We start from the raw sequence: 46,492 nt of genomic DNA on the forward strand, positions 1-46,492 counted from the left end.
TGGCTCAACCGGAACCGGCGTCTGGCAAAGGATTTCGAGGGTACAATCCATTCCGCTACCGCCTTCCTCTACGCCGCATCCGTCATGCTCCTCACCCGCCGACTCGCTCGTTACACATGAGTTCCGAGTCAGACTCTAAACGAACTCACGAACGTCGCGCGGCGCAAGATGCGGATGTCCTGGACTGATACGAACGCCTTTCTGGCTATGCTGCGTGGGCTGCTGACGGTCCATTCGGTTACGCTGGAGATCCACGAAACCGGACTGGCGTTCGCGGAGCGCTACAGCCTCTCCATTTACGATGCGATGATCGCTGCCTCGGCACTCCACGCCGGTTGCGAAACGCTGTGGTCGGAAGACATGCAACACGGAATGACCCTCGATGGAGGGCTGCAAATCATTAACCCCTTTCGGGCCGGTGGCTGAGCTGGGACTTATTGATCGCAGTTAGGCGTACGTGAGCGCAAGTGGTTGCGTGTCCCCGCAACCACTTTCATTATAACTCACTCGAAATCCAAATCTGAGGATGGGCGGGGTGCTCGAATGTCTATCGACTGTGATCCTCTGGCACCCCGATGGCGGGGTTGACCTGAGCCCCTGAAACTCCTCCGATTTTAGGTAGAGTCCGCCTGAGCAGGAGGCGGAGATGAAGGGATCGCGTTTTACCGAGGAGCAGATCATTGGGATCCTGCGCGAGCAGGAGGCGGGGGCGAAGACGGCAGACGTGTGCCGCAAGCACGGCGTGAGCGAGGCGACGTTCTACAAGTGGAAGGCGCTGGGATCGAAGTTATGGAATGGCCCGCCCCTTTCCCCGCGGCGTAGTCTGCGGGGGCCACCGGAAGGAAAGGAATGTGCCATGGCGAAAGAGCTTGCGGTATTGGGGATCGATCTGGGCAAGAACAGCTGCAGCCTCGCGGGGTTGGATGCGAGCGGCGCCGTGGTGAAGCGGCGCCGGATGCGGCCGGACAGCGTGACGGTATTCACGGCGAAGATCCCGGCGTGTGTGATCGCCATGGAGGCGTGCTGTGGCGCCCATTATCTCGGGCGGCTGTTGGCGGCTCAGGGTCACACGGTCCGGCTGATGTCGCCGGAATATGTGCGCCCGTATGTGAAGGCGCAGAAGAACGATGATCGGGATGCCGAGGCGATCGCGGAAGCGGCGACCCGACCGACGATGCGCTTTGTGGAACTCAAAAGCGAGGAGCAGCTCGACCTACAGACGTTGCATCGGGCGCGGGACCGATTGGTCGGTGAACGGACGGCGCTGATCAACCAGCTGCGTGCGATCCTTCTCGAACGGGGGATTACCGTGCCGAAGGGACGGCGCAAGCTCGAGCATTACCTGGTGGCACGGTTCGATCAGAACGACGAGGATAGCATCGCGTTGACCCCACGAATGCAGGCTCTCATCGGGGACATGCGGGACGAATGGCGCGAACTGGATCACCGGATCGGTGCTTTCGACGACGAATTTGTTGCCCGTGCCCGCGACGACGAGGCGGCCTGCAGGCTGCTTTCGATCCCCGGTATCGGCCCCGATCAACGCCACCGCACTGATCGCTGCGATCGGCAAGGGCGAGACGTTTTCGCGGGGTCGGGATCTCGCGGCCTGGCTGGGGTTGGTACCGCGTCAGATCACGACGGGCGGGCGGCCCCGGCTTGCCGGGATCAGCAAGCGCGGCAACAGATATCTGCGCAAGCAGTTGATCCATGGCGCGCGCTCCGCCCTGCCAGGTCTGCTGACCAGTGCTACACCACTGGGCGGCTGGCTGCGGGGGTTGATGGCCAGGGTGCACAAGAACGCCGCGGTCGTCGCATTGGCCAACAAGCTGGCGCGGATTGCGTGGGCCGTCCTACGCCACGGCGACAAATTTGACGCGAAAGCCGTTGGTGTGACGGCGTGACCGAAATCGACCGGTGCTGATATGATGATCGGCTAACCGGTCCATGATGTTTGCGGGTGGTGGAAGAAAGATGGCCTGACAGTCGATCGGTATTCTGGAAATCTGCTAGACCCAATGGCGGACTTGACGCCGTCGAAGTTATGAGAACCAGAGCGCGCGGATCTCCATCGTGGCCGGGAGCTTACTCCGAGGCCGGATACGTTGACGCAGACTACACGGTTCATCTGACAAAAAACTACTTGCAGACGGGGCGGGCCATACGTTGGGATTCAGACGGGATTTCCATAATCGAACGCTCAGCCGATTTCGGCCGACGTTCAGCGACGCATCGCCGACCCAGGATTTCGGTCGAGTGCGCGATAGATTGTGTTGCGGGACACGCCGAGACGCCGCGCGGCGGCACTGACATTCCCGCCCGCCACGCGCACCGCGTCCGTGATCTGTCGCGTCTGAAGGTCACGCAGCGCCGAATGCTCCATGACCGGCTCGCTCGAGGTCTGCACCAGCAGGGCCGCGACCGCGTCTTCGTCGATGTGGTCCGGCCCGGTAAGGGCGAGGCGCGACAACATGTTGCGCAACTCGCGGATATTGCCGGGCCAGCTGTGCCGGGCGAGGCAGGTGATCGCCGCATCGGACAGATGCAACGCCGGGTCCAGGGCAGCGAGCAGCGTGCGCGCCAGGGCGGCGAAATCTGTTCGCTCGCGCAGCGGCGGGAGCAGAATTTCGACGATCGCAAGCCGGTAATAGAGATCGGCGCGGAACCGTCCTTCGGCGACTGCCCCAGCGAGATTGGCATTGGTCGCGGCAAGCAGCAGTGCATCGACCACGCGCGGCGCACCGCCACCCAGCGGCCGCACCGAGAAATCGTCGAGAAACCGCAGGAGCGCGACTTGCACGCCGGGCGGCAGATCGGCGATCTCGTCGAGAAACAGCGTGCCGCCATCGGCCTCCGCAGCTAGACCTTGCGCGCCGCCCCGTCGGGCGCCGGTAAACGCACCCTCGGCGTGGCCGAATAATTCTGCGGCGAGCAGATCGGGCGGGATCGCGCCGCAGTTCATGGCGACGAACTTTCCGCTCCGGCCCGAGGCGTGATGGGCGTAACGCGCCGCGACCTCCTTACCTGTGCCGGTCTCGCCACGGATCAGCACTGGCATGCCGCGAAGTGCTGCGCGCCCGGCCATATCGAGCGCGGCACGGGTGGTTGGATCGTCCGCGACGGGCTCACCTGGGGCGCGTTGGTGCGGGGCCGGCCGCGTTGATGCCACGCCCCGCGCCCGCGTGCCACCGAGCCGCGTCCCATCCGACTTTGCACGGAACACCCGGCCGGTCCGGTCGGTCAGCATGATGATCAGTCCGCGGGACGCCGTGGCGCTCCCCGGTTCGAACAGAGCAGACAGCGGGGCACCCGTCGGTTCAGGCAGGCCAGCCAGCATGAACCGCGCCTGGTCGTTGGCGGCGATCACCCGATCTCCCTCATCGATCGCCAGCAGGGCGGCATAGGCGGTATCGAGAAATTCCGTACGGCCATGCAGCGTCAGTACCCGTTGCCCGGCATGAGTGATGCGGAACAGGTGGGCCTCGATCTGGGCAGCGGCGAGTGCGACCATCGCGCGCGCGTGCGGCGCATAGGCCGCGGCAGTGCAGGACGCATCGAGCACGCCCGCGAGCGTGTGATCGGGGCCGAAAATGGGCGCGGCAATACAGCTCAGCCGATTATGATCGGCAAAGAAATGTTCGGCACCACGCACTGCGATACGCTGACTATTTGTCATCGCAGTACCCAGCGCGTTGGTGCCCTGCTTGTCCTCGTGCCACAGCGTGCCGGGGATGATCCCGAACGCCTCGATGTCGGCCCGGCATGAGGGGACCATTAGCGTATCGAGTAGCACACCATCAGGCGCGGCGAAGGCGAGGACGAAGCTGTGGGCACCGAGTTGCCGGTGCAGCGCCTGCATCTCGGCGCGGGCAAGGTGGTACACTGTTTCATGTGCAGCGCGAGAACGATTGAGAGCTGTCGCCGAAAGCCGAGCGATTTTCGGAGGGTGGCGTGGATCGAGCCCGACCGCGATGCAGCGTCGCCAGCTTTCGGCGATAGCTGCGGGCACCAGGCCCGGCGGGATAGCGCGGTCTCGTTCCATCAAGGCACGCGCTTGGCTCAGGCGCGCAACGGTCTCGCGTTGGGGCAGCATGTTTCCTCCGACTGCGTGTGCGAGCAATCTTCTTACGTGCTTTGGCGCGGCGCCCCGATCTATGCCGGGTGTGTCTGCTACGCACAATATTTGTGGATACACGCCATTGGCGCGCGACGGAACAAGTCTTTTTCATAGTTGTTGCGAAACGGAACAGCTTGCCGCTCGTCGCCCACGGATTCCAGTCTGCTGCGGCTTTGGCATGGCCGATGCATGGATAGGACTCAGACCAAGAAACAAGGAAACCGCGCCATGAAGGCAGCCGTGCTGCACGAATACGACGAGAGATTGGAGAAGCCGGTCTTCGTGACCTATGAGGATGTGGCGGACCCTGCGATCAAGGGCACCAATGATGTGATCGTGCGCATCGGTGGCGCCGGGGTGTGCCGGACCGATCTGCACATCATCGAGGGGATCTGGCGTTCCAAGGTCGAGGTGGCGCTGCCGCATATCATGGGCCACGAAAACGCTGGCTGGATCGAGGAGATCGGGTCCGGCGTGACGCATCTGAAGGTTGGCGACCCGGTGATCTGCCATCCGCTGATCACCTCGGGTCATTGCCTCGCGTGCCGGCGCGGCGAGGATATGCACGCCGAGGAGAGTGAATTTCCGGGCATCAATGCTAATGGCGGCTACGCGCAGTATCTGCGTACCGGCGCGCGCTCGATCATCAAGCTGCCGACAACTCTGGCCCCCAAGGATGTCGCCCCGCATACCGACGCAGGATTGACCGCCTATCGCGCGGCCAAGAAGGCATCACGGCACCTGCTGCCTGGCGAATATGCCGTGGTCATCGGGGCGGGCGGCCTCGGCCATATCGGCATCCAGGTGCTGCGCGCCTTGTGCGCCGCACAAATCATTATTGTCGACCGCGCCGATATGGCGCTGAAACTCGCGCAGGAATGCGGCGCCGATTTCGCGGTGAAGGCCGATGGGTCGGAGGTCGACGAGGTCTTACGGATCACCAAAGGTAAGGGCGCGGAGGCGGTGATCGATTTTGTCGGCGAGGGCGATGCGATCGCCAAGGGATTGGCGATGACGCGCAACGCTGGTTTCTATTACATCGTTGGTTATGGCGGAAAGATCGATATTCCTACGATCGATATGATCACTACGGAGAAAACCATCGTCGGCAATCTGGTCGGCACCTATGCCGAGTTGATTGAGCTGATGGCATTGGCGGACCAGGGAAAAGTCACGCTGGCGACCCGCGAATACAAGCTCGAAGATGCAAATACCGCACTACACGATCTCCACAACGGCCGCGTTCGTGGCCGTGCCGTGCTGATCCCGTAACATTGTGATCAACCACAACTGAGGAAGCGGAACAAAAATGTATAAGGCGAAAGACGGATCGGAAATCTTCATCATCGACGGGCATGTGCATCTGTGGGATGCGAGCCCGGAGAACATCAGGAACATCCACGGTAAACAGTTCATCGACTGTTTCTATGGCTATCACGCCTCGCTTTCGCCGGCCGAACAGCTATGGGCGCCAGAGAAATTCGCCAAATACGGCGCCGAGCAGATGGTGCGGGATTTATTCATCGACGGGCCGGATGATATGGCGATCTTCCAGCCGACCTATCTCAAGGATTTCTACAAGAACGGCTTCAACACGCTGGAGCAGAACGCCATTCTGAAGACGCGCTACCCCGACCGGTTCATTCTCAACGGCGCATTCGACCCGCGCGATGGCGAAGGCGGGCTCGATGCGCTGGATGCGATGGCCGAGGTTCACAAGATCAAAGGCGTGAAACTGTATACCGCCGAATGGAAAGGCGACAGCCGGGGCTATAAGCTTTCCGAGCCAGCAGCGTATAAATATCTGGAACGCTGCGAGAAGCTCGGGATCAAGAACATCCACGTCCACAAAGGGCCGACGATCATCCCGCTCGACCGCGACGCTTTCGATGTCGCCGACATCGACCATTGTGCAACGGATTTCCCGAATCTGAACTTCATCGTCGAGCATTGTGGCCTGCCGCGCCTCGATGATTTCTGCTGGATCGCGGTCCAGGAAGCGAACGTCTATGGTGGTCTCGCGGTTGTGTTGCCGTTCATCCACTCGCGGCCAGGATACTTCGCGAAGGTAATTTCCGAGCTGCTGTTCTGGTTGGGTGAGGACCGTATCCTGTTCGGCTCGGATTACGGTATCTGGACGCCGCAATGGCTGGTGGAAAAGTTCATGGCGTTCGAACTGCCGGACGAGGTGATGAAGGAGACCGGTAAGGAACTGACGCTCACCGCCAAGAAAAAAATCCTCGGTGAAAACGCGGCGCGCCTCTACGGGGTGGATATCGCGGCCCAGAAAACGAAGCTTAGCCGTATGGAGGCGAAGGTCGCGTGACCGATCGAGGACAGGTGCGCATCGATGCGGTGCGCGCCGCTCTCGATCAGGTGACCGATCCGGAACTCGACGAGAGCGTGGTCGAACTCGGCTTCGTCATCGCGATCGATATTACGGACGACGATGGCGTGAACGTGGATTTCCGTCTGCCGACCTATTGGTGTGCGGCGAATTTCTCCTATCTCATGGCGGCCGATATGCGCGATGCCGTCTTGTCGCTGCCCTGGGTAACACGTGCGAGTATCCGGCTCGACGAGCATATGTTCATCGCTGAAATCAACGATGGGATCGCACAAGGCAAGGATTTCGCCGAGGCGTTTCCCACCGAGGCAAGCGACGATCTGGCCAGCATCCGCCTTCACTTTGGCCTGAAATCCTTCGAACGGCGACAGGAAGCCTTGCTACGCCACATGTTGTCGCTTGGACATGATCCCGTTGCAATTCTTGACCTCGATGTGTCCGGGCTCGAACGCCTCGCTTTTGATGACGAGGGTATCGTCTTGCGTATGCGCTATCTCGTACGTCGTCCTCTAACGCACGGCTTGCCAAGCGCCTTTGTCACCCGCGCCGGCGAGCCGATCATGCCGGAGACGCTGCATGTCTATCTCCGCCACATCCGCCGAGTCGGGCTGAACGCGGAGTTCAACGGAGCGCTTTGCCGTGGGCTGCTTGCTGCCCGCTACGGCACCACATCCGCCGCCTTGCCGCCGGAACCGGGACTTGCGGATTTCATGCGGCAGGGCCAAGCGCCGCGGCCGCACGGCACCGACATACGGAGGCGATAACTGTGAGCCCCCGGAATGCCGTAGAGCATGCCTTAAAGCGTACCAGGGTTCAGCCGCCGTCTTTGCTCGATCTTCTAGGTGCGAGCTTCGTGTTCACTTCCCCGATCAATACCCTGGCCTGGGATGGTTCGGTCGCGTGCCTGGGGCTGGCCGATGGTGCGATTGTCATGCTGCACGCGCGATGGCCCGGCGCACCAACCCTGGCGCATCGGCCAGGCGGTGGAGTCGAAATCAGGGCCGGCGAGGCGCCACCGCCACCGCCCACCATCATCGCCGCCCATCGGGATGCGGTATTGTCGTTGGCCAGCCTGCCTTCGGGCGGGATCGTCTCCGGCGGTGCGGACGGACGATTTCTGCACATCGCCAATGGCGAGATCAAGACCATCGCCGACCATCCTCGCAAAACAATTACCCATGTCGGGGCCGGTCGCGGCGGCCGTTGCGCCATGGTGGCAGGCCGTCAAGTGGATATGTTCGGGCCGGACGCCCGCCGCATCGCGATGCCAACTTCAGTCAGAGCGCTGGCCTATGATCCCCCTGGCCTGAACCTCGCTATCGGCCATGGCGAGGGCGTCATGCTCGCCATAGCTGGTGTTCGCCGGGTCCGATCAATTGGTTCAGCCGAAGCGGCAGGGCGGTTTGCCTGGAGTCCCGATGGTACCATGCTCGCTCATCGGGCCACCGGGAATGCAATCGAGATATCGTGCATCGACACCGCCGCGTTGCCGCGCCGGATGGCGCAGCCATGCACACCGGCCGCGATCGGCTTCAGTGCCGAAGGCACACTGATCGCGGCGATCGACGGCACCATTTTATGCTGGCCCCAAGGCAATGGCGACAAGCCTATAGTCTGTGTTGCACAATCGGCCGGCGTCACGGCCTTGGCGTGCAATCCGCGCCGCCCGATCATCGCTTATGGCGATGCACTGGGCACGATTTTTCTGTGCCAACCGCAAATTCCTGGTCGCATGAAGGTTCGTGCGGAGGGCGCCGCGATCCGCCATCTCGCTTATGCGCCCGATGGTGAGTCCCTGGTCTTTGCCACCGACGATAACGAAGCCGGTGTTGTCGCTCTGCCAGATATTCTGTTTCGAACAGGAATACGCTCATGAAAGACGAACAGACGTCCAAGGACGCATTCTTTGTGCGCGTGGGCGCTATAGCCGATGAAATGATCGCGGCCCACGGCAAGGATTTTGCGATGGGTGTTCTTGTTCTGGCCGCGCGCTGGATCGCCGAAGGCAAGAGCTTCACCGAGCCGCCCGACGATGGTGCGATGTCGTGATATGGCAAGACCATTTCTTGCTGGTCGAGATCGCATCTGTCGCATCCTGCGACATGCGCGATGCACGATCGGCGCATTCTGCGATAGTGCAATCGTTGATCGCGACGCGGAGTATCGCAAATCTCCTGCCATTCAGCGTGATTAATTCAATGGCACGATTTATGCTTAAAATTCTCTGCGCCAATGGCAATTGCCGTGACTTCGCGTTTCGCATTGCCGACACGGCGACAGTTTTGCAATGATATCGGGAGAATCCAAGATGCCTGACAGTTTAACGCTCAACAAGATTACCGCCCAGCGCGGTATGAGTATCAACGAGGCCACGCGTCGCGTCGCCGATCTCGGCTGGACGCCGAGTTACGTGCAGGAAGCGATGACCTTTCCCACCGACTATAAGATCAAGAAAACTCCGCGCGACCCGATGAAGCAGGTTTTACGGTCGTATTTCCCGATGCAGGAGGAAAAGGACAATCGCGTCTATGGCGCGCTCGACGCGGCGTTGCGCGGCGACATGTTCCGCAATGTCGAACCGCGCTGGGTCGAGTGGATGAAGCTGTTCTTGGCGATCATTCCGTTCCCAGAAATTTCCGCCGCGCGGTCGATGGCGATGGTGGGACGCCTGGCGCCGGGAGAAGAACTGCGTACCGGCTTTGCGATGCAGATGGTCGACGAATTCCGTCATTCCACGATTCAGATGAACCTGAAGAAGTGGTATATGGAGAACTACATCGATCCGGCAGGGTTCGACATCACCGAAGCCGCGTTCGGCAAATGCTATGCCTCGACCATCGGCCGGCAATTCGCGGAAGGCTTTGTGACCGGTGACGCGATCACCTCGGCGAATATCTATCTTACCGTGGTAGCGGAAACCGCGTTCACGAACACTTTGTTTGTCGCGATGCCGTCAGAGGCGGCACGCAATGGTGACTATGCGCTGCCGACGGTGTTCCTGTCGGTTCAGTCCGACGAAAGCCGGCATATCGGCAACGGCCATTCATTGCTGATGTCCTTGATCAACGACCCGGATAATCATCTGCTGCTCGAACGTGATCTGAAATATGCGTTCTGGCAGAACCACGCGATCGTCGATGCCGCGATCGGCACTTTCGTCGAATACGGTACGACCAATCGTGACAGGAACAAGGAAAGCTATGCCGAGCTGTGGCATCGCTGGATCTACGAGGACTATTACCGGACCTACATGTTGCCGCTCGAAAAATACGGCATCAAGATCCATCACGACGATGTCGCGGCGGCGTGGGACCGAATCGTCAAGAACCACTACGTCCACTACACTGCCCAATTCTTCTCGGTCGGTTGGCCGGTGAATTTCTGGCGCATCGAAGCGCAGACCGACCGCGATTTTGAGTGGTTCGAGCACAAATATCCCGGCTGGTATGCCAAGTTCGGTGAATATTGGAAATGGTATGCCAAACTGAGCCACAAGGGCGAGACCAACATCCTGTTCAATACCGATACGGGATATGTCTATCCGCACCGTTGCTGGAGCTGCATGGTGCCGTGCCTGATTCGTGAAGACTTCTGCTACGATGAGGTTGACGGCAAGACTTACACCTATTGTTCGGAAACTTGCCGCTGGACCCACAAGGTTGCGTTCGCCGCCGAATATGAAGGGCGGCCGACGCCGGCGATGGGTCGCTTCAGCGGCCGGCGCGAGTGGGAGTCGTGCTACGATGGTTGGGATCTTGCCGATGCGATCACCGATCTCGGCTTCGTGCGCAACGACGGCAAAACCCTCGTCCCGCAACCGCATCTGCATTTTGACGACAGCAAGATGTGGACGCTCGATGATGTGCGTGGTCACACGCTGGGCAGCCCGCTCATGAATTTCCGCAAGCTTTCCGTGGAGGAGAAGGAAAAAGCCGCTGCGGAATACCGCAAGGGCTTCGTGATCAATGCCCTGAACTGATTTTCAGCTCCGCTCCTCCGGACGTCGCTCACACGGCGTCCGGATTTTTCTCTGGCTTCGCCTGAATAACACCAACGGGAAACGTAATGTCGGATATCGCGACGCACAAGGTCCGGTTCGAGCCGGTCGGCATCGAAATGGAGGTCGAGGAAGGCGAGACCGTGCTCGACGCGGCGTTCCGCCAGGGCATTTCGGTGATGCATGGCTGCAAGGAAGGCCAGTGCAGCAGTTGCAAATCTCTTTTGGTCAATGGCGATATCGAACTGCTGAAATATTCGACCTTTGCCTTGCCGGATTACGAGCGCGATTCCGGGCACATCCTTCTGTGCAAGACCCACGCCTACAGTGACCTTGAGATCGAGCTGCTGAATTACGACGAGGACTTGATGCGCCGGTCAATTCCGGTGAAATCCTATGAGGCGAGGCTGACGCGGATCGAGAAGCTCACTCACGACATTCGGCTGCTGGAAATCGAGCTCGGCCAGCCGTTGCGGTTCTGGGCGGGGCAATATGTCGATATTACGCTCCCGGACGGGGTGGTTACGCGGTCGTTTTCAATGGCCAATCCGCCGAGCGAGCCAAACAAACTCTCGTTCATCATCAAAAAATATCCGCTGGGTGCCTTTTCAGCAGCTCTTGATGACGCACTGAAGCCGGGCGACAAACTCACCGCCAAAGGACCCTACGGAACCTGTTTTCGGCGCGAGGAGCGGCCTGGCCCGATGCTGCTGATCGGCGGCGGGTCTGGTATGTCGCCGTTGAAGTCGATCTTGCAGGATCACGTGGAAAGCGGCGAGCGCCGCCCCGTGCGGTTTTTCTATGGCGCGCGCACTCAAGCTGATCTGTTCCTGCTCGATGATTTTGCAAAGCTGGAAGCGGCGTTGCCGGATTTCAAATTCATCCCGGCTTTGTCGAACGCCGAAGACGGCGATGGTTGGACCGGCGCAACCGGGTTCATCCACGAGGTTCTGGCCCAGCACCTGCGCAGCGAAGGTTTCGAAGGCGAAATAGACGCCTATTCCTGCGGCCCACCGCCGATGATCGATGCGGTGTTGCCGGTGCTGCAGATGGCCGGGGTCGAACCCGAGCACATCTACTTCGACAAGTTCACCACCGCGGTACGGTAATCGCCGCGCGGAACCGAGCCGCCCAACCCACTGAACCATAAATCGGGAGAGATAAGATGAGCGTGACGGAAACACAGACTATTCAGAAGTCAGGCGCCGCCGGGTCCGCGAAATTCGCCGGGTCCGACAGCCGCAAGTATAACTATTTCGAACCCAAAGGCCGCAAGGCGAGCCACTACGAGGACATGACGGTCGATGTCCAGCCCGATCCGGAGCGGTATCTGCTGCAGGATTGGATCATCAATTTTGCCGACGGCACGCCGACCTACGACAAAACCTGGACCGCGCTGAAATCGTCCAACTGGCATCAGTTCCGCGCGATTGACCAGGAGTGGGAACGCACCCATTACCAGCGCCAGTCAACCATTGTCGGCATGATCAGCAACGTGATCGAGAATGGCCGCCGGTCCGGCGCGCCGGGCCGGTTCGATCGGGCATGGGTGAAGGTTCTGACTGATCATCTTGGCGCCTACAAACATGCCGAATTCGGCCTGGGCACCGCGACCATGCAGGCGCAGCGCTATGGCTATACCCAGATGATCAACAATGCGATCCTGACCAATTCCTCCTATAAGCTGCGGTTTTCCCAGGATCTGACACTCTACCTCGGGGAATTGGCACTCGATATCGAAGGGTTCGACCAGGAGGCCGGCAAACAGCATTGGCTGGAAGATCCGGTCTGGCAGGGCACGCGCCAGGCGATCGAGACGGTCATGGGGACGAGCGATTTCCTCGAACAATATTTCGTCACCAACATCGTGTTCGAGCCGTTGGTGGGTGAGTTGTTCCGCAGCGGCTTCATCATGCAGATGGCCGCGGCCCAGAACGATTTCGTGACGCCGGCGGTGGTTTCCGCGGCCGAGGGTGATTATGAACGCAACCTCGCCAATGCGGTCGAACTGTTCCACCTGCTGGTGCTTGACGAAACTCATGGCGAGCACAACCGGAAACTGCTGATCTCCTGGATGAACAAGCATGGCGCGCTTGCTCTGTTGGCGGCGCATCAGTTGCAGCCGATCTGGTCGCAACCACGGGTGAAAGCGGCGCAGTTCACCGATGTCCTCGACCTCGCGAAGAACCGCGCTCGCGCGATCGCCGCCGAAATCGGCTTCGACGTGCGCGCCACGCTGGACCAGTGACCGCAAAACCGCCGGATCCCGATCAAGGCAACAAAAGGAAACACCCATGACACAGGCTCATCCCGCTACCATTTTCAAGTCGATGAAGGATGTCCGCTTCGAGGACACGATTTCTCACCAGTGCGGTGTTACGATGAACGACAGCGTCGAGGCGCGCGCGATCGCCGACGTGATGGCCACGAAGGAAGGCATCACGGTTACCTATCAGCCGGCGCTGATCCGCATCGACGGCGAGGGCAAGATCACCTTCAAGATGGATGAAATTTCGGAATCCCTCGGACGGACGATGACGCCGCATCTGTTCGAGATTTCGACATCGACCCATTACGGGCGGATGGTGATGGTCGATGACAATACAGTGGTGCTGTTCGGCGATATGGACGAGGCGATGGAATATATAAAATACGCCGACCGGTGATCCAGTGAGACCGCGCTCTGCCCGGAGGGCGGTGCGCGGCTCCGCTATCACGAAATCTTTGAACCAGAAACCTTGACGAACGAGAATCGGGAAACAGCATGCCCAAGATGATGCTTCATGACGAAGCTGCGCGCGCGGCCCTTGGCCGGGGCGTGGCGCAGCTTGCCCGCGCGGTGCGCGGCACGCTGGGGCCACGTGGCATGAACGCGATCATCGATCGGCCGATCGGCACGCCAATGGTCTCGCGCGATGGGGTATCGATCGCAGCCGAGATCGAACTGGCCTGTCGGTTCGAGAATATGGGTGCGCAAATTTTGCGCGAGGTGTCGATGCAGACCAACCTGACCGCCGGCGATGGCACCACGACCGCGACGGTGCTGGCCGATGCGCTGGTGCAGAAGGGGCTGGCGCGGATGGCGGCCGGGGACAGCCCGGTCGAACTCGTGGCTGGCATGGAGGCGGCGGCCGAGGCGGTAATCACCTTATTGCGGGCCCGTGCGCGGCCGCTACGCGACGCCGCCGAAATTCGTGCAGTCGCGAGCATCGCCGCCAACGATGCCGCGACCGGGGCGCTGGTTGCCGAGGCGATCGAGCGGGCCGGGCCGCAGGGCATGGTGACGGTGGAGAACAGCGCCACGGTGGAGACGCTGCTCGACGTGACCGACGGCATGAGTTTCGATCGGGGTTATATTTCCCATCACATGGTAACCGATGTGGAGCGGATGCAGGTGGTGCTGGACGATCCGCTGATCCTGATGACCGATCTGAAGATCACGACGGCGGCGGAGATTGGCCAGATCAGAGCACTGGTGGGGGCGAGCAATCAGCCATTGCTGGTGATCGCCGAGGAGGTCGCTCCGGCGGCTGTGGCCGCGTTGCTCGCCGGGCGTGAGGGCGGTCTGCCAGTGGCGGCAATCCATCCTCCAGAATACGGGCATTGGCGCAAGGCGATGCTGGAAGACATCGCGATCATCACCGGCGGGCGGGTGATCGCGCGCGATCTTGGTGGGCGGATCGAGGCGGCGGCGCGTGCCGATCTGGGTAGCGCGCGGCAGGTGCGGATCGGCGCCAACATGACGTTGATTTCCGGTGGTGACGGCGATGTCGCGGCGATCGCGGCGCGGCGCGAACAGGTGCGGCGCCAACTCGATCTTGCGCCCAACGATATCGACCGCGACAAGCTCGAACAAAGACTGGCGAAATTGTCGGGCGGCACCGCGACGATACTGGCTGGCGGGGCGACGCCAGTGGCGCAGAAGCGCCACGCTCAATTGATCGAGGATGCACTGGCCGCGGCACGTGCCGCGATCGCCGAAGGCGTGGTGCCGGGCGGTGGCACCGCGCTGGCGCAGATTGCGCCGGAGCTCGAAGAAAGCGCGGATCGGCTGCTCAATGGCGCACGGGTTGGGGCACTTCTGCTGCGCGACGCGCTGATCGCGCCGCTTGCCGCGATCGCGACCAATAGCGGGTTTGACGCCGAGGCGATGGTGGCGCAGGTTTCCGCGGCTCCGTCGGGCACCGGGCTGGATGCGCGGTCGGGTGCGATGGTGGTGATGGATGAAGCCGGGATCATCGATCCGGTCAAGGTGAGCGTGAGCGCCTTGCGCAATGCGGTGTCGGTCGCGTCGTTGATTTTGACCACCCATACGCTGATCGCCGACCGGCCGGATTATGTCGATCCCACAGCCGGCCCGGCTCTCGGCGGTGGTGCTGAAAAACTTGGCCGAAGCTGATTCCGGTGGAAAGTGCGCTGCATCACATCTATATGATCGGCACGGCCATGGCCTGCTGACGCGATCGCCATGCTGCGGGAGGGATCATGGTAAAGCGATCCTATTCGAAACCACTCGAATCGACGAACGTGAAATTCCTGGTTGAACCCTATCGGGGGTGGCGCCAACAAGCACCAGCGTCAGCCGATCGGGATACCATGCGGGCGTGGGAACGGTTTCTGGTCGGCGAGCCGGAAGCCACAATGCCGCTCGGCAACTTTGTCGTCTCGTCCTGGCAACGCAGCCTTGCGCAGGGCGTCAATCCCGCGTCCCGCCATGCGCCGCTCGCAGCGATTGGCGATAATTTGCGCCATTTGCGCCATCGGAACACCGAACTGCTTGCAGCGGCGGCCGATATTTTTCTCCGCCTCAACGAGATGATCGCCGACTCCCGCTGCATGATGCTGCTCACCGACCCTGACGGGGTCGTGCTGGAAACGGTTGGTGACAACACTACCATCGCCGAGGGCGAACGCATCCATCTGGTGGGTGGCGGCCACTGGCGCGAGGATGTCATCGGCACCAACGGGATCGGCACCGCGCTCGCGACCGGGCGTCCCGCGCAGGTTCACGCCACCGAGCATTTCTGCGAAGGGATCAAAAGCTGGACCTGCGCTGCGGCACCCATTCATGAACCGGGCACCGGTGCGATCCTGGGCGTCGTCGATATTTCCGGCCCGCCATCGACTTATCAACGCAGCAACCTCTCGCTTGCGGTGGCGGCTGCGCGCCAGATCGAAACAGCATTGGCGCAACGCGCAAGCCTCGAACGGGTGCGCCTGTTAGAGACATGCCTGCAGCGGATGCCCGCGACCGGCGGCATTCTCGTTATCGATCGCGCCGGCCGCATCGTTTACATGAACGGGCATATGGATACGCCCGCGGCTCTGGGCCAGCGCATGCCCGGCTTTGACCCGCATCGACCGATGGAAGCGTGGCTCGATCACATCCCCGAATCGCTCCGGGTCGATGGCTTTGATCCTGTGATGCTCGATGGAAGACCGATCGGCGCAATGCTCGTTACCCCGGACCGAGCGCGTCTGCCCGCGCGCGGCGTACCGTCGGGATCGGAGGCCGATGTCGCCCGCAGCGCGTTTTCTCACATCGTCGGCGTCAGCCAACCGGTACTTGAGACGGTCAAACGCGCCAGGCAATTGGCCAAACACCGGGTCCCGGTACTGATCCACGGGGAAACCGGCGTCGGCAAGGAACTGTTTGCACGGGCAATGCATGGCGAGTTCGATTTCAATGCCCCATTCGTCGTGTTCAACTGTGGCGCGGTTTCCAAAGAATTGGTCGGCGCCGAATTGTTCGGCCATGTCAAAGGTGCGTTTACCGGAGCGACGGCTGATGGGCGGCCAGGACGCTTCGAACTCGCCGATGGCGGCACGCTCTGTCTTGATGAAATCGGCGAATTGCCGCTCGATCTGCAGCCGATCCTGTTGCGGGCTTTGGAAGAAGGCGTGATCTATCGGCTGGGCGATACCACGCCGCGGCGTGTTTCGGTCCAGCTCGTGGCGATGACCAACCGGGATTTGCGTGACGAGGTCGCGGCGGGTCGCTTCCGTCGCGACTTGTTTTATCGTATCAACGTGACCAGCATCATCGTGCCCCCGCTGCGCCGCCGACCGGGAGATATCGACTTGTTGGTCGCGCATTTCAACCGCACCGTGGCGGAGCGGCACGGTGTCGCGATGCGGCTGTTCGGGTCGGACATTATGGCGCGGCTGCGCGCCTATCACTGGCCGGGAAATGTGCGCGAGTTGCGTAATCTGGTCGAGGGATTATTGCTCGCGAGCGGTAGTCCAGACGTCAGTGTCGAGGAAATTTCGCTGATTTTGGCGACTGACTTTACCAACGTTACCACCGGGTCTGTCCGGCTCGCGGACGTCAAACAGAGTGCGATAGCGCGCGCGATCGAGGAGGCCCAGGGTAATCTGTCCCAGGCGGCGCGACAATTGGGTATTTCACGCAGCACGCTCCATCGCAGAATGAAGAGTCGGTGATTATGCGCGTTACAAACACGCCCACCGAGATAGGCGAAAAACAGTAAGCCAATGCCGCTTGTTCATGTAATTTATATAATACCAGCGGCCTCAATCTGTGACACATGCCGATGCGAATTTGTCATTGCGAGCCGGCCGACGCCGGCTCGCAATGACGGGTGATGGGTCATTGTCCAGGGCGGTTGGTATAAGATGCATACCGCATGTCACCCAAACCGTTCATTCGGCTGCAACAGGCATTGCCGATGGTCGACGCCATGGATTGGCGGCCGCAAAAAATGGCTCAAGTTGTTCGGCAGGAACTGGTTTCGTCACCAAACTAACGAGAACAAATACAATAATGTTTGCCACAAGAGCGACAAATCCCGAATTCATGTGCCATATCTGGCCATGTCCGGTGAGAAGAAAGGCGAGCGAAAGCCCCCAGCCCGCCGCGAGTCCAGCGGCGGTTCCCGCCAAGGTGGCGCGCCGCCAGAACAGGCCGCCGATCACGATGCCCGGCAGCAACTGGGCGATGAAATCATAGGCGACGAGCAGGATGACGACGATCAGAGCATGGGCGACAATCGCAAGGATCAACGCTGCCAGAGTGACCGCAAACACGAGCCAACGCGAAAGACCAAATATGGTTTGCGGCGATATGCCGGGCCTGAGCTTGGCAAAGACATTGTGAGCGAGCAGAGTGCAGGACATCATGATGATCGGTCCTGCCGGCACGATGGCGGAGAGCACCGCCGCCAGCGCGAATACCGCCAGAAACCACACCGGAAAAATCTGTTTCGCAATCAGCATCACCACGTCGTTGCCCGCGACTTTATGGCCCGCGAAGATCAATACGGCCGCGAAGCCGACGGTAATGACCGCGATCTTGACCAATTGGTAGAGCGGCATGAAGACCGCTTGCAGCTTCAAGGTTCGTCCGCCGCGGGCGGTATAGGCGACATTGAACCATTGCGGCCACATCCACTGGCCGAACCCGGTTAGCAGGATCGTAGTGGCGAACCACCCAAGGCCAAGCTTGCCGCTCGGCCCCGGCATCGTGATGTGCTTTGGAATTTCTGTCGCCATGCGGTGGAACATCGAGCCGAATCCACCGAAAAACCGGAATGGAACCATGAAGAACAAAGCGCCGATCGCGATGAACATCAGGATGTCCTTGACCATCGATTGCCATGCGTTGCCGCGAATTCCGCCGAAAAACACAGCGAGCGTCAGCACGGCAAAGCCGATGGTGTCCGCGCTCAGTAGGTTCAGGCGGTGGTTGGTCAGGACGGCAAGGATCGCACCCAGGCCGACGATGTTGAGATCGATATAGGCAATCAAAATGATCGCGGTGGAAAAAGCGACGATGATCCCGAGGCCTTTGCTTTGATAGCGGTCGGCAATGAAGTCGGACTGGGTGACATGACCAAATCGGCGGCCGATCATCCCGATCGCGGGCAAGATGAAGAATCCCAGCGCATATCCGACATCGTTTGTCCCGACATTGTAGAATATACCAGCGCCCTTGGCATAGGCGAAACCCGCGAGGCCGAGAAAAGTGAATGCCGTATAGATCTCCGTGCCAAGCAAAAACCAGGTCAACAGCGGCCCCATCGAGCGATCGTCGACCATCCATCCGGTCAGCGTTGCGGATGTCCGGCGGCCGGAGCGGATGCCGAGCCATGTGATAAGCAAAAGGCTGAGCGCGACAAAGCCGAGAACCTCATAGAGCGACGCCATGAGGTCAGACCTCCCCGTCGCCGATAACACCCTCTTTGCGGCCCTCGTCCCGGTCGATCAGATAAACCGCGCCGAGAATGACCGGGTTGAGCAGCGGGACGAGCACGAACCAGAAATAAAGTGGCGGCATCCCCAGGATCGGCGGCGTGGCGTGATTGAAGCCGATCGCCGGCCCAACCGTATAAAGCAGGACGATGAGGACGAGACCGACGAGCCAGGCGAACATGGATAGGCGCATGGCATCCTCCTTTGGAAAACTGATTTTTTATATCTTATATCAGACAAAAATGATGTCAAGCATTCAAATCCTCGTGCTACACTCTCGATCTCTGATCTCTATGACGCGGGCACGTCGACGTCGGCGGGCCCGCTTTGCATAACAATTACAAAACGTCACTCCAAATATCACTGTTTATGGACTAGACTCCCGATCTTATCGGCCAACTCAGTGCCGCGCGTTTCATGAGAAATTAGATATCCGACAATGAGCGAAAGCCAAATTACGGCAGAAACCTGAATTGCATGGGCAACTCCCAGAGCGCCGGCCAACACTTGAGTCATAACAGGTGCCGCAATAGACACAATTCTCGCTAATCCTGCACTCCAGCCAAAGCCGCTTGCGCGGATTTCGGTCGGGAAAATTTCGGTAACATAGACGATTCCAACTGCCCACTCATAAGCGATTAAAAAGCCTCCAATAACGGTCATGATGCAAAAACCGGTCAGCGATAGATTGGCTCCCCACCAGAGAAGAATGCTACCCATAAGCAATACCGCCGCGACAATGGCAGGAATTCTTCTGCCGATCCGATCCCCTATGATTCCGCCAGTCAATCCACCAATCACGCCGGCAATTTGGAGAAGGGACGTAACCGCCGCAGCTCCCGTCGCGGCCGTCAAATGATATTTTTGAACAACAAATGCTGGTATATAAAAGACCATTGCATAGTAACCGTACGTCAACGATACAAATATTAAAAAACCTACTAATATTCTATATCTTAAAACCGGATTTTTTACGGCTTGAATAAGGCGGGTTTTCTTGCTATGACCTTCCTTGATTTGCGAAACAACTTTCTGGAACCTTGGTGATTCTTCTAGACGCAGTCGAAGAACCAGAATGACCACTGCGGGAACGAGCGAAAATACATACACCGCTCGCCAGCCCCAAACCGGCGCGATCAAATGAAACATTATAACAGCGAAGACAAAGCCGAGCGGATAGAACGAATACATGAAGCCCACGCCCGAACTTCTGTGATTGCGGTCCCATACTTCGCTAACGAAGGGTGCTCCGACCGCAAGCTCTCCACCTCCTCCGAGACCAGTGATGAAGCGCAACACAGCCAGAGAAACGATTCCAGTCGCCAAGGCGGTCAATGCGGTAGCAATGCCATACCCGATTATCGACACGCCAAGCATCGTTTTTCGGCCAAAAATGTCTCCGCAGGTTCCAAAAATTATCGTTCCTAAAGTGTAGCCGATGAGGAATATCGATCCCAATCCACCTGCAAGTAGCGTAGTCGAAACATCAAAGGTTTTTGCTATCAAGGGAATTGTCAGTGCATATATTGTAATAACATAGGCATCAAAAAACCAGCCAAAGGACGCGGCCATTGTAATGGTCCATTTAGCTTTTCGAAACTCTGGAGCGTTTATTATAGTTGGTTCCTGTGTATAGGCGCTCATTGCATTTCATCCGGTTTTGTTTTTACGATTGTTATTGTTGTTTGTAAACAAAAATCTTTAATGGTCCTGGATATAGCCATTCCGTAGCTAGCCACATCCTTGTTTTGTCCTATTTTTACTATCTCTCCGGCATATACGGTTTGCCTAGAATAGATGTAAATAATATTAGGCGTTAAATTTTTCAATAAAAAATTATATTGAGTGGACGGTCATAGATATATTGATATTTAAAATTACATCATGCCAACCTTGTTTTAACAGGCACGCCATTCCGGTAGGGAAAAGCATCGGGATCAACAGGGCGGCCATGTTCGACGTTGACCCATAGCCGCAACAAATGGCGCTTTCGGCCCGCCTCTTTGTGATCAACAAAAGAAGTTCTTGAATGTAGAATGACGCTGTTGTTTAATAGCTGGATGTCACCGGCCTGCAATTTCATTGAAAGTTGAAGCTCGGGCCGGAGTGTCTGTTCTACAAAGAGATCCAGTGCCTCTCTTTGCGCAGGGCTCAAGGGAATCCCCGTTTTCTTCTCTGCTGAGAAAATATAGTCGATGAGGCCGGGGCGACAACTTAAAACACCTTCGTAGAAGCTGTAAAGCGGGCTTACAAAATACAGCGGTTCGCCCGCACGTTCTTCACCGCGACGATCAAAAAGGAAATTGCCGTAAAGCAGGCCAAGATGGGGGGAGCTTAGCTTGAGAAGCTCGTTGTGAACGGTGATTGAGCTGACGATGAGGCTTTCTCCGCCTTCCTTGGCAGGACGGAGGCACATCAGCCCGACAACATCGACAACGTCAGTATGAAATTCCAGATTGGCACGGGTCTGATAACCTCGGATATCGCTTTGTCCACGATAGTCGGCGTAGCCGCTGTCCCGGACATGACCCAGCAAATCACCGTTCGCGTTCTGGGAGACAGCGTTGCCTAGGTAAGTTCCAATGCCTCGGAAAAGTAACTCCGCGTCCTCCTCCGAACATTCGGAGACCGCCATGCCGCGAAGCAGGACGAAACCTCTTGCATATTGAACGTCATGAAGGCAGTTGGCCAACTTTAAAGCAAAATCTTTCAGAGGAAAATCGCTTTTGGTAAGATCACCAGGACTTCTATCGTGCCTACGTGCGAACTGAATTGCTTGGTGCAATTCGTCAATCTCGTCAGAAGTTAATGTGATAATCCAGCTATCATCTCGATCGAAGTCTGTCTTGGTCCAAGCACTCGAGTCATCCACCCAGGTGTGGCAGATTGTTTTTGTCTGGCATTGCGCATTCGATACGCCGGTTTTCATGGCGGTTTCCCTACATGTTGATTGCTGCACTTTGCCAAAGCTATCAGATAACCTCGTGTGTCTTGTCATCTGTTTCGCCATAGCGGCGCAGGGTGGCCGGCCTCGTGCCCTGATAAAGCCGTTCAATGTTTCCAGCGATTTTCGCGTTTTCGCGCTCAAACAGGCTGTTGCCGTCAAGATCGCTTTCGACCAGAAAAGGGCCAAAATGCTCTACGTCGAGCACCCAAACCGCCTGTGCCAGGCCAAGCTCCTCGACCCAATGCACATTCGCAACTTTCTTGATGCCGCGTCCAAGCAATGCTCCCGTGCCATATCCAACCGTGGTAAGGTACAGAGCGTTATGCGGCACGAACAGCTTGCGGTAATCGGCCGATGTCATGCCGCCTTTGCCAATGATGATGTTGCAGCCGGAGAGTCTGAACCACCCGTCCAGCCATTTGGCGAAGCGGAACGAGGCCGTGGCGGAGACGGCCCCCATCGTATAGCGCCCATCCGGCTCGATCGCTGCCGCTGGCGAACAGTGAAAGTTGACCAGACCTAAGGCGTCCCGTGGCGCTGGCATGCCTTTGTTCTCTTCAATGGCACGCTTATATACGCCTTCGCGCGCGGTGAAGACGCGACCATTCAGATAAACGACCGTCCCGAGTTCAAGCGCCCGTAACTGCTCGGTCAACGCTGGCAGATCAAGGGTAACGGTTTTCAATCCGGCCATTTCGCCTACTCCGCTGTCATGCTGTGCGGAGATTCCCACTCCACCGTGGGGCGCCGCATATAGTTGGTGAACCATTCAGGATCGGTTCGAAAGATCGCTTTGCCATCAGGGTAGATGCGTGCCGTAGCCCGGCGAGACGACAGGCAGAACATGTGCACGCTCATCGGCATACCGCCGGTATGACAATAGCCTACCTCGATATGGCAGTCGATGACCATTGAACTGCCGATGAAACCCATGGCCCCCATCCCGATCCGATTGCCGAGATCTTTCAATTCTTCTTCCAAGGCGGCTATTTTCGGGTCGGGGTGGCGAGAGCCGACGACGCGCAAGCAGGATGCCTGCTTGCCAAGCACCATGCACATATCTTTAGAGCCTCCAAGGCCAATCCCGACGATCGCGGGCTGGCATGCAAGACCCCGCTTGCCGAAGCCGATGAGGGTATCGAGAAAAAAGCGTCTGATACCTTCGATCCCGTCTCCGGGAAACAACATGCGGTAGTCGGAACCGAACAAGCCGCCCTTGTGCACCGTGGTCAGATCGATCCACTCACCCTCGGGATGAAAAGCATAATCGATTTCCGGCGCGAAGATGCCGCAATTATTGTTATGATCGGTGCGCCAGAGCGGGTGCACACGGTTGGACCGTAGCGGCACCGCGGCAGTGGCCTGTGCTGTGGCGCGGCGAAGTGCTGCTTCCAGCGCAACGGCACCGCCTTCGACACGTGCATCATTGGCGTATTTCACATACCAGCGTGGAACCCCCGTATCGCCGCACATAGCGCGGCGATCCTCCTTCGCCGCTTCATAATTTTCCAGCATGGCCTGGATCACGAACGACGAGAGATCGCCGGTTTCAGTATCCGCGCAACGGCGCAGGCCGGCAAGATAATCATCCGGGATTTCGATAGCGGCCTTCGCCATCAGCGCCTCGGCGGTTCTTTCCAGAAGGGCAATAGAAATCATGGTTGATCTCGATCATTCAGCGGCAAGGTCTGCGCGCAGCAGACTCTCGCCGGGCTTGACATGGGTGAAACGAACCGGCGCTTCGCCGACCTCGATTTGACCAGTGACTTGGCGCGCGACCGTGAACCGTGACGTCAAGAAATCTCCCGGGTCTGGAAAATCCGTCCGGAAATGTGCGCCGCGGGAGTTTTTTCGACGCATGGCAGCAAGCGCGATGACCCGGCTGGTCTCGCAAAGCGAACGAAGATTCAGCCAATCCTGCCATGTCAGGTTAAAGGTCCGGTCGGTGTCCGCGACACCTGTCGCAAGAAGTTCAGCTTCAATTGCGGCGATCTTGATGAGTCCGTCTGCCAGACCACCGGCGTCGCGCACCACCCCGACATCATCCCACATCGCATCCAGCAGCGCTTCACGCAGCGAATTGATATCGCCTTGAGGATTCCGGAACGGCAACAAGGCGCGTTCGGTCTCAGCGACAAGCATGGCCTCGTCAGGTGTGCGGAAACCTGGATTTGCGGCGATCCAGCCAGGCATCACGTCGCCGGCGATGCCACCGAACACGGTGGAATTGGCGACGCCGTTGCCGCCCAGACGGTTGGCACCATGCACCCCGCCGGCATCCTCGCCGGCGACGAACAGACCAGGAAGCTCGGTCGCGGTATCCGAGGCGCAGACGATGCCGCCCATGAAGTAATGCGCCGTCGGCACCACCTCGACCAAGCCGCCGGCAAGATCGAAGCCGCAGTCGCGGCAGCGATCCACCATACCCTTGAACTTCTTGGCGACAACGGCAGGACCAAGGTGGCTCATCTGGATATAGACGCCACCGTTCGGGGTAGTTCGGCCAGCCTTCATTTCCGCATAGATCGCACGGCTGACGATGTCGCGTGTAGCACGCTCCAGCTTTGGATCATACTTATCCATGAAGCGGTGCATCGCGCCATTAAGAAGATGGCCTCCGGCACCACGCAGTCCTTCTTCAAGCACCGTGCCGGTCATGCGCGTGTCGGGTCCGGCGAGTAGTCCGGTCGGGTGAAACTGCACCATCTCCATGTCGCGGAGCGGCAAGCCCACCCGCAGTGCCATGGCCAGCCCATCCATGCTTTTGTCGCCTGATGGCGTATGGTAGCGGTACATGGTCGGGCCACCACCGGTCGCGAGGAGCACTGCTTTGGCCTGGACAAAGCAGAACATGCCGGTGCGGATGTCCAGCATCAGCACGCCCGCGATCGCGGCTCCGTCGCGCGCCTTTATCAGTGCGACCGCGCGATGCTCCTCCAGTTTTCCGATGCTCGGACGTGCCCAGACTTGTTCCATCAAGCGGTTGATGATCTCGATCCCGGTAAGGTCGCCCTTGTGCACTGTGCGATCGAAGGTTTGGCCCGCGAACGCCTTCCCGTGCAGCGTGCCGTCGGGATTACGGTCGAAGAAGCAACCGATCTCGTTCTCGAGTTCCTGGACCCGCTCGACGGCCTTATTGACCAGAGTCCACGCCAATTCCTGATTGGGCAGCCATTTGCCACCCTCGACTGTGTCCATGAAATGGCGTTCGATCGAGTCGCCAGGGTTCAGCGCGACATTGTAGCCGCCCTGCACCATCCGCGTGCAGCCGCACTTGCCCAGAAGACCTTTCGTGGCAAGGATAATGTTCAACGCCGGGTCAACGGCATGCGCATGCAATGCAGCGAACAGGCCCGCCCCGCCGGAACCCAGAATCAATATGTCTGTCTGCAAGCGTTCAATAAGCATAATATGATCTCACAGTACGCGGACGAGGAAGACGAAGGCGGCGCATCCCGAAACCGCGGCGATCGCTGTTGCGATCCACTTTTGACCGCCGAACCATGGCAGGTTTTCGATGGCGAGGAGCCTCAGCCCGCCAAGAAAATGGACCACGAGTAGAAAAATTAATCCCGCCTCGGCAAATTCGACCGCCGGCATCTGGGTGAGACGCAGAAACCCGTTTAACCGACCAGCCCCCTCGATCGCCAAGCCGAGGACGAGGAAGTGCAGGGGCAGAAAGATCGCAAGTCCGATGCCCGAAAGCCGATGGATCAGCGCGGCATTCCAAAGGATGTTGCGTCGATACGTCCGCCGTGACGCGCTCATGGCAGCACCACGGCGGCGACTGCCCGCAGACCCAGAGCAATCAACGCCGCCCCGAAGACAGACGCAACCGCGCCAGCGCTGCCACTTTTGAGCCGTCCCCATTCACACAATATATTTCGGGTGCCGATCGACGCATGGATTGACGCCAGCAGCACGAACGCGCCGTAAAACAAGCCCCAGGCGAGGCTCCCTTGCGTGCGCGACAGAATTTCGGCTGCGGTCAAGCGTTGACTCGTCGCGTAGAAAATAACAGCGAGATGCACCACGACCATCGGCACCATAAGGGCTGCCGAGCCTCTCTGCCAGAAATACAGACGGGCGTTCATGCGTTGATTTCCCCACGGACGAAGGCCTGCATCGAAAGCCGCTTGAGCCCAGCGATCGAACGCGTCGGGTTAAGTGACTGAGGACAATGTTCCTGACATGACTGGTGAGAGTGGCAGTTATGGCAGCCACCTTCTGCCGAGATTGCGGCAAGCCTGCTGGTGCGGTCACTATCCCGTACGTCGTTTACCAGGCTCCAGGCTCGGTTGAGTGCGGCAGGCCCCAGATAGTCGGGGTTCCAGCGCACCGTGTCGCAGGCTGCGTAGCAGGCGCCGCAGTTGATGCATTCGATCGCCTCATCCGCCGCGCGACGGGCCGGTTCGTCCGGTTTGATCGGTTCTATCGCGTCCGTGCGCGTCTTGCTTGCCGCGAACGTGCCATGGGCCGTCACCCATTTTTCGAAGAACGGCCGCATATCGGCTGCTAGATCCTTGATGACCGGCATGTTTGCGAGCGGAGCAACCTCCAGCATGCCATTTTGGATGACCTTTGTGACATGGGTTCGGCAGGTCCAGCGCGGGCGGCCGTTTACCGTCATGGCACAGGAGCCGCACATGCCGACCCGGCAAGCGAAGCGATAGGACAAGGTCGGGTCGAGATGGCGCTGCACCCAGGTTACGATGTCCAGCACGGTTTGATTGGCCTTCAACGGCACTGTGTAGGTCTTGAACCGGCCATCACTGCCGCCCCGCCATAATGAGACTTTTAGCGTGGAAACCGCTTCGGACATTTCCCATCCTGCTTCGGCCACGCGCGGCCGGTTGCGCGCTGTTGCAGCATCCTTTCCGTAGCAGGGAATTTAGGTCAAATAAAACGAATAAGACTGAACATATTATTCATTTTTATTGAATTTTCTTTCGGCGCCTGCGCATTTCTGGCGCTGGCGCCACCAACGTCGCTGCGCTGGCCTGGTCAGCCAGACTTTGTAAAGCTTCGAGCAACGTGGCGCTTAGGGGTGATTTTGGATGATCCTGAACCTCGACCAGGCCCAGTGTCCGATACACTGCAGGGCCGGGAAGGGTCACGCGCCGAACCGGCAGGGAACCGGGTGGCTCGATTAATCGCATAGGCACGATGGAGACGCCCAGGCCGGCGTGGACCATGGCGATAATTGCTTCTAGCGTGTCGAGCACCATTGTCTCGTGCACGCGCAGACGCCGTCGCGTAAGCAGCCGGTCGATGAGCTGCCCGACCCATGCCTGTTGGGTATAGCGGATGAACGGATAGGTTGCGATCAACTGTTCGGCGCTTTGCGTTTGCGCGTCGATCGGCGCAATCAGCACGAGCGGTTCGCGAAGAAAGGGCGACCACCGGAGTGCCATTCTGGGCTCAAGCGGATCACTGATCAGAGCGACATCCAGCAGATTGCGGCGAACCCGGTTCACCAGATCCGCGGACAGTCCCATTGCCAACTCGACATGCAGCCCAGGATGACGCTTGCGCAGCACCACCAGCACCCGTGGGACCAGGCCCGTGATGACGCTCGGCACGGCGCCCAGCCGTAAGTGTCCCTGCAGGTGCTGCTCCTCGGGCTCAAGAAACAAGCGCTCATAGTCGGCAATGACGCCGGCCGCACGAGGAATGAAATTCCGGCCGGCTTCGGTCAGTGTCGGCGGTCTGGTTGTCCGGTCGAAAAGCGCCATATCGAGCCGCTCCTCGAGTGCTTGCATCTGCGCGGTCACGGCCGACTGAGTACGATAGACCGAACGGGCTGCAGCCGCAAAGGAACCCGTTTCGGCGATTGCCAGAAAGGTCTTCAGGTCGCGAATCGACATGATAGGAGCGCGGCACGTATATACATTTTTTCTGAACCATTTATCCATAAATTTTCGATTTTAATCAAGGAGGATCTGTCGTACATTTATCATGATCGAGAGATATCTTCGCTCCAGACTGGTGCAAAATAAGCTGCCCCGTGTCTGTTCAACTCGGTGAGGGAAGGGCCACACCGAGAACGGTTGTTTTGATCGCGGCATAGACGTCGATCCCACTGCGGCTTAGGGTTCCGATGTCCGATGGCAGGCCAGAACATACATTGGCGAAACCATTTGTGAAAATTCTCGCCCCCAGGATGTTTCGGAAGCGACCTGCGACCTTGCGATTTGTGGCGGTGGCCGGAGTTCGCGTTCGGAACCGTTGTTGTGCGTGCCTTGGTAAGACGCCGGCTCTGTGCGGGTGAGACCGAATGGCTGAACTACTCAACCGTCGTCGTCGAAACAATGGAGGTCGAAATGCCCGAATCTCGAGACCCGCATCGACTTCAGCACGCGATTGAACCAGTCTTTCGGTTGAATAAAGTCGTCGGCGTGTTCGCGATTATGGCGTCGGCGGTCGCCGGCGAGTATGGTGCCGGAATCAATTTCGTCGCGGTGCAGAGCCTCAGCGTCTATCCGTCGATCCGTGATCTCGTGCCGCTCGCGATGTTTGTGACCGGCGCCTTCCTGATCACCAAAGTCTACCTATTCTCTCGCTATTCGCAGGCGATGCCGCGCGCCGGATCGGCCTATGTTTGGATGGTCCGCAGCCTCAACCTGCCGATCGGGTTCATTGCGAGTTTCGTGTTTTGGCTCGGCTATATTGGCGGGATGGGATTTCTCGCCTTCGCCTTCGGTACCTTCGGCGGCCAGGCGTTGCTCAATGCCGGCATGCCGGCAGGCCGTTGGTTCCTGACTCCGAACGGTCACGTTCTCATTGGACTTGCGGCGATCTGGCTTATCTATGCACTCCATATCCGCGGCGTGCAGCATTACGGCACCTTCGTGAATGCTTTGTTCGGCCTGATCGTGGCAACGGCCTTTACCATCACGATCTATGGGTTCGCGACCGCGCCCGGCCATTTCGTTTCGATCGCAAGACAGCGGACACATCTGCCGCTGCTGTCGCAGATTCCGCTTCCGCCTCTCTCGACTCATGTCTTTTTTGCCGTCTGTGCCTTATTCATTTTCGCCTATGCCGGAATTAGCGCAGCGCCTTACCTGGGCGGCGAGGCGCGTCAGGCGGAGCATACGGTGCCGCAAGGCATCGTTCTTGGCTGGATCGTTTCGATCATCCTATACACGGTCGTCGCGGCAGCACTCTTTCACGCGGCACCGTATTGGGCGGTCATCGGCCTGATCAAGGGCAAACACGCCGCCTTGGCGACCGCACCCGGCCTGATCGGTGTCGTCGCACCGCATATTGTTGGCGTGACCCTCGAAATCCTGGTGGCTCTGATCGTCGGCAAAACGATCGCACCGGGGATGCTGGTCAATTCGCGAATTTTATTTGCCTGGGCCGAAGATCATCTGATGCCTTCGATCTTTGCAGAGACCAACCGGCATCGCGTGCCCGCCGCCGCACTTACGGGCGTTGCTATCCTCGCCTCGCTGTTCTTGCTTCAGACCGCCTACGTTGGTTGGGCGCTCGGCGTCGTCATGCGTTCCCTCAGCACGATCCTCATCTGGTTACTCGTGGCGGTGAGCGCGCTCGCCCTGCGGTTCAACCGGCGGTTCGAGAGCGTGGATTGGGCGGCAACCCTGCGGCGCGACCCTTGGACCCTGATCGCCGCGGCCGCATCCATCATCATTTCAGTCGTCCTGATGTTTTCGATCGCAGTCGTGCCTCATACCCCGATCGTGTTCCAGCCGCTGTTCCAAGGAGCTGTGGCTGTCGTGGTGGCCTGGGCCTTGCTCCGTCGGGCGCGGCAGCAGGCGCAGCGTTTGAACTTCGATCTCGATGCGCATGTGGAATTGCCACCACTCGATTGAGACCTCGCCGCGCGAAGCAAACGGCCGCTGGAGCGACATTGGGTCGCGTTGCTCTCTACTGTGATGCTCATCCGGGTTTCGGGGCCGGTAGTCCTTCGATCAAAACATTCAGACATGCCGGTCGGCCGCTTGCGAAGGCACGTTGCAGGGCCGGGGTAAGGTCATCGACCGTGGTAACGCGTTCACCATAACCGCCAAGCGCCGCCACGACCGCGTCGTAGCGCGTAGCGGGGCCAAGTTCGCAGCCATGTGCGCGCTCGGAACCGTATTGGCGAAGCTGAAGCTGATATTCGGCATTCCAGCGCCCGTCGTTGCCGATGACGGCGACGAAAGCCAGGCCATGCCTCACCGCCGTTTCAAATTCCGCCATGTGAAAGCCGAAAGTCCCGTCGCCTAGAACGGCGAGCACTGGCCGGTCGGGTGCCGCCGCCTTCGCGCCGATCGCGAAGGGAATGGATGGTCCGATCGCGCCAGCCACACCGTTGATGATCCGATCCGGGGCGGAAATCAGCGCCTGGGCCCATTGACCGATTTCGCCGCCATCCGACACGAAAATCGGGTTTTGCAGAGATTTCATAAACTCATTAATCGTGGTGCAAAACAACGCCGAATTCGGCTTCGAACCGATCTCGCCGATATGCGCGGTCGGACGGCGAGATACCGCTTCAGCCACCGTCGCGCACCAATCCGGCGAAGCGATCGGGGCGGTTCCGCAAGCGGTTAGCAAGGCGTCGATCGCCGCGATCGGATCGGCGACCGCGTGCAGGACAGGCTGCTCCGGCAACAGGCGATCGGCACGGTCGAGCAGAGCCGCCTCGGGATCAATGACGATCCAGTGGCAGCCGGATACCGCAGCCGAACCAAAGTTCAACGTGAAATCGAGTGCTTTCCCTAACAGGAAAATGAGGTCGGCTTGCGGGATCAGCGCGCCGATTGCGCCAAGCGAGGGGTCGTTGAGCCCGCGCGGACTTTCCATCGCGATGACCGGAACCCCAAGTCGAGACAGGCGCTCCAGTTCGGCCCGACCCGCTGCCGTGCAAAGCGCGGGTGGTGCGATGACCAATGGCCGTTCGGCGTCGCGCATCAGTCCGATCGCCGCCGCGGCCGTCCCGCGCGGAAGCGCTTGGCGGTCAGGCGCAAACGCTTGTGCATCTTCCAGTGTTGCCGGCGCGGCGCTCGCTTCCAGAATATCGTTTGGCAGGCTGATATGAACCGGACCTGGCCTGCCGGAGCGGGCGATCCGAATCCCCGTTGCCAGATCATCGGCCAAAGTATCGACCGACCGCACCGTCCACGACGCTTTAGTCAAAGGGGCTGCGAGCGCGGCTTGATCCAACTCCTGAAAGGCCCCATTGCCGCATTCGGCGAGCGATGCGTGTCCTGATAACAGCAGTAAGGTCGTCTCGCCAGCGCGCGCGGTGCAAAGTGCGCCTAGAGCATTAACATGCCCGGTCCCGCCGCTGACCAGCGCAATCCCCACGGAACCGCTCATGCGCGCATAGGCATCGGCCATGGAAACTGCGGCCGCTTCATGGCGGGCGTGGATGAGTGCAACGGGCTGGCCGATTGCGGCATCAAAGATCGACATGATATGGTTGCCGGACAGCGTGAAAACCGTTTGGGTTCCAGCCCGAAGCAGCGTTCGGATCACGACATCGGAGCCACGCACGATCATGCTCATACACCAGTCACTCTCTGCTTGACGATTTTGGTTTTATTGCATGCAATTTCCAGAACAATCCAAGGTTCGGCGTTCACAACCGCGAGGCTCATCCGGGGAATCCCCCATGCTCGGTCGGTCAGTGTCGAACATAACGTCGTGAATGTCGGTGACGAGCCTCTCTCGCTTCTGGAGATCGAAATCACCATTTGTGCGATCTTCTGACCTTCCTGCGGTTTCGTGGACACCGGATGCTGCGGATTGGCGCTCTGTCTGTTCGAGGCTGATGTACCCAATGTTGAGTGAAACCGCTGACCGGAGACAGATTAAGGCTCCAGAATGATTTTTGCCGCCGGCAGATCGCCGCGATCGAGCGTTTTAAAGGCTTGGGGCCCCCGGCTTAGCGGCATTCGCTGCACCCATTCGAGTGTCCCGAAGCCGTGCTGCGCGAGTGCCCCGACCACGTCGCGGAAATCGGCAACAGTATAGCAGTAGCTGCCGCGCACGGTGATTTCCTGGAGCGTGATACGGCGGATATCGAACCCGTCGTGGCCAGGAAGCAGTCCGATATGGACGATCAGGCCGCCCGGCTTTGCGAGCCGGCTGGCGGCGCTGCGGGTTGCCGCGGCCCCCACCGCATCAATGATGAGATCAACCGAACCTGGTGGCGGTTCGCCGGCGCTGCCGGGCGCGTAGGCACTGATTGGTCCCGCCGCCGCCGCGGTTGCGCGACGCTGCGGGTTCGGTTCGCCAAGACGGATGTCGTGCGCGCCGAATCGGTCTAGGACCAGCGCGGCACCCAGCCCGATCGCACCGCCGCCGAGCACGCAGCAGACGGCGGTGGGCAGCGGACGATGCAGCGCCTCGACTCCGATCCGCACCGCATGCCAGGCGACGGCAAGCGGTTCCGCCAGCGCGGCCACGGCAAACGTCATGTCATCAGGAATTGGCAGTACATTTCGCTCGGGGATGGTGACGTATTCCGCGAAAGCGCCGGGGCATGGTGGCATCGAAATGATCTGACGGTGCAGGCAAAGATGGCTGCTACCGTCAATGCAGGCCTCGCAACGGCCGCAGGTGACGAGCGGATTGACGGTAACACGTTCGCCTCGGCGCGGACCATTGGCGATCACGCCTGCGGCTTCATGGCCAAGTACCAGCGGTGGTGGCCGGCGCTCGTCATGGCCATGATAGGCATGCATGTCCGAGCCACAGATGCCGACCGCCGCGACCTTGATGAGCAGTTCGCCGGGCTCGGCGACAGGCACCGGCGCATCGCCATAGGTAAGTGCTTGGGGGCCGGTGTAGATCAGCGCTTTCATGAGCCATCCTATCTGGCGGTAAACCCGCCATCCACGAACAAAGTCTGACCGGTGACATAGGCCGACGCCTCGGAGGCGAGGAAGATCGCGACACCGAACAGATCCTCGATCGCGCCATTGCGGCCGATCGCGGTCTGCGCTGCGTTTTTGGTACTCGCCGCCTCGTCGCGGAACACCGCTTCGGTCAGCGCGGTTGGAAAAAATCCAGGCCCGATCGCGTTGCAGGTGATCCCGTGACGAGACCAGCGTTCTGCGACGGCGCGCGTCAACTGCACGACGCCGCCCTTCGCGGCACCATAGGGTGCCGAGTTTGGAAAGGCACGCGCCGATTGAAGCGAGGCAAGCATGAGAATGCGGCCGAAACTCCGCGCGGCCATTGCCGGTGCCAGACGCTGGACCAGCCGGAACGGTGCGCGCAGATGGATCGCCATGTGCTGGTCGAACGCATCCAGGGTCACCGCCTCGAAAGGCTGACGGAGATTGATCCCTGCGGCGTTCACGAGGATATCGATCGAACCCGTGAGCGCATCGACGATCCGATCCGGGCCGTCCTGCGTCGCAAGATCGCCCGCGATGAAGGAGGCATCAATTCCCCGCGCGGCAAGACGAGCCGTTTCTTGTTTGAGTTCCGACGCGCGGCGCGCCACCAGCACGATCCGCGCGCCCTGCCGGCCGAGCGCCTCGGCGATCGCTAGTCCGATCCCGGAATTGCCGCCGGTGACGAGCGCCGTGCGTCCGTCAAGTGCGAATAGGTGGTCGAGCCGATCGGTCATGGATCAGATGGCCACCGGCGTGCCGAGATCAGCGTTACTGCCCGGCGCGTATTTGCGCACTCGGCAATCGGCGGTGCGCGCATGCGCCTCCATCCCCTCGAGCCGGGAGATGCGCGCGGTTACTTCCCCGACCGCCACGCTGGCACGCTGATCCATGCGCTGCCAGGTCAACGGCTTGAGGAATTTGTGTACCGAAAGCCCGGCCGAATACCGCGCCGCGAACTTGGTCGGCAGGATGTGGTTCGGACCGGACGCCTTGTCGCCATACGCGACGGTGGATTCCTCGCCGAGGAACAGCGAGCCGTAGTTCGAAAGGTGATCACGCCACCAGTCGAGATCCTCGCAATGAACTTCGAGATGTTCGCTTGCGTAGCGGTCGGACACCGCAACCAGTTCTTCCCTGTTGGCGCAAAGCACGACCTCGCCATAGTCGCGCCATGCGGCACCGGCCGCATCGCAAGCGGTCGGCGGCAGCGTGTCGATCAATTCAGGGACACGTTTCAGCGCGGCTTCCGCGATCCGACGCGACGTAGTGAACAGCCAGGCAGGGCTTTCGTGACCGTGCTCGGCCTGGCCGACCAGATCGGCCGCGACGATCTCCGCATCCGCCGTGTCGTCCGCGATGATGGCGACTTCCGACGGGCCAGCGAAGACATCGATCCCCACCTTACCGAACAACATCCGCTTGGCTTCGGCGACGAACTTGTTGCCGGGGCCGACGACGATATCGGCAGGTTTGCCGGTGAACAGGCCAAACGCCATGGTTGCGATCGCCTGAACGCCACCCAGCGTCATGACGATGTCAGCACCGGCCATCTGCATCGCATAGAGCACACAGGGATGCACGGCCTCGCCGCGGAACGGTGCCGAGCATGCGATCACGGTCTTCACGCCGGCGGCCTTGGCGGTCGCGATCGACATGTAAGCTGATGCGATATGCGCGTATCGGCCGGTTGGTACGTAGCACCCGGCGACGTTGCAGGGCACCATTTTCTGCCCTGCGATCAGGCCCGGCATCAGTTCCACGCTAAAATCCCGCACCGACTCGCGCTGCGCCTCGGCGAAGCGGCGCACATTGGCGACCGCCTTCTCGATATCGGCACGGGTGCCGGAATCGACCGTCGCGACCCGCTGCGCGATGCCGTCAGCGTTCATGACGATCGGTCCGCTCCAGCCATCGAACTCGCGTGCATATCGGCGCACGACATCCTCGCCGCCCGCCTCGATTGCCGCAAGCATGTCGGCGGCGACCTGCCGCGCCGTGCTGGTCTCGGTTTCCGGGGTCTTGGTCGCCCGTTTCAGATATGTTTCCGCCATGTTGAACATCCCTCACATGAAATTCATTCGCCCGCGCTGAGCGACATCTCTTCGGTTACGTCTGGATCGTGGCCGATCGGCTCCCAATGCACGAGCAAGGCGGCCAGCAGGCCGAGTAGCGGCACCAGAACGAGCGCCAGCATCATCGAACGAAATCCGATGGCCGCGACCAGCACAGGAAAGAAATAAAACCCGAAGATGCTGCCTACGCGCACCATGCTCTGCCCCCAGCCGGTGCCGACGCCGCGGATGCGGGTGGGATACGACAAGGTTGCCATCGTCATTCCCTGTGCGCCCGGACCGAAGGAATGGCCAAAAATGAAAAGGCCGATCAACAGCGCGGCGATGGCCAGAGACAGATGGGGTCCACCAGCATACAACAGCAAGAGCGCGATAATGACGATGACGTACCCGAAGATTGCGATACGCCGGATCCCGAGACGGTTGGTCACCGTTATGGCAACCGCGGCACCCGCGATACCGAACAGGTTGAACAAAATCGCGCCAAGGATTGCGTAAATGAAGTTGGCGCCGAACAAGCGTGTGGAAATCGTAGGAAGATTGAAGCCCACGGCAAAATATTCGATGCTCTGGGTCGCGCAGATGATCGAGACCAGAAGGGTACGAAGCCGGTATTGCGGCGAGAAAATCTCGGAAAAATCGATTTTTGGTGATTTTGCAGATTTCGTTGGCGCGGTCAGTGGCGCGATCGTGACCTGCACACCATAGGTCCGCTCGAGAATTCGTCCTGCCTCCGCGAGACCGAGATGGTGCGCCGCCCATGGCGCACTTTCATTCATGTAGCGAAGCCGCATCAGGAGGATGATCAGTGCCGGAACCGCTCCGAACCCGACCGCCACACGCCAGAGATCGCCGCTGACCCCCGCGAGGTAGAATGGCAGCACGATCAGGCCGGTGAACGATGCCGCGACATACCACATCATCTGCCAGAGATTGACATTGCTGCCCTTGCGCCGCTCCGCGACGAATTCCGCAATGAAGCTGAGCGCCACCGGAAAGTCGAGTCCGACGCCAACGCCCATAAGGAATCGAAATGCCAATAGCATGACGAGGTTAACCGAAACCGCGGCACCGATGGCGGCCACGACCAGGAACAGCAGATCAAGCAGGAACATCCTGAGCCGGCCGACCTTGTCGGTGAAGTAACCCCCCCACAATGCGCCGAGAAACGCGCCAAAGGCCATCATTGCCGTGACGCTGCCGAGTTCCAGCGGCGACAGATGGAAACTGTGCTTGAGTTGAACCACGCCGATACCGAGACTGGTGAAGTCGTAGGCGTCGACGAATACGCCACCGAGCGCGATGAACACGATCAGCAGCGAGGTCCGGCTGGCCGGATGCTCGTCGATAAAGCGACTCACGTCGCGCGCTGAACGAATTACGACATCGGGATTCATGTTTCCTCGCTATATTTCGTTTCATTTTTAGGCCCGGCCGCATTTCAGCCTTTCCAGGGGTCGGACGTCAATTCAAATTATATCTTATACAAGAATATTCTGTCAATCCCATGAGAGGTTTCTGCTACGCTCGTTTTTATCCGCCGTTGCGCCTATGGCCGCCGCGGAGTGAGGCGGGGTTGTTGACACGAGTCATTAATCTTATATAAATTATAGGAATAAGCGGCATTGCGCCGTATTATGGAGGAGAGAGAGCGTCATGAGTATTCCGCATCTGCTCGTGCACAGCCCGAAGGACAATGTCGGCGTCGTCGTCGTCGAAGGGCTGAAAGCGGGGACCGAGATGATTTGCGTTGTCACCGAAACCGACACCGATTTCCGGCTGGTCGCCAATGCCGATGTCTCGATCGGCCATAAGGTCGCGCTGACCGATTTCGCGGCCGGCGACACCGCGATCAAATACGGCGAGGATATCGGCCGGATCGTAGCCCCGATCAGGAAAGGCGACCACGTGCATACCCATAATCTCAAGACGAAGCGCTGGTAAGCGGGGAACGGAACCATGGCACACCAAAGAATGACTGGCTGGCGGCGCGAAAACGGCCGGGTCGGCGTGCGCAATCACGTCATCATCCTGCCGCTCGACGATTTGTCGAACGCGGCATGCGAGGCGGTCGCCAACAACGTGAAGGGCACGCTCGCTCTGCCGCACGCCTATGGACGGCTGCAGTTCGGCGCCGATCTTGATCTGCATTTCCGCACGCTAATCGGCGCCGGATCGAATCCGAATGTCGCGGCGGTGATCGTCATCGGCATTGAACCGCAATGGACCGGCCGCGTGGTCGAGGGTATCCGCAAGACTGGCAAGCCCGTGGAGGGATTCTGGATCGAGCAGCACGGCGATATCAACACGATCGCGGCTGCCTCGCGCAAAGCCAAGGAATTCGTGCAATGGGCTTCGGAATTGCCGCGCGAACCGATCGAGATCGGTGATCTGTGGATCTCGACCAAGTGCGGCGAAAGCGACACGACGACCGGCTTGGCCTCGTGCCCGACCGTCGGCAACATGTATGACAAGTGGATTCCCGAGGGAATTTATGGGGTATTCGGTGAGACCTCCGAGATTACCGGCGGTGAGCACATCTGCAAAGCGCGCGCGGCGTCACCCGAGATCGGTGAGAAATGGTACACGATGTGGAAGGCCTACCAGGACGACGTGATCGAGGCACACAAGACCGACGACTTGTCCGATAGCCAGCCAACCAAAGGCAATATCGAAGGGGGGCTCACCACGATCGAGGAGAAGGCGCTCGGCAATCTGGAAAAGATCGGACGGAACTGCACCTTTATCGACGCCCTTGAGCCGGCTGAGGCACCGGCGCAAGGCCCCGGCCTCTATTACATGGACACGTCATCAGCCGCAGGCGAATGCGTAACGCTAATGGCAGCTGCAGGATACGTGATACATACTTTTCCGACTGGACAGGGCAATGTTTGCGGCAATCCGATTGTACCTGTGATCAAGATTACCGGCAATCCGCGTACGGTGCGGACGATGAGCGAGCATATCGATTTAGATGTTTCGGGCATCTTACGCCGTGAGATGACAATTGAGCAGGCTGGCGATGCGCTGATTGACCTGATTGGGCGTACCGCGAATGGCCGGCTGACGGCTACGGAAGCGCTTGGTCACCGAGAGTTTGTGATGACCAAGCTCTACCGCAGCGCTTGAGCAAGAAAAACTGTGGCGACCATCGTTGTTGCGGAGTTTATGGATGAGGAGGCGGTCGCGTCGCTAGCCGCGCGGGCGCCGACGCTCTACGCGCCCGATTTGGTCGACCGGCCGGACGGTCTGCACGCAGTCCTCGCCGATGCCCGCGCGCTGATCGTCCGCAACCGAACGCGGGTGGACGCGGCACTCCTCGGCGCGGCGCCAAAACTCGAACAGGTCGGAAGACTCGGTGTCGGGCTTGACAATATCGATCTCGACGCCTGCCGCGTGCGCAACATCGCGGTGCATCCGGCGACTGGTGCCAACGACGACGCGGTGGCGGAATATGTGGTTGCGGCGGCGCTGGTTCTGCTCCGGCCGGCCTTTCTGGCAAGCAGTGGCGTCGTGGCGGGTATCTGGCCGCGCGACCGGGCGATCGGCCGGGAAATCGCCGGGAAATCGGCCGGTCTCGTCGGCTTCGGGCGGACCGCACGCAAGACCGCCGCGCGTCTCAACGCGCTCGGCATGAAAATCGCCACCTACGACCCGTTGTTGGATGCGGGCGCCGCGTGGGCCGCCGGCGCGGCGCCGCTGTCATTCGACGATCTTCTCGCCGATTCGGACCTGATCAGCTTGCACGTTCCCCTGACCCCGGAAACGCGCCATCTGATCGACGCCCGGGTACTAACGCGGATAAAGCCGGGTGCCGTTCTGGTAAATGCCGCGCGCGGCGGCGTGGTGGACGAGGCAGCGCTCTGCGTGGCGTTGCGGACTGGACGGCTGGCCGGTGCAGCCCTCGATGTCTTCGAACAGGAGCCGGTCACGGTGGAAAGCGGCGCCCTGTTCCAGGACATCCCCAATCTGATCCTGACGCCGCATATCGCGGGGGTGACGGCGGAATCCAATGTACGCGTCTCGGCGCTGATCGCGGACACCATTCTGCGAGCTCTCGGCCTCTTATGAACGCACCCATTTGCCTGAACCTCGCCGAAGCCGAGGAACGGACGATCGCAGTGCTGGTTGGTGCCGGCACGCGGACGGATATCGCACGTTCCGTCGCTCATGCCCTGGTGCTGGCCGAAGCGGACGGCCATGGCGGCCATGGACTGGTTCGGCTCGCAAGCTATGCCGCACAGGTTCGGGTGGGCAAGATTGATGGCCAGGCCATCCCCGAAGTGACGCAGACGCTGCCCGGCGCGATCCGGGTCGATGCCATGCATGGCTTCGCTTATCCGGCGCTGGACCGTGTGGTGGAGCGGCTGCTGCTGCTCACGCCGGAGCAGGGCGTCGCGGTCGCCGGCGTGTTTCGCTCCGGGCATTGCGGGGCCATGAGTCTTGTAGTTGAGCGTCTCGCCCGCGCCGGGCTCATCGGTATGATGGTTGCGAATACGCCGGCGGCGATGGCACCCTGGGGTGGCCGGCGCGCTTTGTTCGGCACCAACCCGATCGCGTGCGCCTTTCCGTTCGAGGACGACCCGGTGGTGATCGACCTCTCGCTCTCAAAGGTCGCACGTGGGCACATCCTGGCCGCGCAGCGGCGCGGCGAGGCAATCCCGGAGGGCTGGGCGCGAGGACCGGACGGCGAAGCGACCACCGATCCCACCCTGGCACTGGCCGGTACCATGGTGCCCGTGGCCGATGCCAAAGGTGCAGCGCTTGCGCTGATGGTCGAGACGCTCGCGGCGGGGCTAACCGGTGCTCACTACGCCGCTGAAGCAAGTTCGTTCCTCGATACGGCCGGACCGCCACCGGCCACCGGGCAGTTGGTGGTCGCGATCGCACCTGCGGCCTGCGGGGGCAGCACGGATCACCTCGCCCATCTATTCCATGATGTTGCCGCTGAACCCGGCGCACGCCTGCCGGGTCTGTCGCGGTTTGTGGCGCGGCGACGCGCGGAGCGGGAGGGGATCAAAGTCGATCCCGGCTGGTTCAGTATGGCCGGATAGCTCGCGTTGCGCCACCAATCCGGTCTAATGCATGTTTGAGCACAAACCTTCGACACAGGATCCGGATGGACAATGAAACGAGCAACCGGGCGGGGACAGAGTTTCAGCCGCTCTATGCGCAGGTGAAGGCGCTGATCACCCGGCGGATCGGCTCGGGCGAATGGAAGCCGGGCGCGCTGATCCCCAACGAGTTTCAGCTCGCCGCCGAATTCAATGTCAGCCAAGGCACCGTACGCAAGGCGCTGATGGCGCTCGAGGCCGAACGCCTGATCGTCCGCCGCCAGGGCAGGGGCACCTATGTCGCGCGCCATACCCGCGAGCACGCTTTGTTTCATTTCTTCCGCATCGTGGGTCTGGACGATCAGCGGCTGGAGCCGTCGAGCCGGACGCTGAGCCAGAAATCGGTCGGCGCGACCCGCGATCTCGCGAAGCGTCTGGAAATCCAGCGCGGCACCGCGCTGCATTGCATCACCCGGATCAGAACGCTGAAATCGGTGCCCGCCATCTTCGAGCGCATCTACGTGCCGGCTCCGTTGATGCCTGATCTCGCGGTCGAACCCGGCACCGAGATGATCGACGAGATGTATGTGATCTACCAGGAACGCTACGGCATCACCATCGCCCATGCCAGCGAGCGGATCGCGGCGGTCGCGGCCACGGCGGAGGATGCGCGGTTTCTGGCTATTCCAGAGGCGACCCCGCTGCTCGAAATCACCCGCGTCGCGCGCGATGTCGGCAAAGTCGCTGTCGAATTGCGCATCTCCCGCTACCGTACCGACCTGTTCCGCTACGCCGCCGAGCTAAACTGATTCCGGCGTGGCACTCACAAGACGCGCGCAGGGTACCAATGGCGTGAAGGTGATTTGTCAGTGACCCGGCGCGCTGCCATTGCGCAAACGAAAGACAGGACAGAGATGCCAAGCAGAAAGGCGGCGATTAGCCACGGCTGGCCGCCATCGAGTTTGATGAACCAGGTGCCGATCAGCGGCATGAAGCCGCCGATGATCGCCGAGACCTGATAGGCGATCGACAGCCCGGTATAGCGCGTGCCGGCGCCAAACAATTCGCTGAAGAACGTCGCCTCAACCGCGAACATCATGGTGGGGCCGAGATTATAGGCGAGGATGAAGGCGAGCCAGATAATCGCGACCGACTTGGTACCGAGCAGGAGGAAGAACGGGTAGCTGAACGCCGCCATGAATCCGGCACCACCAAGATAGACCGCGCGCCGGCCGAACCGGTCCGACAGCGCGCCGAACACCGGGCACATCGGAATCCCAATGAGCGAGGCCACCATCATCGCGTTCAGCCCCACCGACCGATTCATTGCGAGCTGGGAAACGATATAGGCGATGCCGAAGGCGTTTATGATGTTTGAGGAAATCGTCTCGGCGAGCCGCGCGCCGAAGGCCAGCATGATGTTGCCGGGATGGTCGCGCAGAAGCTGGGCGAGCGGCGGCACGTCTGACATTCCCTGCTGCTGCAGCTTCTTGAAGTCCGGCGTCTCCAGCAGATTGAGCCGGATGAACAGGCCGATCAGGGTGAAGGCGATGCTGATCAGGAACGGCACCCGCCAGCCCCAGGCGAGAAATTCGGATTTTGGTAGCCCATCGAGCAGCGCGAAAACGAGCGTGGCGAGCAGGATACCGGCAGAGGCGGCCGCTTGCGGCATGCCGCCCCAGAAGCCGCGCCGTCCCTCGGGCGCGTGTTCGATCGTGATCAGCGCGGCGCCCGCATATTCGCCGCCGAGTCCGAAGCCCTGTACCAGCCGTAACACAAGCAGCAGAATCGGCGCTGCGATCCCCGCCTGGTGCCAGGTTGGCAGCAACCCGATCAGAAAAGTGCCGAGGCCGATGATCAGCAGAGTCATAATCAACCCCGCTTTGCGGCCGATCCGGTCGCCAATATGACCGAACACCACGCCGCCGAGCGGTCGGGCGAGAAAGCCGACGCCGAAAATGGCGAACGCGCCCATGATACCGTTCAGCGGGTTCTGGTTCGGGAAGAACAGCGGCCCGAACGCGACCGCCGAGGCGGTACCGAACACGAAGAAGTCATACCACTCGAGCAGCGCACCGACGAAGCTGGCGAAGGCGACCCTGCCCATCGGCGTGCGTGGCGGCGATGCGTCGATATTGTCGGTCATGCGTTTCTCTCCCTTATGCTTTGCTGGTTGATTCTCAGCGCATGTCGATCAGGACTTTCACGCTGTCGGGCCGCATCGCCTCGGCATAGGCGGCCTGGGCTCCATCAAGCAGGCGGACTGCGCTGATCAGCGGTGCTGCGTCGATCATCCTGGTGGTCAGCGCGGCGAGTGCCGCGTCGATATCAGCGGGCACATACATGCCGCTACCGAACAGATCGATTTCGAAGCGTTGCATCCGGGGCAGATCGATCTGTCGCGCGGCTTCCGCCACGCCGACAACGACGACCGCACCACCGCCGAGCGTCATCCGGCAGGCCGCATCGAGCGTGGCCGGTGCAGCGACGCAATCGAATACGGTAGTAAATTCGGCGGTCTCGCCGACCTGATCGGGGGCGATCGCCGCGTGGGCGCCAAGCCGCAGCGCGAGCAAGCGTTTCTCGGCAATTGGTTCGACCACCGTGATGGCGCCCGCACCCTGCGCGCGAAGCGCGAGCAGGACGCATAGCCCGATCGTGCCGCTGCCGATCACCAGAATCCGGTCGAGATCGGCCGCGAGTCCGGCGGCGTGGATGCCGACAGCGAGTGGCTCGGCGAGAACGGCCAGTCGCGGATCGAGCCCGGCCGGCACCGCGTGAAGCTGTGCGGCGGAAACCACGAAGCGCGTGCGCCCGGCGCCCGGCAGGCGAAACCCGATCACCTTTGCTGTCGCGCAATGGTTGGGGTGGCCGGATCGACAGGCGCGGCAATGACCACAGGTGACGAGCGGGTTCAGCACGACCCGTGCTTCCGGCGCAAAACCAACCGCCTCGCCCGCCGCCAGCACGGTCGCGACGCATTCATGGCCAATGATGAGCGGCGGCCGCACCCACGGGTGCTGACCGTGCAGCACGTGAAGATCGGTGCCGCAGATGCCGAGAAATTCAGCGCCGACCAGTACCTCGCCCGGTCCCGGCGGTGCCGGTCCCGCCGCCCTTATAACGCTGACCGCGCCGATCGCGGGGAATTTGATTGCGCGAACCGGGCGGAACAGGTCGTTCATCGGATCAGCGCACCATTGCGCGGTCGGTGATCTCGCACAGGCGCTTGAGCCGGTCGGCCGCCGCGCTGGCGAGAGCCGCGCCGCGATCGGCCATGCCGATCACCGGCTGCCACACCGCCCGCCCGGCGAGGAACCCGGACGCGCCTTCTGCGCAGGCGAGCGCGACGGCGCGCGGAAACTTATCAGGCTCGACACCGGAAGACAGCACGACCCACGGCGAGGCGATCGCGCGCGTCAGCGCGGTGCATGCAATACGGATCGCCGCCTCCGCACCGTTGCCATGCAGCGGTACTTCCGCCTTGTAGAGATCGGCGCCAAGCGCGCCGAGTTCGCGTGCCGCCGCGATCACGCCAGCCTCCCAATCGAACCGGCCGCCGTGCCGCGACCGACGGGCCACCGGCTCGATGATGCTCACCAGCCCCGCCGCCCTACACCGGGTGACGAATCGGCGCACCATCGCGATGCGTGGTTCCGCCGGTTCGTCGGGGCGCCAGATCACCAGCAGCTTGAGCGCCGTAGCGCCCTGATCTCGCACCATATCCGGCACCACAGCGTCGTCGATCTCGACATCGGCGACGAACTCCGCCTCACTCGGGATGAACCGATCGGCCGCCGCGATCAGTGCGCAACTGGGTGCGACCGCCCGTTCCGCGATCGCCCGGTCCCAGATGAAATCCCGATCGAGCAGGATCGCGGAGGCAAACGGCGAGAGAGCCCGCGTTACCGCGAGCTTGAAGTCGGTCACCGTCGCGTCGCTCACCGGACCGGTCGTATGTTCGGCCAGCATCGCACGCAGTGCCTCGCGCTGGTCGATAGCGAGCATTGCATAGCCACCCGACGATCGCGCCAGACTGGCGGGATCGCGCGCGGTTCCAGACCGGACAGGACTGCTCGGGCGGATAATGGTTTCCGGCATCGTGTTCAGACCTCCATGAGCTGGCTTGTGGCGGCGACGTGGGCGGGTAGCAGCCGCATCACCGTGTCGTGGTTGGGTATTGCCGAGCGGCCATCGACGCCGCAGCAGGAGAGCCCGGCGGCGATACTGGCATAGGCGGTAGCGTCGGGCGGCTCGAAGCCACGAATCCAAGCCGCGACCAGCGCGCCGTGGAACACGTCGCCAGCGCCGAGGGTGGAGATGCAGGGTGCGTCTCGCCAAGCCGGCACAAGCCAGGTTTTGCCGGCCGCCCGGACATGCGCCCCTGCCGCGCCAGCGGTCGCGACCACCCAGTCAGGTCCCGCGGCACGCCGCAACTGATAGGTCACCGTACCGTCGCCCACTAGCGCGGCGAGCCGCACCTGCGTCGGTGCGAACAGGCGGATCCGGCTGAGATCGAGACCGGCGATCGGATTGCCTGCATCGACCGACAACGGCACGGTAGCGTCACCCAATGCGGCGGCCGGCGCATAGCCGGCCTGATCGACATGCACCATCGCCGCCGCAGCGATCCGCGACGCCTGCGCCGAACCGGCGGTAATGTTCAGCGGCGGCGAAGGGATCGGGCAGATCGCCCGTGTGCCGCGCGATCGGTCGGCGACGATCACCGCTGCCGCCGAAAGTGCCCCCGGCACCACGATCGCGGCCGAGACGTCAACTCCCTCCGCGCGCAGGCCATCGAGAATGCGCGTGCCGCGCGCGTCATCGCCCACCGTGCCGATAAACGATGCCACCACACCAAGCCGCGCACAGGCGACCGCGCCGGTGGCGGCCGGGCCGCCACCGGCCTCTGCGATCGCCTCCGCAACCACGCGGCCGTCGGGTTCGGGAAAACCGGGCACCAGCGCGATCGTGTCCCAGGTCGCGAGGCCGACGAAGACGGCTGGGGATGATCCTAAGCGCGGCGGCATGGTATCCTAGACGTGTTGTTTGTTGCAAAATTACCAAATTTGGTAATTTTATACCATTGTCGCGGTCCCGTGTAAAGTGGTTTTATATAGGATAGAGGAGATATCGATGAGTCGACCGTTCGTTCTGTGTCATGCCCTCTGTTGGGCCGCGCGTTAACGATGAAGTATGGTGCCGCCGACGCCCGGCTGGAGGCGATTCACGCGCGTCTCGCCTCGGCCGGATTCCTCACCGTCGCCGATCTTGCCGCCACCATCGGGGTTTCCGAAATGACGGTCCGCCGGGACCTCGCGCGGCTTGCCGCCGCCGACCGGGTTCGGCTGGTCCACGGCGGCGCTCAGGCTACCGAGGCGGTACCGAGGGAAGGCTCCTTCCTGCACCGCCAGCTTCAGAACGAGACAGCGAAGGACGCGATCGCGAGTGCGGCAGCCGCGCTAATCGGGCCGCAGGACAGTATCGCGATCGATGCCGGCAGCACCGCGCTGCGGGTGCTGGAGCGACTCGATCCCGGTTTCGCCGGCAGCATCGTCACCCATTCAGTGCCGGCCATCGTCACGGCGATGGAGCGGGGCCGCTACCGCGTCATCGCACTCGGCGGAGATCTGTTCCGCGACAGCGCTGCCCTGGTCGGGCCGCTCGCAACCGACGCGGCTGCGCGCCTGCGCGTGCGTACCTTGTTTCTCGGCGCCGCGGCGATCGATAGTCGCGGCGTCTATGTCGCGGCGGATATCGAACGGCCGGCCAAACGCGCACTGATGACGGTGGCCGACCGGGTAATCCTGCTCGCCGATCACACCAAGTTCAGCCGCTCGGCCCCTGTTTTGCTCTGCGGTCTGGACGCGCTCGACGTTCTGGTGACCGAACAGCCGGTTGCCGAACCGATCCGTGCAGCCCTCATCTCCGCCGGAGTTGCGATCGTCGTCACCAGCTTAATACGGTCCGAAGATACGTCCGCATAGGAGATCCCGCCATCTTGTCGCCCCGAATCGGCAAGAATAAAGCGAATCACATCCAACGCCATCGGTACCGAGGACCAGGACATCGCCCAGTTTTGGAACGCCCCCGTCGCGCAAGGTGAAAGTGGAACGAGGCGATGATCGCGTGCTGAATTGGACGCGATTTTCGCCAGTGAGGGGGGCGCTATCGCGCGCGATTTTACACTCTTGACACCATTGCGCCGATCGGCCCTGTCCGTCAGGTTTCCCTGTGTTCAAGATACGGAGGAAAGGATGACGACGAGTCGGGTCAAAAGATCGCCTCGGAAGGCGAAGAAGGTGCAGGAAAGGAGTTCCGGCTTTCAAGGCTGGAACACGACCGACGCCGATGAACTCGAACGGCGCCGGTGGCGGGGGCTCACCGATATCGGCGCCATTGAAAATCTGGAGCCTGAACATCCCTACTTCGGTAACTTCCGCGTGCACTCGACCAGCGGAGCCACGTATGAAGTCGAAATTCGCTCTCTGATTCTGCGGGAAAACTCCTGCGGCTGCCCGGACTGGCGGGTCAACGGTCTCGGTACCTGCAAACATATCGAGGGGGTGCTCGAAGCATTGCGTCGCAAAGGGAAGCGCGCCTTTGCCGCGGCGGGGCGGGCCGGTAGTCCGCGGCTTGAAATATTTCCTGCTGTCGATGGATCCAGTGCCGTGCATGTGCGTGGGCCCAGGGACCGGAACACCGTGGACGCCGTCATCACCCGATATTGCACCGCGGCCGGATTGCTTGCGGGCGACACGCTGACCACTCTCCCCGCTCTGCGAAGTGAGCTGGACGGCTTACATCCTGGAACCGTCCGGTTTTCCCGCCAGCTCGAGAGCCGAATGGAGGAAGAACGTCGGCGCCGTCGGCGCGTCGAGGATCGCG

The 46,492-nt window shown here is 60.6% G+C and carries 40 protein-coding genes and 5 pseudogenes; 23 read left to right on the plus strand and 22 right to left on the minus strand.

Annotated elements, in window-relative coordinates; genetic code table 11:
* The 4 pseudogenes from AiwAL_RS13960 to AiwAL_RS13975 all read left to right on the plus strand — a co-directional run.
* A pseudogene (locus AiwAL_RS13960) lies at nt 1-120 on the plus strand (IS5/IS1182 family transposase); the annotation flags it as partial.
* Between the two features lie 15 nt (nt 121-135).
* Nucleotides 136-426, plus strand: a pseudogene (locus AiwAL_RS13965) (PIN domain-containing protein); the annotation flags it as partial.
* Nucleotides 427-646: 220 nt separating this feature from the next.
* A pseudogene (locus tag AiwAL_RS13970) lies at nt 647-775 on the plus strand (transposase); the annotation flags it as partial.
* Nucleotides 776-856: 81 nt separating this feature from the next.
* A pseudogene (locus tag AiwAL_RS13975) lies at nt 857-1,904 on the plus strand (IS110 family transposase).
* A gap of 317 nt (nt 1,905-2,221) precedes the next feature.
* Here the strand turns inward: AiwAL_RS13975 and AiwAL_RS13980 are convergent.
* Nucleotides 2,222-4,093, minus strand: coding sequence for a sigma-54-dependent Fis family transcriptional regulator (locus tag AiwAL_RS13980; RefSeq protein ID WP_235705338.1), 1,872 nt, complete (start codon nt 4,091-4,093; stop codon nt 2,222-2,224).
* Between the two features lie 252 nt (nt 4,094-4,345).
* On the opposite strand from AiwAL_RS13980, the gene AiwAL_RS13985 reads away from it, so the two are divergent.
* From AiwAL_RS13985 to AiwAL_RS14035, 11 genes are all read left to right on the plus strand, one after another.
* Nucleotides 4,346-5,389, plus strand: coding sequence for an NAD(P)-dependent alcohol dehydrogenase (locus AiwAL_RS13985; RefSeq protein WP_235705337.1), 1,044 nt, complete (start codon nt 4,346-4,348; stop codon nt 5,387-5,389).
* Between the two features lie 37 nt (nt 5,390-5,426).
* The gene (locus tag AiwAL_RS13990) at nt 5,427-6,443 is read left to right on the plus strand and encodes an amidohydrolase family protein (protein WP_235705336.1); all 1,017 of its coding nucleotides are present in this window, start codon (nt 5,427-5,429) and stop codon (nt 6,441-6,443) included.
* A complete protein-coding gene (locus AiwAL_RS13995) occupies nt 6,440-7,228 on the plus strand; it encodes a metal-sulfur cluster assembly factor (protein WP_235705335.1) in 789 nt (262 codons plus the stop codon). The genes AiwAL_RS13990 and AiwAL_RS13995 overlap by 4 nt, the downstream gene beginning before the upstream one ends.
* An 89-nt stretch (nt 7,229-7,317) precedes the next feature.
* Nucleotides 7,318-8,340, plus strand: coding sequence for a WD40 repeat domain-containing protein (locus AiwAL_RS14000; protein WP_235705334.1), 1,023 nt, complete (start codon nt 7,318-7,320; stop codon nt 8,338-8,340).
* The gene (locus tag AiwAL_RS14005; protein WP_235705333.1) at nt 8,337-8,513 is read left to right on the plus strand and encodes a hypothetical protein; all 177 of its coding nucleotides are present in this window, start codon (nt 8,337-8,339) and stop codon (nt 8,511-8,513) included. The genes AiwAL_RS14000 and AiwAL_RS14005 overlap by 4 nt, the downstream gene beginning before the upstream one ends.
* Before the next feature lie 259 nt (nt 8,514-8,772).
* Nucleotides 8,773-10,443: an aromatic/alkene/methane monooxygenase hydroxylase/oxygenase subunit alpha gene (locus AiwAL_RS14010; protein ID WP_262312881.1), complete on the plus strand. Its 1,671-nt coding sequence runs from the start codon at nt 8,773-8,775 to the stop codon at nt 10,441-10,443.
* An 86-nt stretch (nt 10,444-10,529) separates the two neighbouring features.
* Nucleotides 10,530-11,570 (plus strand): NADH:ubiquinone reductase (Na(+)-transporting) subunit F, encoded by a 1,041-nt coding sequence (locus AiwAL_RS14015; protein WP_235705330.1) that lies wholly within the window; start codon nt 10,530-10,532, stop codon nt 11,568-11,570.
* Nucleotides 11,571-11,626: 56 nt separating this feature from the next.
* Nucleotides 11,627-12,709 carry an aromatic/alkene monooxygenase hydroxylase subunit beta gene (locus AiwAL_RS14020; protein ID WP_262312882.1) on the plus strand — a complete coding sequence of 361 codons (1,083 nt, stop codon included), beginning with the start codon at nt 11,627-11,629 and terminating at the stop codon, nt 12,707-12,709.
* A gap of 46 nt (nt 12,710-12,755) precedes the next feature.
* Entirely contained in the window at nt 12,756-13,127 is a 372-nt protein-coding gene (locus AiwAL_RS14025) for an MmoB/DmpM family protein (protein ID WP_235705328.1), read from the plus strand.
* 98 nt (nt 13,128-13,225) lie between these two features.
* Nucleotides 13,226-14,860 carry a chaperonin GroEL gene (groEL, locus tag AiwAL_RS14030; protein WP_235705327.1) on the plus strand — a complete coding sequence of 545 codons (1,635 nt, stop codon included), beginning with the start codon at nt 13,226-13,228 and terminating at the stop codon, nt 14,858-14,860.
* 197 nt (nt 14,861-15,057) lie between these two features.
* Complete coding sequence (locus AiwAL_RS14035; RefSeq protein WP_262312883.1) at nt 15,058-16,905, plus strand: sigma-54-dependent Fis family transcriptional regulator; 1,848 nt, start codon at nt 15,058-15,060, stop codon at nt 16,903-16,905.
* 219 nt (nt 16,906-17,124) lie between these two features.
* On the opposite strand, the gene AiwAL_RS14040 is transcribed toward AiwAL_RS14035, so the two are convergent.
* The 11 genes from AiwAL_RS14040 to AiwAL_RS14090 form a co-directional block, all read right to left on the minus strand.
* Nucleotides 17,125-18,627, minus strand: coding sequence for a sodium:solute symporter (locus AiwAL_RS14040; RefSeq protein ID WP_235705325.1), 1,503 nt, complete (start codon nt 18,625-18,627; stop codon nt 17,125-17,127).
* 4 nt (nt 18,628-18,631) lie between these two features.
* Nucleotides 18,632-18,865 (minus strand): hypothetical protein, encoded by a 234-nt coding sequence (locus AiwAL_RS14045; RefSeq protein ID WP_235705324.1) that lies wholly within the window; start codon nt 18,863-18,865, stop codon nt 18,632-18,634.
* A gap of 167 nt (nt 18,866-19,032) precedes the next feature.
* Nucleotides 19,033-20,316, minus strand: a complete 1,284-nt coding sequence (locus AiwAL_RS14050; protein WP_262312884.1) for an MFS transporter — start codon at nt 20,314-20,316, stop codon at nt 19,033-19,035.
* A gap of 238 nt (nt 20,317-20,554) precedes the next feature.
* Complete coding sequence (locus AiwAL_RS14055) at nt 20,555-21,601, minus strand: TauD/TfdA family dioxygenase (protein WP_262312885.1); 1,047 nt, start codon at nt 21,599-21,601, stop codon at nt 20,555-20,557.
* A 43-nt stretch (nt 21,602-21,644) separates the two neighbouring features.
* Nucleotides 21,645-22,313, minus strand: coding sequence for a fumarate hydratase C-terminal domain-containing protein (locus AiwAL_RS14060; RefSeq protein WP_235705966.1), 669 nt, complete (start codon nt 22,311-22,313; stop codon nt 21,645-21,647).
* 5 nt (nt 22,314-22,318) lie between these two features.
* Entirely contained in the window at nt 22,319-23,278 is a 960-nt protein-coding gene (locus AiwAL_RS14065) for a fumarate hydratase (protein WP_262312886.1), read from the minus strand.
* A 12-nt stretch (nt 23,279-23,290) separates the two neighbouring features.
* Nucleotides 23,291-25,027 (minus strand): L-aspartate oxidase, encoded by a 1,737-nt coding sequence (locus AiwAL_RS14070; RefSeq protein ID WP_235705968.1) that lies wholly within the window; start codon nt 25,025-25,027, stop codon nt 23,291-23,293.
* Nucleotides 25,028-25,036: 9 nt separating this feature from the next.
* On the minus strand, nt 25,037-25,387 hold the full coding sequence (locus AiwAL_RS14075) for a succinate dehydrogenase (protein WP_235705969.1): 351 nt from the start codon (nt 25,385-25,387) through the stop codon (nt 25,037-25,039).
* The gene (locus AiwAL_RS14080) at nt 25,384-25,713 is read right to left on the minus strand and encodes a succinate dehydrogenase (RefSeq protein ID WP_262312887.1); all 330 of its coding nucleotides are present in this window, start codon (nt 25,711-25,713) and stop codon (nt 25,384-25,386) included. Before AiwAL_RS14080 ends, AiwAL_RS14075 begins: the two co-directional genes overlap by 4 nt.
* A complete protein-coding gene (locus AiwAL_RS14085) occupies nt 25,710-26,441 on the minus strand; it encodes a succinate dehydrogenase/fumarate reductase iron-sulfur subunit (protein ID WP_262312888.1) in 732 nt (243 codons plus the stop codon). The genes AiwAL_RS14080 and AiwAL_RS14085 overlap by 4 nt, the downstream gene beginning before the upstream one ends.
* Nucleotides 26,442-26,553: 112 nt before the next feature.
* The gene (locus AiwAL_RS14090) at nt 26,554-27,486 is read right to left on the minus strand and encodes a LysR family transcriptional regulator (RefSeq protein WP_235705972.1); all 933 of its coding nucleotides are present in this window, start codon (nt 27,484-27,486) and stop codon (nt 26,554-26,556) included.
* Between the two features lie 513 nt (nt 27,487-27,999).
* On the opposite strand from AiwAL_RS14090, the gene AiwAL_RS14095 reads away from it, so the two are divergent.
* Nucleotides 28,000-29,457: an APC family permease gene (locus AiwAL_RS14095; RefSeq protein WP_235705973.1), complete on the plus strand. Its 1,458-nt coding sequence runs from the start codon at nt 28,000-28,002 to the stop codon at nt 29,455-29,457.
* A gap of 67 nt (nt 29,458-29,524) precedes the next feature.
* Here the strand turns inward: AiwAL_RS14095 and AiwAL_RS14100 are convergent, their stop codons facing one another.
* From AiwAL_RS14100 to AiwAL_RS14120, 6 genes and pseudogenes are all read right to left on the minus strand, one after another.
* The gene (locus AiwAL_RS14100; RefSeq protein ID WP_329603603.1) at nt 29,525-30,766 is read right to left on the minus strand and encodes a thiamine pyrophosphate-dependent enzyme; all 1,242 of its coding nucleotides are present in this window, start codon (nt 30,764-30,766) and stop codon (nt 29,525-29,527) included.
* A gap of 69 nt (nt 30,767-30,835) precedes the next feature.
* A pseudogene (locus tag AiwAL_RS20420) lies at nt 30,836-31,138 on the minus strand (thiamine pyrophosphate-binding protein); the annotation flags it as partial.
* A gap of 305 nt (nt 31,139-31,443) precedes the next feature.
* Nucleotides 31,444-32,439, minus strand: coding sequence for an alcohol dehydrogenase catalytic domain-containing protein (locus tag AiwAL_RS14105; protein WP_262312889.1), 996 nt, complete (start codon nt 32,437-32,439; stop codon nt 31,444-31,446).
* A gap of 8 nt (nt 32,440-32,447) precedes the next feature.
* Nucleotides 32,448-33,212, minus strand: coding sequence for an SDR family NAD(P)-dependent oxidoreductase (locus AiwAL_RS14110; RefSeq protein WP_235705590.1), 765 nt, complete (start codon nt 33,210-33,212; stop codon nt 32,448-32,450).
* Nucleotides 33,213-33,215: 3 nt separating this feature from the next.
* The gene (gene hisD / locus AiwAL_RS14115; RefSeq protein WP_235705591.1) at nt 33,216-34,529 is read right to left on the minus strand and encodes a histidinol dehydrogenase; all 1,314 of its coding nucleotides are present in this window, start codon (nt 34,527-34,529) and stop codon (nt 33,216-33,218) included.
* 23 nt (nt 34,530-34,552) lie between these two features.
* Nucleotides 34,553-35,911, minus strand: coding sequence for an MFS transporter (locus AiwAL_RS14120; RefSeq protein WP_262312890.1), 1,359 nt, complete (start codon nt 35,909-35,911; stop codon nt 34,553-34,555).
* A 295-nt stretch (nt 35,912-36,206) separates the two neighbouring features.
* Between AiwAL_RS14120 and AiwAL_RS14125 the strand changes: the two genes are divergently transcribed.
* The 5 genes from AiwAL_RS14125 to AiwAL_RS14145 all read left to right on the plus strand — a co-directional run bounded on the left by AiwAL_RS14125 (nt 36,207) and on the right by AiwAL_RS14145 (nt 40,413).
* Nucleotides 36,207-36,494: a UxaA family hydrolase gene (locus AiwAL_RS14125; protein ID WP_235705593.1), complete on the plus strand. Its 288-nt coding sequence runs from the start codon at nt 36,207-36,209 to the stop codon at nt 36,492-36,494.
* Nucleotides 36,495-36,524: 30 nt separating this feature from the next.
* Nucleotides 36,525-37,679 (plus strand): UxaA family hydrolase, encoded by a 1,155-nt coding sequence (locus tag AiwAL_RS14130; protein ID WP_316044785.1) that lies wholly within the window; start codon nt 36,525-36,527, stop codon nt 37,677-37,679.
* A gap of 39 nt (nt 37,680-37,718) precedes the next feature.
* The gene (locus tag AiwAL_RS14135) at nt 37,719-38,621 is read left to right on the plus strand and encodes an NAD(P)-dependent oxidoreductase (protein ID WP_235705595.1); all 903 of its coding nucleotides are present in this window, start codon (nt 37,719-37,721) and stop codon (nt 38,619-38,621) included.
* Nucleotides 38,618-39,604, plus strand: a complete 987-nt coding sequence (locus AiwAL_RS14140) for an Ldh family oxidoreductase (protein WP_262312891.1) — start codon at nt 38,618-38,620, stop codon at nt 39,602-39,604. Before AiwAL_RS14135 ends, AiwAL_RS14140 begins: the two co-directional genes overlap by 4 nt.
* A gap of 65 nt (nt 39,605-39,669) precedes the next feature.
* Nucleotides 39,670-40,413, plus strand: a complete 744-nt coding sequence (locus AiwAL_RS14145) for a GntR family transcriptional regulator (RefSeq protein WP_235705597.1) — start codon at nt 39,670-39,672, stop codon at nt 40,411-40,413.
* A 14-nt stretch (nt 40,414-40,427) separates the two neighbouring features.
* Here AiwAL_RS14145 and AiwAL_RS14150 read toward each other — a convergent pair whose 3' ends face one another.
* Genes AiwAL_RS14150 through AiwAL_RS14165 form a run of 4 tightly spaced genes read right to left on the minus strand, consistent with a single transcriptional unit; the run spans nt 40,428 to nt 44,634 of the window.
* The gene (locus AiwAL_RS14150; RefSeq protein ID WP_262312892.1) at nt 40,428-41,750 is read right to left on the minus strand and encodes an MFS transporter; all 1,323 of its coding nucleotides are present in this window, start codon (nt 41,748-41,750) and stop codon (nt 40,428-40,430) included.
* A gap of 34 nt (nt 41,751-41,784) precedes the next feature.
* A complete protein-coding gene (locus AiwAL_RS14155; protein WP_262312893.1) occupies nt 41,785-42,789 on the minus strand; it encodes a zinc-binding dehydrogenase in 1,005 nt (334 codons plus the stop codon).
* A 4-nt stretch (nt 42,790-42,793) separates the two neighbouring features.
* Entirely contained in the window at nt 42,794-43,705 is a 912-nt protein-coding gene (locus AiwAL_RS14160) for an aldolase (protein ID WP_316044786.1), read from the minus strand.
* A 5-nt stretch (nt 43,706-43,710) separates the two neighbouring features.
* Nucleotides 43,711-44,634: a PfkB family carbohydrate kinase gene (locus AiwAL_RS14165; protein ID WP_235705600.1), complete on the minus strand. Its 924-nt coding sequence runs from the start codon at nt 44,632-44,634 to the stop codon at nt 43,711-43,713.
* Between the two features lie 159 nt (nt 44,635-44,793).
* Here AiwAL_RS14165 and AiwAL_RS14170 point away from each other — a divergent pair, with 159 nt between their 5' ends.
* Both AiwAL_RS14170 and AiwAL_RS14175 read left to right on the plus strand, forming a co-directional pair.
* Nucleotides 44,794-45,591 carry a DeoR/GlpR family DNA-binding transcription regulator gene (locus AiwAL_RS14170; protein ID WP_235705601.1) on the plus strand — a complete coding sequence of 266 codons (798 nt, stop codon included), beginning with the start codon at nt 44,794-44,796 and terminating at the stop codon, nt 45,589-45,591.
* Nucleotides 45,592-45,861: 270 nt separating this feature from the next.
* A partial coding sequence (locus AiwAL_RS14175) for an SWIM zinc finger family protein (RefSeq protein ID WP_262312894.1) occupies nt 45,862-46,492 on the plus strand: 631 nt, incomplete at its 3' end.

The sequence above is a fragment of the Acidiphilium sp. AL genome (assembly GCF_025499445.1).
Classification (GTDB): Bacteria; Pseudomonadota; Alphaproteobacteria; order Acetobacterales; family Acetobacteraceae; genus Acidiphilium; species Acidiphilium iwatense.

What these genes read in the sequence shown, in the direction of transcription:
- AiwAL_RS14145 (WP_235705597.1), top strand. Translation starts at nt 39,670, where the DNA reads ATGGACAATGAAACGAGCAACCGGGCGGGGACAGAGTTTCAGCCGCTC.
- AiwAL_RS14105 (WP_262312889.1), bottom strand. Translation starts at nt 32,439, where the DNA reads ATGAAAGCGCTGATCTACACCGGCCCCCAAGCACTTACCTATGGCGAT.
- AiwAL_RS14110 (WP_235705590.1), bottom strand. Translation starts at nt 33,212, where the DNA reads ATGACCGATCGGCTCGACCACCTATTCGCACTTGACGGACGCACGGCG.
- AiwAL_RS14005 (WP_235705333.1), top strand. Translation starts at nt 8,337, where the DNA reads ATGAAAGACGAACAGACGTCCAAGGACGCATTCTTTGTGCGCGTGGGC.
- AiwAL_RS14045 (WP_235705324.1), bottom strand. Translation starts at nt 18,865, where the DNA reads ATGCGCCTATCCATGTTCGCCTGGCTCGTCGGTCTCGTCCTCATCGTC.
- AiwAL_RS13985 (WP_235705337.1), top strand. Translation starts at nt 4,346, where the DNA reads ATGAAGGCAGCCGTGCTGCACGAATACGACGAGAGATTGGAGAAGCCG.
- AiwAL_RS14150 (WP_262312892.1), bottom strand. Translation starts at nt 41,750, where the DNA reads ATGACCGACAATATCGACGCATCGCCGCCACGCACGCCGATGGGCAGG.
- AiwAL_RS14125 (WP_235705593.1), top strand. Translation starts at nt 36,207, where the DNA reads ATGAGTATTCCGCATCTGCTCGTGCACAGCCCGAAGGACAATGTCGGC.
- AiwAL_RS14165 (WP_235705600.1), bottom strand. Translation starts at nt 44,634, where the DNA reads ATGCCGCCGCGCTTAGGATCATCCCCAGCCGTCTTCGTCGGCCTCGCG.
- AiwAL_RS14010 (WP_262312881.1), top strand. Translation starts at nt 8,773, where the DNA reads ATGCCTGACAGTTTAACGCTCAACAAGATTACCGCCCAGCGCGGTATG.
- AiwAL_RS13990 (WP_235705336.1), top strand. Translation starts at nt 5,427, where the DNA reads ATGTATAAGGCGAAAGACGGATCGGAAATCTTCATCATCGACGGGCAT.
- AiwAL_RS14020 (WP_262312882.1), top strand. Translation starts at nt 11,627, where the DNA reads ATGAGCGTGACGGAAACACAGACTATTCAGAAGTCAGGCGCCGCCGGG.
- AiwAL_RS14160 (WP_316044786.1), bottom strand. Translation starts at nt 43,705, where the DNA reads ATGCCGGAAACCATTATCCGCCCGAGCAGTCCTGTCCGGTCTGGAACC.
- AiwAL_RS14140 (WP_262312891.1), top strand. Translation starts at nt 38,618, where the DNA reads ATGAACGCACCCATTTGCCTGAACCTCGCCGAAGCCGAGGAACGGACG.
- AiwAL_RS14090 (WP_235705972.1), bottom strand. Translation starts at nt 27,486, where the DNA reads ATGTCGATTCGCGACCTGAAGACCTTTCTGGCAATCGCCGAAACGGGT.
- AiwAL_RS14060 (WP_235705966.1), bottom strand. Translation starts at nt 22,313, where the DNA reads ATGGCCGGATTGAAAACCGTTACCCTTGATCTGCCAGCGTTGACCGAG.
- AiwAL_RS14065 (WP_262312886.1), bottom strand. Translation starts at nt 23,278, where the DNA reads ATGATTTCTATTGCCCTTCTGGAAAGAACCGCCGAGGCGCTGATGGCG.
- AiwAL_RS14055 (WP_262312885.1), bottom strand. Translation starts at nt 21,601, where the DNA reads ATGAAAACCGGCGTATCGAATGCGCAATGCCAGACAAAAACAATCTGC.
- AiwAL_RS14035 (WP_262312883.1), top strand. Translation starts at nt 15,058, where the DNA reads ATGCGGGCGTGGGAACGGTTTCTGGTCGGCGAGCCGGAAGCCACAATG.
- AiwAL_RS14015 (WP_235705330.1), top strand. Translation starts at nt 10,530, where the DNA reads ATGTCGGATATCGCGACGCACAAGGTCCGGTTCGAGCCGGTCGGCATC.
- AiwAL_RS14170 (WP_235705601.1), top strand. Translation starts at nt 44,794, where the DNA reads ATGAAGTATGGTGCCGCCGACGCCCGGCTGGAGGCGATTCACGCGCGT.
- AiwAL_RS14085 (WP_262312888.1), bottom strand. Translation starts at nt 26,441, where the DNA reads ATGTCCGAAGCGGTTTCCACGCTAAAAGTCTCATTATGGCGGGGCGGC.
- AiwAL_RS14155 (WP_262312893.1), bottom strand. Translation starts at nt 42,789, where the DNA reads ATGAACGACCTGTTCCGCCCGGTTCGCGCAATCAAATTCCCCGCGATC.
- AiwAL_RS14075 (WP_235705969.1), bottom strand. Translation starts at nt 25,387, where the DNA reads ATGAGCGCGTCACGGCGGACGTATCGACGCAACATCCTTTGGAATGCC.
- AiwAL_RS14040 (WP_235705325.1), bottom strand. Translation starts at nt 18,627, where the DNA reads ATGGCGTCGCTCTATGAGGTTCTCGGCTTTGTCGCGCTCAGCCTTTTG.
- AiwAL_RS14025 (WP_235705328.1), top strand. Translation starts at nt 12,756, where the DNA reads ATGACACAGGCTCATCCCGCTACCATTTTCAAGTCGATGAAGGATGTC.
- AiwAL_RS14130 (WP_316044785.1), top strand. Translation starts at nt 36,525, where the DNA reads ATGACTGGCTGGCGGCGCGAAAACGGCCGGGTCGGCGTGCGCAATCAC.
- AiwAL_RS14070 (WP_235705968.1), bottom strand. Translation starts at nt 25,027, where the DNA reads ATGCTTATTGAACGCTTGCAGACAGACATATTGATTCTGGGTTCCGGC.
- AiwAL_RS14135 (WP_235705595.1), top strand. Translation starts at nt 37,719, where the DNA reads ATGGATGAGGAGGCGGTCGCGTCGCTAGCCGCGCGGGCGCCGACGCTC.
- AiwAL_RS13980 (WP_235705338.1), bottom strand. Translation starts at nt 4,093, where the DNA reads ATGCTGCCCCAACGCGAGACCGTTGCGCGCCTGAGCCAAGCGCGTGCC.
- AiwAL_RS14050 (WP_262312884.1), bottom strand. Translation starts at nt 20,316, where the DNA reads ATGAGCGCCTATACACAGGAACCAACTATAATAAACGCTCCAGAGTTT.
- AiwAL_RS14080 (WP_262312887.1), bottom strand. Translation starts at nt 25,713, where the DNA reads ATGAACGCCCGTCTGTATTTCTGGCAGAGAGGCTCGGCAGCCCTTATG.
- groEL (WP_235705327.1), top strand. Translation starts at nt 13,226, where the DNA reads ATGCCCAAGATGATGCTTCATGACGAAGCTGCGCGCGCGGCCCTTGGC.
- hisD (WP_235705591.1), bottom strand. Translation starts at nt 34,529, where the DNA reads ATGGCGGAAACATATCTGAAACGGGCGACCAAGACCCCGGAAACCGAG.